General features: G+C 63.0%; 66 protein-coding genes (1 of these 66 running past the window's edge). 35 read left to right on the top strand and 31 right to left on the bottom strand.

Going from position 1 to position 52,271, the window contains the following annotated elements; translation table 11 throughout:
* Positions 1-137: 137 nt before the first annotated feature.
* From ACMHYJ_RS10065 to ACMHYJ_RS10100, 8 genes are read left to right on the top strand one after another with little or no spacing between them, the layout of a single operon-like run.
* Positions 138-920 (top strand): hypothetical protein, encoded by a 783-nt coding sequence (locus ACMHYJ_RS10065; RefSeq protein ID WP_414246040.1) that lies wholly within the window; start codon positions 138-140, stop codon positions 918-920.
* On the top strand, positions 917-1,984 hold the full coding sequence (locus ACMHYJ_RS10070; protein ID WP_414246041.1) for a hypothetical protein: 1,068 nt from the start codon (positions 917-919) through the stop codon (positions 1,982-1,984). The genes ACMHYJ_RS10065 and ACMHYJ_RS10070 overlap by 4 nt, the downstream gene beginning before the upstream one ends.
* On the top strand, positions 1,981-2,409 hold the full coding sequence (locus tag ACMHYJ_RS10075) for a hypothetical protein (RefSeq protein WP_414246042.1): 429 nt from the start codon (positions 1,981-1,983) through the stop codon (positions 2,407-2,409). The genes ACMHYJ_RS10070 and ACMHYJ_RS10075 overlap by 4 nt, the downstream gene beginning before the upstream one ends.
* Positions 2,406-2,810 (top strand): hypothetical protein, encoded by a 405-nt coding sequence (locus ACMHYJ_RS10080; protein WP_414246043.1) that lies wholly within the window; start codon positions 2,406-2,408, stop codon positions 2,808-2,810. Before ACMHYJ_RS10075 ends, ACMHYJ_RS10080 begins: the two co-directional genes overlap by 4 nt.
* A gap of 35 nt (positions 2,811-2,845) precedes the next feature.
* On the top strand, positions 2,846-3,061 hold the full coding sequence (locus ACMHYJ_RS10085) for a hypothetical protein (protein WP_414246044.1): 216 nt from the start codon (positions 2,846-2,848) through the stop codon (positions 3,059-3,061).
* Position 3,062: 1 nt separating this feature from the next.
* Positions 3,063-3,641 (top strand): HNH endonuclease, encoded by a 579-nt coding sequence (locus tag ACMHYJ_RS10090; RefSeq protein WP_414246045.1) that lies wholly within the window; start codon positions 3,063-3,065, stop codon positions 3,639-3,641.
* A complete protein-coding gene (locus ACMHYJ_RS10095) occupies positions 3,634-4,311 on the top strand; it encodes a hypothetical protein (RefSeq protein WP_414246046.1) in 678 nt (225 codons plus the stop codon). Before ACMHYJ_RS10090 ends, ACMHYJ_RS10095 begins: the two co-directional genes overlap by 8 nt.
* Entirely contained in the window at positions 4,311-4,556 is a 246-nt protein-coding gene (locus tag ACMHYJ_RS10100; RefSeq protein WP_414246047.1) for a hypothetical protein, read from the top strand. Before ACMHYJ_RS10095 ends, ACMHYJ_RS10100 begins: the two co-directional genes overlap by 1 nt.
* A 135-nt stretch (positions 4,557-4,691) precedes the next feature.
* On the opposite strand, the gene ACMHYJ_RS10105 is transcribed toward ACMHYJ_RS10100, so the two are convergent.
* From ACMHYJ_RS10105 to ACMHYJ_RS10115, 3 genes are all read right to left on the bottom strand, one after another.
* The gene (locus ACMHYJ_RS10105) at positions 4,692-4,952 is read right to left on the bottom strand and encodes a hypothetical protein (protein WP_414246048.1); all 261 of its coding nucleotides are present in this window, start codon (positions 4,950-4,952) and stop codon (positions 4,692-4,694) included.
* 355 nt (positions 4,953-5,307) lie between these two features.
* Entirely contained in the window at positions 5,308-5,487 is a 180-nt protein-coding gene (locus ACMHYJ_RS10110) for a hypothetical protein (RefSeq protein WP_414246049.1), read from the bottom strand.
* 784 nt (positions 5,488-6,271) lie between these two features.
* Positions 6,272-6,775, bottom strand: a complete 504-nt coding sequence (locus ACMHYJ_RS10115) for a tyrosine-type recombinase/integrase (protein WP_414246050.1) — start codon at positions 6,773-6,775, stop codon at positions 6,272-6,274.
* A gap of 23 nt (positions 6,776-6,798) precedes the next feature.
* Here ACMHYJ_RS10115 and ACMHYJ_RS10120 point away from each other — a divergent pair, with 23 nt between their 5' ends.
* Together ACMHYJ_RS10120 and ACMHYJ_RS10125 are read left to right on the top strand one after the other, a co-directional pair.
* Positions 6,799-7,035 (top strand): transcriptional regulator, encoded by a 237-nt coding sequence (locus tag ACMHYJ_RS10120; RefSeq protein WP_414246051.1) that lies wholly within the window; start codon positions 6,799-6,801, stop codon positions 7,033-7,035.
* A gap of 9 nt (positions 7,036-7,044) precedes the next feature.
* On the top strand, positions 7,045-7,443 hold the full coding sequence (locus tag ACMHYJ_RS10125) for a hypothetical protein (RefSeq protein ID WP_414246052.1): 399 nt from the start codon (positions 7,045-7,047) through the stop codon (positions 7,441-7,443).
* 9 nt (positions 7,444-7,452) lie between these two features.
* Here ACMHYJ_RS10125 and ACMHYJ_RS10130 read toward each other — a convergent pair whose 3' ends face one another.
* Complete coding sequence (locus tag ACMHYJ_RS10130) at positions 7,453-7,722, bottom strand: hypothetical protein (RefSeq protein WP_414246053.1); 270 nt, start codon at positions 7,720-7,722, stop codon at positions 7,453-7,455.
* An 80-nt stretch (positions 7,723-7,802) separates the two neighbouring features.
* Here ACMHYJ_RS10130 and ACMHYJ_RS10135 point away from each other — a divergent pair, with 80 nt between their 5' ends.
* From ACMHYJ_RS10135 to ACMHYJ_RS10160, 6 genes are all read left to right on the top strand, one after another.
* Positions 7,803-8,255 carry a hypothetical protein gene (locus tag ACMHYJ_RS10135; RefSeq protein WP_414246054.1) on the top strand — a complete coding sequence of 151 codons (453 nt, stop codon included), beginning with the start codon at positions 7,803-7,805 and terminating at the stop codon, positions 8,253-8,255.
* Between the two features lie 1,003 nt (positions 8,256-9,258).
* Positions 9,259-9,456: a hypothetical protein gene (locus tag ACMHYJ_RS10140; RefSeq protein ID WP_414246055.1), complete on the top strand. Its 198-nt coding sequence runs from the start codon at positions 9,259-9,261 to the stop codon at positions 9,454-9,456.
* Positions 9,457-9,464: 8 nt separating this feature from the next.
* The gene (locus ACMHYJ_RS10145) at positions 9,465-9,725 is read left to right on the top strand and encodes a DUF4160 domain-containing protein (RefSeq protein ID WP_414246056.1); all 261 of its coding nucleotides are present in this window, start codon (positions 9,465-9,467) and stop codon (positions 9,723-9,725) included.
* A gap of 20 nt (positions 9,726-9,745) precedes the next feature.
* Entirely contained in the window at positions 9,746-10,000 is a 255-nt protein-coding gene (locus ACMHYJ_RS10150; protein ID WP_414246183.1) for a DUF2442 domain-containing protein, read from the top strand.
* Positions 10,001-10,120: 120 nt separating this feature from the next.
* Positions 10,121-10,465 carry a transposase gene (locus ACMHYJ_RS10155; RefSeq protein WP_414246057.1) on the top strand — a complete coding sequence of 115 codons (345 nt, stop codon included), beginning with the start codon at positions 10,121-10,123 and terminating at the stop codon, positions 10,463-10,465.
* Entirely contained in the window at positions 10,462-10,800 is a 339-nt protein-coding gene (locus tag ACMHYJ_RS10160; RefSeq protein ID WP_414246058.1) for a hypothetical protein, read from the top strand. The genes ACMHYJ_RS10155 and ACMHYJ_RS10160 overlap by 4 nt, the downstream gene beginning before the upstream one ends.
* Before the next feature lie 129 nt (positions 10,801-10,929).
* On the opposite strand, the gene ACMHYJ_RS10165 is transcribed toward ACMHYJ_RS10160, so the two are convergent.
* Entirely contained in the window at positions 10,930-11,187 is a 258-nt protein-coding gene (locus tag ACMHYJ_RS10165) for a hypothetical protein (RefSeq protein WP_414246059.1), read from the bottom strand.
* A 99-nt stretch (positions 11,188-11,286) separates the two neighbouring features.
* Here ACMHYJ_RS10165 and ACMHYJ_RS10170 point away from each other — a divergent pair, with 99 nt between their 5' ends.
* Positions 11,287-11,526, top strand: coding sequence for a type II toxin-antitoxin system RelB/DinJ family antitoxin (locus ACMHYJ_RS10170; protein ID WP_414246060.1), 240 nt, complete (start codon positions 11,287-11,289; stop codon positions 11,524-11,526).
* 221 nt (positions 11,527-11,747) lie between these two features.
* On the opposite strand, the gene gshA is transcribed toward ACMHYJ_RS10170, so the two are convergent.
* Positions 11,748-13,310 (bottom strand): glutamate--cysteine ligase, encoded by a 1,563-nt coding sequence (gshA, locus tag ACMHYJ_RS10175; RefSeq protein ID WP_414246184.1) that lies wholly within the window; start codon positions 13,308-13,310, stop codon positions 11,748-11,750.
* 138 nt (positions 13,311-13,448) lie between these two features.
* A complete protein-coding gene (locus ACMHYJ_RS10180) occupies positions 13,449-13,727 on the bottom strand; it encodes a helix-turn-helix domain-containing protein (protein ID WP_414246061.1) in 279 nt (92 codons plus the stop codon).
* A gap of 324 nt (positions 13,728-14,051) precedes the next feature.
* On the opposite strand from ACMHYJ_RS10180, the gene metX reads away from it, so the two are divergent.
* From metX to ACMHYJ_RS10200, 4 genes are all read left to right on the top strand, one after another.
* Positions 14,052-15,302, top strand: coding sequence for a homoserine O-succinyltransferase MetX (metX, locus tag ACMHYJ_RS10185; protein ID WP_414246062.1), 1,251 nt, complete (start codon positions 14,052-14,054; stop codon positions 15,300-15,302).
* Positions 15,303-15,334: 32 nt separating this feature from the next.
* Positions 15,335-15,970, top strand: a complete 636-nt coding sequence (gene metW / locus ACMHYJ_RS10190) for a methionine biosynthesis protein MetW (protein WP_414246185.1) — start codon at positions 15,335-15,337, stop codon at positions 15,968-15,970.
* The gene (locus ACMHYJ_RS10195) at positions 15,967-17,211 is read left to right on the top strand and encodes a muropeptide transporter (RefSeq protein ID WP_414246063.1); all 1,245 of its coding nucleotides are present in this window, start codon (positions 15,967-15,969) and stop codon (positions 17,209-17,211) included. The genes metW and ACMHYJ_RS10195 overlap by 4 nt, the downstream gene beginning before the upstream one ends.
* Before the next feature lie 260 nt (positions 17,212-17,471).
* Positions 17,472-18,482, top strand: coding sequence for a bile acid:sodium symporter family protein (locus ACMHYJ_RS10200; RefSeq protein WP_414246064.1), 1,011 nt, complete (start codon positions 17,472-17,474; stop codon positions 18,480-18,482).
* A gap of 125 nt (positions 18,483-18,607) precedes the next feature.
* Here the strand turns inward: ACMHYJ_RS10200 and ACMHYJ_RS10205 are convergent, their stop codons facing one another.
* The 3 genes from ACMHYJ_RS10205 to ACMHYJ_RS10215 form a co-directional block, all read right to left on the bottom strand.
* Entirely contained in the window at positions 18,608-18,811 is a 204-nt protein-coding gene (locus ACMHYJ_RS10205; RefSeq protein ID WP_414246065.1) for a hypothetical protein, read from the bottom strand.
* Between the two features lie 66 nt (positions 18,812-18,877).
* Positions 18,878-19,684 (bottom strand): exodeoxyribonuclease III, encoded by an 807-nt coding sequence (locus tag ACMHYJ_RS10210; protein ID WP_414246066.1) that lies wholly within the window; start codon positions 19,682-19,684, stop codon positions 18,878-18,880.
* A 9-nt stretch (positions 19,685-19,693) separates the two neighbouring features.
* Positions 19,694-20,491: a DODA-type extradiol aromatic ring-opening family dioxygenase gene (locus tag ACMHYJ_RS10215; RefSeq protein WP_414246067.1), complete on the bottom strand. Its 798-nt coding sequence runs from the start codon at positions 20,489-20,491 to the stop codon at positions 19,694-19,696.
* 165 nt (positions 20,492-20,656) lie between these two features.
* Between ACMHYJ_RS10215 and pyrE the strand changes: the two genes are divergently transcribed.
* The 3 genes from pyrE (at position 20,657) to ACMHYJ_RS10230 (ending at position 22,052) form a co-directional block, all read left to right on the top strand.
* Positions 20,657-21,325 (top strand): orotate phosphoribosyltransferase, encoded by a 669-nt coding sequence (gene pyrE, locus ACMHYJ_RS10220; RefSeq protein ID WP_414246068.1) that lies wholly within the window; start codon positions 20,657-20,659, stop codon positions 21,323-21,325.
* A 137-nt stretch (positions 21,326-21,462) separates the two neighbouring features.
* Positions 21,463-21,723 carry a ribbon-helix-helix domain-containing protein gene (locus ACMHYJ_RS10225; RefSeq protein ID WP_414246069.1) on the top strand — a complete coding sequence of 87 codons (261 nt, stop codon included), beginning with the start codon at positions 21,463-21,465 and terminating at the stop codon, positions 21,721-21,723.
* 8 nt (positions 21,724-21,731) lie between these two features.
* On the top strand, positions 21,732-22,052 hold the full coding sequence (locus ACMHYJ_RS10230; protein WP_414246070.1) for a type II toxin-antitoxin system RelE/ParE family toxin: 321 nt from the start codon (positions 21,732-21,734) through the stop codon (positions 22,050-22,052).
* A 118-nt stretch (positions 22,053-22,170) separates the two neighbouring features.
* Here the strand turns inward: ACMHYJ_RS10230 and ACMHYJ_RS10235 are convergent, their stop codons facing one another.
* From ACMHYJ_RS10235 to gatC, 4 genes are read right to left on the bottom strand one after another with little or no spacing between them, the layout of a single operon-like run.
* Complete coding sequence (locus ACMHYJ_RS10235) at positions 22,171-23,094, bottom strand: restriction endonuclease (protein ID WP_414246071.1); 924 nt, start codon at positions 23,092-23,094, stop codon at positions 22,171-22,173.
* A gap of 35 nt (positions 23,095-23,129) precedes the next feature.
* A complete protein-coding gene (gatB, locus tag ACMHYJ_RS10240) occupies positions 23,130-24,587 on the bottom strand; it encodes an Asp-tRNA(Asn)/Glu-tRNA(Gln) amidotransferase subunit GatB (protein ID WP_414246072.1) in 1,458 nt (485 codons plus the stop codon).
* Complete coding sequence (gatA, locus tag ACMHYJ_RS10245) at positions 24,587-26,110, bottom strand: Asp-tRNA(Asn)/Glu-tRNA(Gln) amidotransferase subunit GatA (protein ID WP_414246073.1); 1,524 nt, start codon at positions 26,108-26,110, stop codon at positions 24,587-24,589. Before gatA ends, gatB begins: the two co-directional genes overlap by 1 nt.
* A 4-nt stretch (positions 26,111-26,114) precedes the next feature.
* Positions 26,115-26,423: an Asp-tRNA(Asn)/Glu-tRNA(Gln) amidotransferase subunit GatC gene (gene gatC / locus ACMHYJ_RS10250; protein WP_414246074.1), complete on the bottom strand. Its 309-nt coding sequence runs from the start codon at positions 26,421-26,423 to the stop codon at positions 26,115-26,117.
* Between the two features lie 244 nt (positions 26,424-26,667).
* Here gatC and ACMHYJ_RS10255 point away from each other — a divergent pair, with 244 nt between their 5' ends.
* Genes ACMHYJ_RS10255 through rodA form a run of 5 tightly spaced genes read left to right on the top strand, consistent with a single transcriptional unit; the run spans position 26,668 to position 32,406 of the window.
* The gene (locus ACMHYJ_RS10255; RefSeq protein ID WP_043685149.1) at positions 26,668-27,711 is read left to right on the top strand and encodes a rod shape-determining protein; all 1,044 of its coding nucleotides are present in this window, start codon (positions 26,668-26,670) and stop codon (positions 27,709-27,711) included.
* An 18-nt stretch (positions 27,712-27,729) separates the two neighbouring features.
* Positions 27,730-28,614: a rod shape-determining protein MreC gene (gene mreC, locus ACMHYJ_RS10260; RefSeq protein ID WP_414246075.1), complete on the top strand. Its 885-nt coding sequence runs from the start codon at positions 27,730-27,732 to the stop codon at positions 28,612-28,614.
* A gap of 25 nt (positions 28,615-28,639) precedes the next feature.
* Positions 28,640-29,161 (top strand): rod shape-determining protein MreD, encoded by a 522-nt coding sequence (mreD, locus tag ACMHYJ_RS10265; RefSeq protein ID WP_414246076.1) that lies wholly within the window; start codon positions 28,640-28,642, stop codon positions 29,159-29,161.
* A gap of 9 nt (positions 29,162-29,170) precedes the next feature.
* Positions 29,171-31,243, top strand: coding sequence for a penicillin-binding protein 2 (mrdA, locus tag ACMHYJ_RS10270; RefSeq protein WP_414246077.1), 2,073 nt, complete (start codon positions 29,171-29,173; stop codon positions 31,241-31,243).
* A complete protein-coding gene (rodA, locus tag ACMHYJ_RS10275; protein WP_414246078.1) occupies positions 31,240-32,406 on the top strand; it encodes a rod shape-determining protein RodA in 1,167 nt (388 codons plus the stop codon). The genes mrdA and rodA overlap by 4 nt, the downstream gene beginning before the upstream one ends.
* Before the next feature lie 35 nt (positions 32,407-32,441).
* Here the strand turns inward: rodA and mutY are convergent, their stop codons facing one another.
* Genes mutY through ACMHYJ_RS10290 form a run of 3 tightly spaced genes read right to left on the bottom strand, consistent with a single transcriptional unit; the run spans position 32,442 to position 35,163 of the window.
* Complete coding sequence (gene mutY, locus ACMHYJ_RS10280; protein ID WP_414246079.1) at positions 32,442-33,587, bottom strand: A/G-specific adenine glycosylase; 1,146 nt, start codon at positions 33,585-33,587, stop codon at positions 32,442-32,444.
* Positions 33,587-34,495 carry a cell division protein FtsX gene (locus ACMHYJ_RS10285; protein WP_414246080.1) on the bottom strand — a complete coding sequence of 303 codons (909 nt, stop codon included), beginning with the start codon at positions 34,493-34,495 and terminating at the stop codon, positions 33,587-33,589. Before ACMHYJ_RS10285 ends, mutY begins: the two co-directional genes overlap by 1 nt.
* Positions 34,492-35,163 carry a cell division ATP-binding protein FtsE gene (locus ACMHYJ_RS10290; RefSeq protein WP_414246081.1) on the bottom strand — a complete coding sequence of 224 codons (672 nt, stop codon included), beginning with the start codon at positions 35,161-35,163 and terminating at the stop codon, positions 34,492-34,494. The genes ACMHYJ_RS10285 and ACMHYJ_RS10290 overlap by 4 nt, the downstream gene beginning before the upstream one ends.
* A gap of 154 nt (positions 35,164-35,317) precedes the next feature.
* Here ACMHYJ_RS10290 and ACMHYJ_RS10295 point away from each other — a divergent pair, with 154 nt between their 5' ends.
* Positions 35,318-35,980: an OmpA family protein gene (locus tag ACMHYJ_RS10295; RefSeq protein WP_414246082.1), complete on the top strand. Its 663-nt coding sequence runs from the start codon at positions 35,318-35,320 to the stop codon at positions 35,978-35,980.
* Between the two features lie 97 nt (positions 35,981-36,077).
* Here the strand turns inward: ACMHYJ_RS10295 and ACMHYJ_RS10300 are convergent, their stop codons facing one another.
* Positions 36,078-36,434 carry a helix-turn-helix domain-containing protein gene (locus tag ACMHYJ_RS10300; RefSeq protein WP_414246083.1) on the bottom strand — a complete coding sequence of 119 codons (357 nt, stop codon included), beginning with the start codon at positions 36,432-36,434 and terminating at the stop codon, positions 36,078-36,080.
* Between the two features lie 123 nt (positions 36,435-36,557).
* Here ACMHYJ_RS10300 and ACMHYJ_RS10305 point away from each other — a divergent pair, with 123 nt between their 5' ends.
* A complete protein-coding gene (locus tag ACMHYJ_RS10305; protein ID WP_414246084.1) occupies positions 36,558-37,325 on the top strand; it encodes a winged helix-turn-helix domain-containing protein in 768 nt (255 codons plus the stop codon).
* 45 nt (positions 37,326-37,370) lie between these two features.
* Here the strand turns inward: ACMHYJ_RS10305 and ACMHYJ_RS10310 are convergent, their stop codons facing one another.
* Positions 37,371-38,621 (bottom strand): D-amino acid dehydrogenase, encoded by a 1,251-nt coding sequence (locus ACMHYJ_RS10310; protein ID WP_414246085.1) that lies wholly within the window; start codon positions 38,619-38,621, stop codon positions 37,371-37,373.
* Positions 38,622-38,997: 376 nt separating this feature from the next.
* Between ACMHYJ_RS10310 and ACMHYJ_RS10315 the strand changes: the two genes are divergently transcribed.
* Entirely contained in the window at positions 38,998-39,486 is a 489-nt protein-coding gene (locus ACMHYJ_RS10315) for an Lrp/AsnC ligand binding domain-containing protein (protein ID WP_414246186.1), read from the top strand.
* Positions 39,487-40,120: 634 nt separating this feature from the next.
* On the opposite strand, the gene proB is transcribed toward ACMHYJ_RS10315, so the two are convergent.
* The 11 genes from proB to ACMHYJ_RS10370 all read right to left on the bottom strand — a co-directional run bounded on the left by proB (position 40,121) and on the right by ACMHYJ_RS10370 (position 48,879).
* Entirely contained in the window at positions 40,121-41,278 is a 1,158-nt protein-coding gene (gene proB / locus ACMHYJ_RS10320; RefSeq protein WP_414246086.1) for a glutamate 5-kinase, read from the bottom strand.
* Between the two features lie 168 nt (positions 41,279-41,446).
* Positions 41,447-42,529 carry a GTPase ObgE gene (gene obgE, locus ACMHYJ_RS10325; RefSeq protein ID WP_414246087.1) on the bottom strand — a complete coding sequence of 361 codons (1,083 nt, stop codon included), beginning with the start codon at positions 42,527-42,529 and terminating at the stop codon, positions 41,447-41,449.
* A 68-nt stretch (positions 42,530-42,597) separates the two neighbouring features.
* The gene (rpmA, locus tag ACMHYJ_RS10330; RefSeq protein ID WP_414246088.1) at positions 42,598-42,858 is read right to left on the bottom strand and encodes a 50S ribosomal protein L27; all 261 of its coding nucleotides are present in this window, start codon (positions 42,856-42,858) and stop codon (positions 42,598-42,600) included.
* Between the two features lie 18 nt (positions 42,859-42,876).
* Entirely contained in the window at positions 42,877-43,188 is a 312-nt protein-coding gene (gene rplU / locus ACMHYJ_RS10335) for a 50S ribosomal protein L21 (RefSeq protein ID WP_414246089.1), read from the bottom strand.
* A gap of 160 nt (positions 43,189-43,348) precedes the next feature.
* The gene (locus ACMHYJ_RS10340; RefSeq protein WP_414246090.1) at positions 43,349-43,771 is read right to left on the bottom strand and encodes a DUF2231 domain-containing protein; all 423 of its coding nucleotides are present in this window, start codon (positions 43,769-43,771) and stop codon (positions 43,349-43,351) included.
* Between the two features lie 4 nt (positions 43,772-43,775).
* Positions 43,776-44,114 carry a hypothetical protein gene (locus ACMHYJ_RS10345; protein ID WP_414246091.1) on the bottom strand — a complete coding sequence of 113 codons (339 nt, stop codon included), beginning with the start codon at positions 44,112-44,114 and terminating at the stop codon, positions 43,776-43,778.
* An 840-nt stretch (positions 44,115-44,954) separates the two neighbouring features.
* On the bottom strand, positions 44,955-46,181 hold the full coding sequence (argJ, locus tag ACMHYJ_RS10350) for a bifunctional glutamate N-acetyltransferase/amino-acid acetyltransferase ArgJ (RefSeq protein WP_414246092.1): 1,227 nt from the start codon (positions 46,179-46,181) through the stop codon (positions 44,955-44,957).
* Positions 46,182-46,400: 219 nt separating this feature from the next.
* Positions 46,401-46,928 (bottom strand): MarR family winged helix-turn-helix transcriptional regulator, encoded by a 528-nt coding sequence (locus tag ACMHYJ_RS10355; RefSeq protein WP_414246093.1) that lies wholly within the window; start codon positions 46,926-46,928, stop codon positions 46,401-46,403.
* 104 nt (positions 46,929-47,032) lie between these two features.
* Entirely contained in the window at positions 47,033-47,797 is a 765-nt protein-coding gene (locus ACMHYJ_RS10360; RefSeq protein WP_414246094.1) for a lysophospholipid acyltransferase family protein, read from the bottom strand.
* Positions 47,798-47,810: 13 nt separating this feature from the next.
* Complete coding sequence (gene ruvX, locus ACMHYJ_RS10365; protein ID WP_414246095.1) at positions 47,811-48,209, bottom strand: Holliday junction resolvase RuvX; 399 nt, start codon at positions 48,207-48,209, stop codon at positions 47,811-47,813.
* Between the two features lie 73 nt (positions 48,210-48,282).
* Positions 48,283-48,879, bottom strand: coding sequence for a YqgE/AlgH family protein (locus tag ACMHYJ_RS10370; protein WP_414246096.1), 597 nt, complete (start codon positions 48,877-48,879; stop codon positions 48,283-48,285).
* Between the two features lie 69 nt (positions 48,880-48,948).
* Between ACMHYJ_RS10370 and thiD the strand changes: the two genes are divergently transcribed.
* From thiD to hemL, 3 genes are read left to right on the top strand one after another with little or no spacing between them, the layout of a single operon-like run.
* Entirely contained in the window at positions 48,949-49,806 is an 858-nt protein-coding gene (gene thiD, locus ACMHYJ_RS10375; RefSeq protein WP_414246097.1) for a bifunctional hydroxymethylpyrimidine kinase/phosphomethylpyrimidine kinase, read from the top strand.
* The gene (gene thiE, locus ACMHYJ_RS10380; RefSeq protein ID WP_414246098.1) at positions 49,803-50,444 is read left to right on the top strand and encodes a thiamine phosphate synthase; all 642 of its coding nucleotides are present in this window, start codon (positions 49,803-49,805) and stop codon (positions 50,442-50,444) included. Before thiD ends, thiE begins: the two co-directional genes overlap by 4 nt.
* A gap of 22 nt (positions 50,445-50,466) precedes the next feature.
* Entirely contained in the window at positions 50,467-51,744 is a 1,278-nt protein-coding gene (gene hemL / locus ACMHYJ_RS10385) for a glutamate-1-semialdehyde 2,1-aminomutase (RefSeq protein ID WP_414246099.1), read from the top strand.
* Between the two features lie 445 nt (positions 51,745-52,189).
* Here the strand turns inward: hemL and ACMHYJ_RS10390 are convergent, their stop codons facing one another.
* On the bottom strand, positions 52,190-52,271 hold the 3' end of the coding sequence (locus ACMHYJ_RS10390) for a symmetrical bis(5'-nucleosyl)-tetraphosphatase (RefSeq protein ID WP_414246100.1). 761 nt of this gene lie beyond the right edge of the window; the window shows 82 of its 843 coding nt (coding positions 762-843); the start codon falls outside the window, past its right edge; its stop codon occupies positions 52,190-52,192.

Consider the following 52,271-nt stretch of genomic DNA (forward strand, 5'->3'; position numbering starts at 1 on the left):
TCGCCCGCCGTCTGGCTGCCTGACGATGCGGCGAAATTTGAAGGGATTCGGGGGTTCGGGCAAGCGGTCAGCTCGAACATGAGCTACCCGCATACCGCTTTTGTGCAACTGGAATTGACGATACGAGGATTCATCTGATGGCTGATACCCCGATTTTGCCGCCGCCCCCGATGCCGGCGGCTCCGCCCACGCCGCAGCGTAGCGACCCGAATACATTTGAGGAACGCGCTGACGGATTTTTCGACTACGCGGCCACTGATCTGCCCAATGCCATGGACGCCGTGGCGGCGAACGTCAGAAACAATGCCACAGCGGCATTGGAGCAGGCCGGGCATGCTGCGGGTAGCGCCGGGCAAGCCTCCGGCAGTGTGACGGCCGCAGCAGAAGAAGTGGGAAAGGCCAAGGCGGAAGTGACAAAGGCTGAAGCCGAAGCCGCAAAAGCGAGGGCCTGGGCCGAGTCCGACACGCCTCCGGCTCCGGGGAGCAAGTCGGCGAAGTCCCACGCCGCTGATGCCGAGTCCGCGGCCAGCAGCGCCTGGGATGCGGCGGCGGCCGCGGGCGGCAGTCTTCCGCATCCGCTGCCGCCTGGCGCGGTGCTGGCCGTCGATAGCGCGGGCGCTGTCCGATGGCGCGGCCGTGTTCCGTACACCGTCACTGCCGATGCTGATTTGCTGGCTTTCGATGTCGTTTGCATCGACACGTCCGGCGGGCCTGTGACTGTGACGCTGCCGCTTGATCCCGCTGTTGGGGATCGAGTGTCGCTGTTTGACGGCGCAGCGACATGGGCAGATGAGTCGCCGACCGTGGCCGGCAACGGCAGCCCGATCATGGGCGAGTCCGAATCCATGACGCTCGATATTCAGTATCTGAGTGTTGATTTTCTTTTCATCAATCCTATTCGAGGGTGGGTACTCGTATGAGCAATATCAGTCAGTTTTTGGGCGGTAGTGACCGAAAGGTTTCGGCTCGTCTGATTTTACGGTCACAGACGTTTATCGCACCGATCAGTGGAATGTATCGAATTTCTGTGATCGGTGGTGGCGCGTCCGGTGGCGTAAGTGTTGTGGGATCTACAGGTCAAACAGCGACAGGCGGCGGTGCTGGCGGATTTGCGCAAAAATCCGTGTACCTCAAGCAGGGCGACAGCCTTACGGTTAACGTTGGGGCGGGAGGGATGAAATCGAGTAATGGCAATGGTGTAGACGGCGGACAATCGTCAGTTGCCGGACCGGCAGGGCTGCTCATTCAAGCTGATGGCGGGAAAGCTGGTCGCGCGGCGGGCTGGGGTACTCCGCTTACGGGGTCAGAGGGAGGCGCAGCGACAGGCGGCGATATCAATAATCCGGGTGGCGGTTCCGGCGGTATCAATTTGTCCACAGCAGGCTCAGCCGCGACGGGGGGTGGGGCAGTCAATATTTTTGGCGTCGACCCGGAAACGATTCGTTCGGGTAGTGCTGTCGCTACCTATTCAACCGGCGGGGCTTCGCCTGGGGGCGGCAGTGATGGGGGGGGAGTCCAAGCCTCCGCTGGCGGTGGCGTGGCTGGCCCGTCGGTTGGCGGAATACCCGGGCCTGACATCCTCGGGAGGGTGCCGGGTTCCAGTCCTTTCGATGTATCCGAGTTGCCGCAATTTGGTTCAGAGAATATTTTTGTGCCCCTGGAACGTTTAGTTATAGTGCCGCCGTTTTTCTTGGTTGGAGGTGGCGGTTATGTCAACAAGACCACCAGGGGTTTCGCTCTCTTTTCTGGTGGCGCGTCCGGTGGCGTATACACAGAAAGCAATATGACGGGCATTTTTGGACCTCAACCGTCCGGCGCATTTGCTGGATCGGGCGGACTGGTTTCCATCGGATCAGGATCGACCGGCGCGTCGTTGTCGGAGGGTGCCGAATTCGGCGCTGGCGCTGGCGGCGTTGTGTCTCGCGTCTCTGCTACATCTCGGGGTGGTGACGGAATCGTTGTTATTGAGGTGCCATTGAAATGAGTCGCTACGAAATCCTAGACGGCGAGACCGTCATCAACACCATCATCTCTGATGCAGCATTTGTCGAAGCCCATCACCCCGGCGCGTATCGCATGGTTCCCGAGCCTGAGCCGACCCCGTTCACATGGAATCAGGCCGGTCCCGAGTACCAGTGGATTGAGGTAGGCAGCTTCTACGACCGCTTTGGTCCGGCCAAGATCCCTGTCCTGGCCTCTACAGATCCTACGGCTCAAGCACTGGTGCGGGATACACAGATACGCAAATACATTGATCTGGCGAGGCCCGATGTGCAGCAGTTCATCCAGTATCTCGGGACAGTCGTGCCGGAGGTCACGCCCGAGGTTCAGGCTGCAGTTCTGAGCCCGCGCACGACCGATAACGAGCGCTACCAAAAGGGCCTGCCCCAGCCGGAGGATGATCTATGACCTGGCGCTACGTTCTGACCCGCCCGGCCATCGCCCGACACCAGGCCCTGACCCGCATCCGATTCAACAACCGCTGGCTCACCATCGAGCGCGGCTTGATCTGCGTGCGCGAGGGCTACGCCTGGGACGGCTGCAGCCCTGCTATCCGCATCCCCGGCACTCGGCGCTGGCTTGGGCCGCCCGATGGCCCGCTGATGGACGATGGGAGGCCCGCCGCTTGGCGGGCTTCTTGTTTCCACGACGCGCTGTGTCAGTTTCGGCATCAGATACCGGGCCTGACGCGGGATATGACGGTGACGGTTTTCGCCGCCGATCTGGCTGACGCGCCTGCCTGGATGCGCTGGCTGTATCCGCCGGCGGTGCGCCTGCTGGGGCCGCAGATTTTCAATCTACCCGCTTGATCGCGGGTATTTTTTTGCCCGAAAGGAGGGCGCTTATGTGCGAAGTCAGTAAAGCAGAGCTTGAAGCCATCCAGGCCCGACTGAGCAAGATCGAGGCCGACACCAGCGAAATGATCGAAATGTTCAATGCGCTACAGGGCGGCTTTCGGGTGCTGCAGATGATCGGCAGGCTGGCCAAGCCGTTTGGCTACATCAGCGCGGCGGTGACGGCGTCCGTCGTCGCATGGACAAAACTGAAAGGAGGTGCCTGACATGGCGAAGAAACAACCACGCGGAATCCGCTGGAAAGTCATCTCAGAATTTCCGCTGTACGAAATCAGCGAAGAAGGCCAGGTGCGCAGCTACCGGCGCAAAAGCCGAACTTGGCGAAACCCCAGATCCGGCGTCCGCGACACTCCGATCATTTTGACCGGCACGGTTACCCCGCTCGGCTACACGGCGTTCATTCTCAGGGACGCAAACGGGAGGCCGCATCGACGTATGGCGCACCGACTGGCGGCACAGGCATTTCTTCCCAATCCAAACGGCCTACCTGATGTCGCCCACAACGATGGAAACCCCGCGCATAACGAGGTGAACAATTTGCGCTGGGCGACACACAGAGACAATCAGATGGACATGCGGCGCCACGGAACGATGCAAGACGGGGAACGCTGCTGCACGGCAAAACTCACAACAGAGCAGGTCGAACAAATCAGAGCGGCCCGCGAGATATTCGGACGAGGAGTGCAACGCAAATTGGCGGCCTTCTTCAAGGTCAGCACTGCGCAGGTCAGCAAGATCGTCAATGGGCGCCGATGGGCCTCAACCTTTGGAGAATGCAATGGCTAAACTTCCGCGCGGAGTGCGCTCAAACAACCCCGGCAACATCCGCCACGGCGATCCTTGGCAGGGGCTGGCGAAAAAGCAGCCTGACCCGGCGTTCGCCACATTCACATCAGCAGCCTACGGCATCCGGGCGCTGGCCAGAACACTGATCACCTACCAAGACAAGCACGGCCTGAATACCGTGCGCGGAATCATCAGCCGGTGGGCGCCGCCCGTCGAGAACAACACCCCGGCATATGTCAATGCCGTAGCCAAGCAGGTGGGTGTCGGACCAGATGCGCAGATCGACGTGCAGCAATACAAAGTGCTACGACCCCTGGCCGAGGCCATCATCAGACACGAAAACGGTCAGGGGCCATTGGATACGCCCAACACCTGGTACGACCAGGCCACGATTGACAAGGCCTTGGAACTGGCCGGGGTCGAGCCGCCCAAGCGGGCAGCCGGGCCGGTGCCGGTCACGCGGGAAACGATTGGCGCGACTGCGACCGCTGGCGTAGGCATCAGCCAGCTTGCCGAGGCTGCGCCGGCAGTGCTGGATGCGGTGACAAATGCCCAGGACAGTCTGACATCGGGCCAGATCAGTCGCGTGGTAGTGGGCCTGGTGCTGGTGGGCTTGGCCGTCTTTATCGCGGTGTCACAGGTCAAACGGCACAAGGCCGGGGTGCTGTGATGTTGGCCGCGCTGTGGGGCAAATTGCAGGGCTGGGCGCTGGTGCTTGGCGCTGCCGTCCTGGTGCTGGCCGGAGCCTATGCCGCGGGTGGTCGGGCGGCTAAGCGCTCAGCACAGCTGGATAGAATGCAGCGTGATCTCTATAACCTGGGGGTGAAAAATGCAGTGGATCGGAAAATGGATGCGCTGGACGATGCTGCTGTCCGTGATCGGGCTCGCAAGCGGCTGCGCGACAGTCAGCGGTGACTACTGCACCCTGGCCCAGCCGTTTATGTGGCAGTCTGAGGCTGAGATAGATCAGACGCCTGCCCGCGTCGTGCGCTATGTCGAGGGGCAGGCTGAGGTGTGGGGGAGGGTTTGTGGGTGGTCACGGACTGGTGGCTAGTGCTCGTCACCCGTCAAACCATGCGACCATCTTTGAACCGCTTTTCGGTTGGCCTCTTCGTTTGGCATTCCATCCAGAACATAAAAAAGCCGCTGCTCGTATCTATTGATGTATGTGTGCAACGTGTAGCTTTCATCCTTGGGGCCGTCGCCAGCCAGCATCACCAAATTCCGTATCGGCGGAGCGGTACATTCAATTGGCTGGCCATCGTGGTGGCCGCCTATTAGAACTGTTGATAGCTGTTCGTCTTTGTGCATTGTGGATATCCTTCTACGGTCGGCAGGTAGCTGGAGGAGTGAAAAAGCCGCCCGCAGGCGGCTGATGGCAGAGTACAGGAAGGATTGCTAGGCCTTCCTTCAGTAGCCTTTTGGCTACGTTACTTTTTCGGCGCTTGATCCCTGTGCTCATGCCCAGTGGGTTCCTGAGGTCCGCCCTTGGGGTCGGACTTCGGTTGCAATTCATCCTTCTTCTGGTTGGCGGAAGGGGTATTGAGGGGTCTGATTTGTTCCATGGTGTGCTCCGGGATTTCAGTTGCCATCGCCCAAAATGGGTTGATGGCACGAGTGTTAGGTTAGGAGTTTGGCAGTACCGCTGCGTGGCCGGATTGCAGGTTTAGTATGGCAATCCAGGAAATTTTTCTTTCATCAGTTTGAGAAAATGGGCGCGGTGCTTAATGCGCCGCCTGTTGCGCTCGATCTCGTCAAACGGCGAGGGTGGCGAAGGCGGGCAATCCATGTCTGCAGTCTGCAGTTTCGGTGCGAAAACGCCATCGGGAGAAAGGTAAAGGATCATGAGGGCTCCAAGTAGCCTGGCTGTGTTGTGTATCTGAGCCAGGGTTGCCCATCGCGAAACGTTCCGATTTCGACGAAATCAGTGTGCAACGGGCCGCATGTGCTGAACATGCGATTTTTACGGAGGCGGTGGCGCAACCTGTTGAGTCAGGGATCGGCCTTGGATGACTTCTGCCTCGTTTCATTCAGTCTGGGGCACGTTGGGGTGGATAGCCAGCTTTACTTTGTATCTGTTGTCACTGGGTTCGATCAGGGCGGCGAAAGAGGGCCTGAAGAGGGGAGGGGCTTTGTTGGACTACATCTCCACCCGCACCTCAAACCACGCCTCGGTCTCCCCCATCAACCGTCAACCCGATGAAAGTAAAACCACAAAATCAGGCTGTTTCGTCAAGTAAACGCATTGCAGCTTAAGTTTTAAGCCGAAATGTGCGGTACCGGAAAGCTGTTTGATGGGTTGTCAGTGCGTCGTGATAACCAAGCCCGAAATAGCGGCTGGTCTGTCAACTAGCGCATTGTGCCCAAACGACCTTTGTGCCCATTTTTGTGCCCAACATGCAGAATTAGATGGGGTTAATTGGCATCGTTCGTAGGCCAAATTCGTATAAATACCATCTAATTCTGCTAAAAACAGATTCGATTCCTGTCGGGCGCGCCACACAAAATCAACGGGTTACGAAAACCCGTTTTAGGTTAGAGAAAGAGTTGCTGCGGATACGGTAAGGAATGCCTCCTTCTTGGCTTTTTCGCGAGTGTTGGCGCCACCGTCAATCCAGCGAGAGTAGACCTCAAAGAACATTTTGGCGTTTGTATGACCTATTTGGCGCGAAACATACGCCGGGTTCATTCGGCATGCAGGCTGGGGTTGCATAAGTGTGTCGGGTTTGCCGTGCGCCGTGCTTCCGTACCCCAGCAGCTTTCAGCGCGTCGTACCAAACATCCAGCGGGGCCGCTGTGTCGGCAAAATTCCTGTTGGTCTTCGGATTCAAGAACACAAGCCCCGTCTTCGATTCCGCCAGGTCGCGCTGGCGCTGCAGGGCCGCACGGGCGGGGCCCTGCAAGTCAACGTAACGAATGGCATGGGTTTTGGTGTCCTTGTCCGTGGCACGGACACGAGCGGCTGCCACCTTCAGGGTTTCGCGTCGGAAATCCACGGCGGGCCAGCGGATGGCGATCAGTTCCGATGGACGCAGGCCGGTAAAGAAAGCCACCTCAAAATAGTTACGCCAGGTCGGGTGGTAGGCGGCGGACAGATGTCTCAAGACCACCATCACTTCAATAGCAGGCTGCATAGAACTGAAACGTATTTAGCAAAATGTCTGATTTCCAGCCCATCCGTGAGGCTTGCACCCAGGTCGGTAGCGCCGCCGAATTGGCGCGGATACTGGGTGTCGCGCCTATGACGGTCAGCTGCTGGGCCAGGGGAAAGAAGCCTGTACCCATCATCCGCTGTGTCGAAATCGAGGAACTGACCGGCGGCGCCGTCACGCGCAAGCAGCTGCGGCCGGATGACTGGTGGCAGATTTGGCCCGATTTGCGTGGACAGGATTGAGGGAAGGAAATGTTCGACCGCTTGTTCAAGAAGAAACTTCCGCCAGTTGATACTCACCAGAAGGTACAAGACTTTCTGACCTTGGCGGCAGCCGATCCGGGGAATCTATTGAAGCCCCGCTATGTTGGCTGGCTGCGGGATGAAGCTCATGCGGCGGCTTGCCGCGATCAGTTGCCGATGCTTTATGTTTGGAATGAGGACGCCGGGGCAGGCACCTTCAGCTATACCGTGAATGGAACCGTGGTTGGCTTCTTGCTGGAAGCCTTGCTGCCCCGCGAACACCCTCAGTTCGTTGAGGTTCGGGATGAACTTATGCGAGTGTTGAAGGATGTGACTATGGATGCCATGGTTTATACCTGCAAAGAGGTTGGCCTCATGCCGAGCCAAGTGCTACCGAATATTGATTAGAGTCCACACTTATTGATTAGAGTCCACACTTCGACATTCGGGGTCAGCACGTTGGCTGATTGCCGTCATAGGCATGCTGGGTTGGACGAGTAAGCAGCTGCGACTCTGATGGCTGGTGGCGATCTGGTGTGCTTTGGTCGGGTTCATCATGTCGTCATAGCCCAACGCCTGGGATGCTTCAAAGTTCAAAGATGCTTGCATGGTCACTGCGGCATGGTTGGATGGCAAAGGGAAGCCGTGGACGGTGGCATAACAGGTCTTATGCAAAGAATGCGCCATCCTAATCTCCTGGGCGGTTCCCGATTACCTATTATTCGGTCATGATATTAACCATTAAGTGATTTCCCGGAAGGTGCTTTATGTCTACCTCTGAAACCATCGATCACCACACGCTCACGCGCCTGGTTGAGGCCGGGGCTGTGCGCGGTGCAACGGTCATTGGCCAGCCTGGCGGCTGGAGCGTCGTGGTGCAGTACGGCATGACGGAGCGGGCCATTGCCGCCAAGCGTGGCCCTGTGCGTGTGTGGCGGCGTTTTGAAACGCTGGCCAGCCATCTGAAGGACATGGGCTTGTATCGCTACCAGGTGGACGCGGTGAACTATTCGCCGGAGTCTTTGAAAACCTCGGCACCCAAGCGCCCGGATGCAGCCGAGCGGATGCGTCGCGCCCACGAAGCCGCCGCCTATGATGAATGGCTGCGCGGCAAGGTTGAGTCCAGCCGCAGCGATCCCCGACCCTCGATCCCCAATGACGATATGAAGGCCGAATTTGCCAAGCGACGCGCTGCCTTGCGGGCCAAGGCTATGCGATGAGTGGCGGGGCCAAGCCAGCGCGGGTTGTGTGGCGCCATGAGGCGCGGGCTGACCGTATCGCGATCATGGATTACATCGCTCAGGATAGCCCGCTTGCGGCCATTGAACTGGATGACGGACGAGCTTGAGGCCAAGGTGGATGCCTTGCTCACCCATCCAAGGCTTTACAAGGCCAGCTCTCGCGTACCTGGTGCGCGAGAAATGGTAGTGTGGCCGAATTACATCGTGCTCTACGAGCTGGAGGGGGGCCGATGTCGTTGTCATGAACGTGGTTCACGCGGCGAGGCAGTGGCCGCCGGCAGAGGCAGAGTAGTATTCAAGAAGCGGTGCAAACCGGGGTAGCAGCCCCGGCCTGCATCTAACCATCAACTGGCCATAAAAGAAAACCCGCCACAGAGGCGGGTTCCTTCATCCGACTCACCCCGGCGCAACACCGGGGACGGGCTTTCGTGAATCAAGCCCCTGCGGGGCTTGCCCCTGGCGGGCTTCATCCCTTTCGGACAGCGCCGGCTGGCGCTGCAAAGCAAAACCCCAACATCAAAAATTTGAGCCGTGCGCCAGGCGCACGGCTGGGGGCGCTCGCCGCGCGGCTGCTGCCTGGTGACTGATCCGCGCATCTGCCGAAACCCCCGTCTTCCGTAAGTTCTGCCGCCTAAAACGCCGACGTGTACCGCTCCGCGGCACGGCGACAGAACTCACGGAAGACGGCGGCAACTCCGGGAGCCAGGATCAATCCCCAAGCAGCAATTTTTACGATCCGGCTCTTGAATCTTCGGATTCGGTCAGCTCAGAAAACCTTTTTCAACCACGGAAGTACAGCAGGAGAAATCACCATGGCATCACTGAATCGCGTCACCCTCAGGCTGGCGCGGCGACGAGTTCTGCACCGGCGGCACCGTTCGATTCGGGCGATATCCCGTTCTGAGTCACCATGGGGCACGGTATGCGGCGGATCCTTCCTAATAAACCCCTGGTCGTGCAAGCGGCGGCGCTGGCGTATGTCATGCACCGTATCGGTTGCACGCAAGCCGAGTCCATAAAATGGCTGGACGGGGCGCAAGGGGATCAGGCCGCTGCCGTGCTGGCCTTCAGAGTGGCGCAGGGCGATGCACCGCCACCCTATTCCCCGGCCATTGATGAAGATCCGTTATCCATCTACTATGAACTAGGGCCATGCTACGATGTGGCCCGCAACGCCTGATGCTAACAATGCCAACTATCAGCACGTTTTACGGAATCCTGATCCAGATGTTCTGGAACGATCACGCGCCGCCGCACTTTCACGCGCTCTATGCCGAGCATGAAGTGTTGATCGACATCAGGACGTTGGAAATCGTTGAAGGCGAGATGCCCCGGCGTGCACTCGCTCTGATTCTCGAATGGGCGCAGGAACATCGCGCCGAACTCATGGAGGACTGGGAACTATGCGCTCGCAACCAACAGCCCAACAAAATTCGTCCCTTGATGTAACCCCGCCGATCAAGCCACGCATGCCCTGGCGCGTGACGGAGGTGGACGCTCTCCCCGGGTTTCGGCTGCATGTCCGATTCGTGGATGGCACTGAGGGGACAGTGGATTTGACTGAACTCATTCATTCCGCTGGTGCTGGGGTCTTTGCAGTCCTGACCGATCCGTCCCTGTTCAACAAGGTATTCGTCAAACATGGCGCGGTGACTTGGCCGGGTGACATCGACCTGGCGCCGGATGCTATGTATGCCGAGGTCAAGAAATTTGAAACGGCATGAATAGCCAGTTTTTCTAACCCCCCCTGGGCCGTCGATACGGCCCTTTTATTTGGCCTGCCCCGGCCCACTGCCTTTCCTGGTCGTGGGCGTTTTCATACCCTGGTGCAGCCTGGTGTCGGAATGGCCCATCTACATAGAACCGGCGCAGGCGAAAAGCGTCTCCAAGAGTGGACTGCTGACCGGCGGCTGCAAGCGCTGCTGGACACCAACGGCCTGGCGCCTGAGGATCTCAATGCCTGGTGTCGTGAGCGCGGCATCTTTGCCCATCAACTCCAGGCCTGGAAGGCGGAATTTTGTTTGCCCGCCAAACCGTCGACGCAGGCCGGCGAGCTTCGTAAGCTCAAGGGTGAACTGGCCAGCCTGCAACGTGAGCTCACTCGCAAGGATAAAGCCTTGTCTGAAGCTGCCGCGCTACTGGTGCTGCAAAAAAAGTACCAGGCGCTGTGGGAGGGCGAGGACAAATGACCTCACTCGCACAGCGCCAGACATTGCTGACCTTGATTGATGACGCCGTGGCAGCCGGGGCGCGTGCAGTCCGCGCCTGCCAGACGGTGGGCTTGAGCTTGCGCACCGTACAGCGCTGGAGATGTACGCCTTGTCGTGGAGATCAGCGTCCCGAGCGGGTCCAGCAACCACTCAACCGCTACAGTGATCTGGAGCGTCAGCGGATTCTGTCAGTGATCAACAGCGAGGAATATGGCCACCTGCCGCCCTCGCAGATCGTGCCGCGTCTGGCCGACCAGGGCCAGTACCGATCGAAGTCAGGGCTGTTGTCGTGCTGCGGGCCGTCTGCATTGTGAGCACGAGAGGTCTCGGAAGACAGGCTGAGGTCAGTGAGTCCCAGGCGTTCGTAAAAGGACTGCGGTTTTGCGTGATCGGCGGGCACCGCAGGGTTTTCAGCTGCTATGGGTTATTGGCCTTGTTCCCGCTCATGGCTCAAGCCAAGTGCGCGATTCATAAAAGCCACGAATCGTTTTGTGTTCTTTTATGTAAACGATCATTTCTTCAACGACTTGTGCTTCCGTGATTCGACCCGCCAAGATGGCGGCGTCGATGGCGCGATTCCCATTGCTTGGCTCAAAACCCTCAAGCGAAAAGATGGCATCTACTTGCTTGAACCCTGCCTTCAGGCGTTTCTGCTTGGCGGACGAAAGAGGTGAAACGGAAATATCTGGTGTTGGGTTCATGTCTCTCTCCTGATGAACCTATTATGCCAATTCTCCACCGGCAGCGACGGCCGGCGGGGGACACTACACAGATGACGACGGCGGTCAGGCAGTTTGTTGATGGCGCGGCGCGTACCCGCAGATGTGAGGGATCAGGCTTATGTCGCCCTGGAGAGGATCGGGTTTAATGCATCTGATTTGATCCGCCTGACCTTCATGCGAGTCGCCGAGTCGGGGCGTTTGCCTTTTGACTTGTCGATACCCAACGACGTGACGCGCAAGGCCATCGTAGAATTGGACGAAGGCAAGGGCAAGAGGTTTGCTTCTGCTGCCGATCTGTTCGATGACCTGGGGATTTGATGGCCCGTGCCATTGCCAGCCCCAGGTTCATCTGCAGCAAGAACCCCAGCATCAGCACCACCACAATGCCGCCGACGATGGCAATATCAACCTTCAGCGCGACAGCGATGATGCTGACAAGCACTGCACGCCCGCTGGGCAGAAACTGAAACCAGGATGACTTGCCAGAGCTGGTCGGTGGGATTCATGGTGTTGCCACGCCAGGCGCTTGTCCGGCCCAGCTACACCAGCGCTGCATGAAACCGCGCCACGTAGTCCTCGAAGCTTTCGGTGTCGCCAGCTTCCAGGGCGGCTTGCTCGGCGAGGGAATCCCTGGCGGCCTGATCATAGGCGGCCAGGGTGTCCGGGGGCAGGCGCTGGGCCTGCAGGGCGGCCCAGTGGGCTTGGCTTTGGGCCAGGGTCCAGTCGTGGAATTCCTGGCCGCTGTCGCGCAGGGCCGCCAGCAGACGGGCCGAAGGCGTCAGGGCGGGGTCTTGCGCCTTGGCCTGCTGCAGACGCAGGGCGGCCCCGTGGAGGGGGTCGCCCGAGTGGGCGTCCAGCAGTTCGGCGTAGGGTGCGATGCGCCGCAGAATGTCCTGCGCCCAGTCTTGCAGGCCGATGGCCTGGCCGTCGCGCATCAGTTGCAGGCCGGGCTTGCGGCCTTCGCGCGCCACCCGGCCGAAATTGCCCTGACTTTCTTGGCAGGTGCCGGGGGCGGGAAACATCGGGCTGTCTTCCAGGGCACAGAACAGCAGGAAGGCATCCAGGAAGCGGCAGGTGTCGGCGGCGATGCCGGCGGGCTCCCAGGGGTCGATGTCCATGCAGCGCACTTCGATGTACTGGATGCCGCGCTGGTGCAGGATGGTGTTGGGCCGTTCGCAGCGCCGGGCGGTCTGCTTGGGGCGGATGGTGGCGTAGTATTCGTTTTCGATCTGCAGGATATTGGTGTTGAGCTGGATGCGCTGGCCGTCGCGGTGGGTGCCGATGGCTTCGTAGGCGGGCCAGGGCGTGGTGACCGCTGTGTGGATGCGCGCCGTGAAGGTGTCCAGGTCGTTGTAGCACAGCTGCAATTCGGACTGGATGGGGCTTTTGTAGCCCAGGTCGCTCATGCGCAGGCTGGTGGCCCAGGGCAGGCCATACGTGTCCGGGCTCAGGCGCGTCAGTTGGGATTCCAGGCCCGCGTGCTGCAAGAAGCTGCGCGATACCGCCGGCGCCGCGCCAAACAAATACATCAGCAGCCAGGCGTGGCGCATGAAATTGCGGATCAGGCCCATGTAGCCGGTGTTGCGTCGTTCTTGGGCGGTGTCATCGGCGGCCAGGAAATTCCAGGCCGTTTCGGGCAGGGAAAAATTGTAGTGCACCCCCGCGATGCACTGCATGACCTTGCCGTAGCGCCAGGCCAGGCCCAGGCGGTAGACATGCTTCAGCATGCCGGTGTTTGAGGTGCCGTACCAGGCCACCGGGATATCGGCCTCGGCGGGCAGGTGGGCGGGCATGGACTGGTTCCAGAGGGTTTCGCCGGGATTGCGCAGCGCCACGAAACGGTGGATGTCGGTCAGTTCCCGCACCAGGGCGGCGGCGGACGCATCCGGGCTGGTGACCAGCTCCAACAGGGCTTCGGAATAATCCGTGGTGATGTGCGGGTTGGCCAGGGCCGCGCCCAGCGCGCCGGGATGCGGGGTACGCGCCAAATTGCCTTGGGTATCCACCCGCAGGCCTTCTTTTTCGATGCCGCGCCGGATGCCGCGCAACAGTTCAGGGTGCGCCGCCATGCGGGCGCGCCGGTCGAAGGCCGATGTCATGATGATAGAGTACCAAGCGAGTCTGAATAGGCTGATTTTAGCCGAGCGCGCGGAGTGGTTTCCATGCCCGCGGCGCCTGTCCCGCATTTTCTGGTTTTTGACTGGCCGGCCCCCGGCGGGCGCGGGAAAATGGCTTGCTGTTCAGAACAGGGAGGGCTGGATGTCTTCGGGGATGGCTTGGCCGGTGTTGGGTGGGGCCAGGCCCGTGATGGGGATCTGGTCGAGATCCAGCAGCTGGCGCTGCACGGCGGCGGTAATGGCCGCCTGGCGGGTTTGAACGCCCAGCAGCCCGTAGAGTTTGCCGAAGTGGAAGTTGACCGTGCGTTCCTTGATGCCCAGTATTTGACCGATTTCCCAGCTGGTCTTTCCCTGGGAGGCCCAATAGAGACAAGCACGGTGGCGCGCAGACAGCTTTATCATGGTTCTTCCTTGTTGGTTATCAAGCTTTATCAATCAACAGCGTTCTGGTGTTAAGGAATGTATCAGATGTTTCATTAAAAAGGCGCCGATAAAACGCGGGGTTAAAGCTGTTTTTGAATTTCTTGATAACAATCAATATTTTGCATAATTCAATAAAAAATAGGGGCTAACCCGGTAGAAAATTTCGTAGATTTGGTAACGTCTGCTTTGCGTCGTTCGGCCAGGATTGAATCCCTGGCCGCCGGTGCTAGAATAGGCCGTGAACTTGCGCCGATTTGCTTGATCCGCTTGCGGGCGCTCCATAAATCCAGCTAAAGAGGTCCTATGACCACACTTGCCGTTTCCACCCCTCCTGTGTGCGCCGCCGAGGCGCCCGACATCCCACGTGCGCCGGTGCCTTCGGGCAGCGTGGGTTATGTGTCGCCGCAATACCTGTCCTTCGACCAGCCGCTGACCCTGTCCAGCGGGCAGGTGCTGCCCGCCTATACGCTGGCGGTCGAGACCTACGGCACCCTCAATGCCCAGTGCAGCAATGCCGTGCTGGTCTGTCACGCGCTGAACGCCTCGCACCATGTCGCGGGCATGGATGCCGACGACCCCAGCCAGATTGGCTGGTGGGACAATATGGTCGGCCCGGGCAAGGCCGTCGACACTGATCGTTTCTTCGTGATCGGCATCAATAACCTGGGGTCTTGCTTTGGTTCCACCGGCCCCACCACCATCAACCCGGACACCGGGCAGCCCTGGGGGGCATCGTTTCCTCTCCTGACTGTCGAAGACTGGGTGCATGCGCAGGCCCGGGTGGCCGATCATTTCGGCATCCAGCGCTTTGCCGCCGTCATGGGCGGGTCTCTGGGGGGGATGCAGGCCCTCAGTTGGGCCATTGCCTGCCCGGATCGTGTGGGCGATTGCATCGTCGTCGCCAGCACGGCGCGGCTGACCGCCCAGAATATCGCTTTCAACGAGGTCGCCCGGCGCGCCATTTTGACGGATCCCGATTTTCGCGGCGGGGATTATGCCGCGCAGGGGGTGGTGCCCAGCAATGGCCTGTCGGTGGCGCGCATGGTGGGCCACATCACTTACCAGTCCGATGCCGTGATGGCGTCGAAGTTCGGCCGCGCGCAGCGCGCCCCTGGCCCCAGCGGCGATTACCGTTATAACTACGACGTCGAATTCGAGGTCGAATCCTATCTGCGGTATCAGGGCGAGAAATTTTCGCGGCATTTCGATGCCAATACTTATCTGCTGCTGACGCGGGCCCTGGATTATTTTGATCCGGCCCGCGCCACGGGGGGCGATCTGGCCCAGGCCCTGGCTGCGGTGCAGGCCCGGTTTCTGTTGGTGTCGTTCACCACCGATTGGCGCTTCGCCCCCGAGCACTCCCGCGAAATCGTCCAGGCGCTGCTGAAGAACCGGCGCGAGGTCACCTATGCCGAAATCGACGCCCCTCATGGGCATGATGCCTTCTTGCTGGGTGACGCCCGCTACCATGCCATTGTCCAGGGTTACTACGACCAGATCGCCCAGCGCCTGGGCTTGGGCGAGCGCCGCCAGACGACGGGGGTGTTGGCATGAGCGCGCCGATCGACGCGGCCGGCCGCATTGATGTGTCGCCGGGATCCGGCGGCCGGTCGCAGCCGGATCCCGCGCCGCGGATCGACCTGCAGCGCATCGCCCAGTGGATCGAACCGGGCAGCCGGGTGCTGGATCTGGGCTGCGCGGATGGCTACCTGCTGTCTCACTTGCAGCGCACCCGCCAGGTGCGGGGCGCCGGGGTCGAACTCGACGACGACCGGGTGATTGCCGCCGTGCGCCGAGGGGTGCGGGTGATCCAGCAAAATCTGGAAGAAGGCCTGGCGCTGTTCGACGACCAGCAGTTTGATACCGTCGTGTTGTCCCAAACGCTGCAGTCCATGCACCACACCGAACATATTCTGCGGGAAATGGCCCGGGTGGCGCGCTATGGGATCGTGTCGTTTCCCAATTTCGGTTATTGGCCCCATGGCTGGTCGATCCTGCGCGGGCGCATGCCGGTGAACGACCAGATGCCGTATCAATGGTATGACACGCCCAACATTCACCTGTGCACGCTGCGCGATTTCCAGCTGCTGGCCGCGCAATTGGGGCTGCGCATCACGCACCTGGCCACCTTCCGGGGTAATCAGGAAATCCATTGGCTGCGGGGCTGGCGCAGCATGCTGGCGGTGTATCGCTTCGAATCCCCCCTGGGCGGGCGCTCGTGACAGACGGCTGGCGCGTTTATGGCCGCCGCCGCGTAGCGCCCCTGCTGGTGCTGGGCTTCGCCAGCGGCCTGCCCCTGGCGCTGACATCGGGCACCTTGCAGGCCTGGGCCACGGTCGAGCTGGTTTCCTTGCAGAGCATCGGTTTCCTGACCCTGGCGGGCACGGCCTACACGCTGAAATTCCTGTGGGCGCCGTTGGTGGATCGCTACGCGCCGCCCTGGCTGGGGCGGCGGCGCAGCTGGGTGTTCCTGACGCAATGGCTGCTGGCGGCCTCGATCGCCGCCATGGGTTTTTTTTCACCCGGATCGCAGCTGGAAACGCTGGCTCTGCTGGCTGTGTGGGTGGCGTTTTTATCGGCGACCCAGGATATCGCCTTCGATGCCTACAGCACGGACGTCCTGCGCCATGAAGAACGCGCGGCCGGCGCCGCCCTGAAGGTCATGGGCTATCGCCTGGCCATGGTGGTATCGGGAGGGCTGGCGCTGATCATCGCGGATCAATGGCTGGGTTGGGGGAATATGTATTTTCTGATGGGGGCGTTGATGGCGTTGTCGTCCCTCGCCACCCTGTGGGCGCCCGAACCCGAGCACGCCAGCCAGGCGCCGCGCGACCTGCAGCAGGCGGTGGTTGCGCCCCTGCGCGAATTCTTCGGTCGTTCCGGGGCCTGGTCGATCTTGTTGCTGATCGTGTTGTACAAGCTGGGGGATGCCTTTGCGGGGGCCTTGTCCACGACCTTTCTGATTCGCGGGGCCGGGTTCGACGTCACCGAGGTTGGCATGGTCAACAAGGTCTTCGGCCTGGTCGCCACCATCGTCGGCGCTTTGGCCGGGGGGGGGCTGATGACGCGCCTGGGCCTGTACCGGGCGCTGATGGTCTTTGGCCTGCTGCAGGCTGTGTCCAATCTGGGCTACTGGATGCTGGCGGTGACCCCGCCGCACCTGTATTCCATGGCGCTGGTGGTGGCGGTGGAAAATCTCTGCGGCGGTCTGGGGACGGCCGCCTTCGTGGCCTTGCTGATGGCCTTGTGCCGTCAGCAGTTTTCCGCCACGCAGTTTGCCTTGCTGTCGGCCCTGTCCGCCGTGGGGCGCACTTACCTGGCGGGGCCGCTGACGCCGGTGTTCGTCGAACACCTGGGGTGGCCTGCGTTTTTCGTGGCCACGGTGGGTATCGCGTTGCCCGGCCTGGCCCTGCTGTGGTGGATGCGCCGCCTGGTGCGGTGTCTGGACGCCGATATCGTTTGACCGTGTGTCCGCACCCGCCTCGAACCCACACCTGCGCCCGCGCATCCGCTCGCACGCACTCCGGCACATATCATTTACGAGTGCGAAACGAACCTGCGTCCGCGCACCCACACCCACACTTGCGCCCGCGCATCCACGCCCGCGCCAGATATTCGCTTCGTCCGTTCAGCGTTATATTGCCTTTGTTTATCGCCAAACCTCGAAGCCGGATTCATTTAATCTGACTGGGTTCAGCCGCTTCGCCAAGGAAAAAATGCGTCATGGTTTCTAAGTTACGCCTGCTGTTCGATCGCTTCACCTTGATTTTGATTGTGGTGGTGACGACGGCAACCCTGCTGCCCGCGCATGGTCAGGGGGCTGTGTTTTTCCACTGGCTGACGGCGGCGGCCATTGCGCTGCTGTTTTTCATGCATGGCGCGAAGCTGTCGCGTGAAGCCATCATTGCGGGGGCCACGCACTGGCGTCTGCATGGCGTGATTTTCCTCTGGACCTTCGTCCTGTTTCCGCTGCTGGGCTGGGCCCTGGGCCCGGTGCTGACGCCTTTGCTGGGCGAGCCTTTATACGTGGGGGTGCTGTATCTGTGCGTGTTGCCGGGCACCGTGCAGTCGGCCATCGCCTTTACATCCATTGCGCGGGGCAATATTCCGGCGGCGGTCTGTGCGGCTTCGGCGTCCAGCATCGTCGGCATCGTCATCACGCCTCTGCTGCTGCAGCTGTTGCTGAAAACCGATACCTCGGCGTTGGACAGCACGTCTTTGCTGCAATCCATCTTGCGCATTGGCCAGCAGATTTTTCTGCCTTTCGTGGCGGGGCACCTGATGCGCCCGGTCATCGGCCGCTGGATGGATCGCCATCGCGCTCTGGTCACCAAGGTCGATCAAAGCTCGATTCTGTTGGTGGTGTATACCGCTTTCAGCGAATCCGTGGTGGCGGGGCTATGGTCCCAGGTCGACCCGCAATCGCTGGTTTGGCTGGTGCTTGTCTGCTGCGTGTTGCTGGCCATCGTGCTGGTGCTCAATACATGGTCGACCCGGCGGCTGGGCTTCAACCGGCCGGACGAAATCACCATCGTGTTCTGCGGCTCGAAGAAAAGCATGGCCACCGGGGTGCCCATGGCGGGGGTGTTGTTCAGTGCCAGCGCCATCGGGCCGGTGCTGCTGCCCCTGATGATTTTCCATCAAATCCAGCTGATGGTGTGCGCGGTGCTGGCGCAGCACTATCAGCGCATGGGTGGCCCAACCCCGCCGCCGCGGCGCCGCGCGCCCGCCTGATCCGCCGGCCTGGTGAGCGCCGGACACGAAAAAGGCCCCGCATGCGCGGGGCCTTAAGCTGGATGACAGCCCTTTTCAGGGCCGTGAGCCAGCCGAGCTGCCTGGCTGTCACCAAACAGAAAAAATCAAGCCGTGGTGTGCAGCAAGGTGCCGACCGAACCGCTGCTGGCCAACTGGGGGACGCTGGGCACGGAATTGACCAGGCTGAGTATGGTGTTGGCTTGACCATCCAGAACCTTGTTGAGCAGCACGTTTTGCTTTTCTTGCATCATGGCCCAGTTTTGCAGGCCAGAAGCAACGGCGACGGCGCTTTCTACGGATTCGGACATGGCGGCCTCCTGGGAAATCGGTGAAATATAACGATTACGTTTGATTGTACGGCATTTAATGCCAATTTAACATGACGCAGCGCGGGGAAAGTCGTAATCAATGGTCAGCGGCGCGTGGTCGCTGAAGCGTTCGGCCTTGTAGATGGCGGCGGATCGGGCGCGGGCGGCCATGCCGGGGGTGGCGATATGGTAGTCGATGCGCCACCCGACATTGTTGGCCCAGGCCTGCCCGCGGTTGCTCCACCAGGTATAGGCCTCGCCCGTGGCTTCGGGGTGCAGGCGGCGGTAAACATCCACCCAGCCGTGCTGGTTCAGGATTTTGCCGAGCCAGGCGCGTTCCTCGGGCAGGAATCCGCTGTTCTTCAGGTTGCCTTTCCAGTTTTTCAGGTCGATTTCGTGGTGGGCAATGTTCCAGTCCCCGCAAATGATGAATTCGCGCCCGCTGTGGCGGTATTCCTGCATCAGGCCGTCCAGCCAGCCCTCGAAGTGATCCAGGAAACGGTATTTGGCTTCTTGGCGGGGGTCGCCGCTGGATCCCGATGGCAGATAGGCGCTGATCACGCTCAGGCCCGGCCAGTCGGCCCGCAGAATGCGGCCTTCGGCGTCGAATTCCGGGCAGGCCATGCCGCTGGCCACGCGCTGGGCGGGCTGGCGCATATACAGCCCCACGCCGCTGTAGCCTTTTTTCTCGGCATGGTGGAAATGGCCGGTGTAGCCGTCGGGGTGGCGCAGGGCGTCGTTAAGATCGGCATCCTGGATTTTGATTTCCTGCAGGCAGACGATATCCGGCCGCTGGGCATGCAGCCAATCGGGCAGGCCTTTGCGAAAAGCGGCCCGGATGCCATTGACGTTGAGCGAGGTGATGCGTAGCACAGGCGTCCTTCAGCCAAAACGAAAACTGGAAATGGTCAGCCCGCCGAACCCGCGGGTGTCGTGCTGAATACAGGATACTGGGTCGTCGCCTGCCGCGCCGTTGGCCACGAACAAGGGCACCAAGTGGTCTTCCATGGGATGGCAGATGCGGGCGGCGGGGGCTTGAGCCCAGCGGGCCAGCGAGGCTTTGCGCTGATCGGCGGGCTGATCCACCAGGGATTGCTGCAGCCAGGCATCGAAGCGGGCCGAGGGTTCCGCGCCGGCGGCGTTGAAGCCCCGCATATTATGAAAACTGAGCCCGCTGCCGATGATCAGAATGTTTTCGTCGCGCAGGGGCTGCAGGGCTGCCCCCAGGGCATGGTGCCAATTGGGATCGAAATGGGCGTTGATGGACAGTTGCACCATGGGAATCCGGGCCTTGGGATACATCACGTAGGCCGGTACGAAAGCGCCGTGGTCGTAGCCGCGCCGGGTGTCTTCGCTGACGGGGATGTCCTTGGCCGACAGCAGGCTGTGCACCCGGGCCGCCAAACGGGGCGACCCGGGCGCGGTGTAGTGGATTTCGTAGGTGTCGGCGGGAAACCCGTGGTAGTCGTAGACCATGCCGGGCTGGGGGTGGCCGCTGACTTTGACCTGGTCGCGGGTGATCCAATGCGCCGACACCATCAAGATGGCACGCGGCGCCTGGGGCAGCGCGGCGGGGATGTCGCGCAGCGCCTGGGCCAGGTTGGTGTAGTTGCCGTCGGGATCCGGCATCCAGGGCCAGGGGCCGCCGCCGTGGGAAATGAAGTACGCCGGTTGACGCATGGCAGACCTTTGAATGGACAAATGAACCAACCCATTATCATAGGCTCAAACGCTGGGTGCTGTCAGGGGCGGGGAAGCCCCTTGGCGGGCGGGCGCTTGCCCAGCTGTGTTCAAGGGACGCCGGATTGGTCGATAATGTGGGTTTTTCCAGATCGAGATATCGTCATGCCCCGTTCGCACGCCCAAGCATTTGTCCGTTTTGCCCTGGATCAGGGGGTTTTGCGCTTTGGCCGGTTTCAAACCAAATCGGGGCGTTTGAGTCCATATTTTTTCAATGCGGGCTTGTTCAATGATGGCGCCAGCGTGGGGCGGCTGGGGCAATTCTATGCCCAGGCCCTGCTGGAAGCGGGACTGGATTTCGATATGCTGTTCGGGCCGGCTTATAAGGGGATTCCCCTGGCCACGACCACCGCGGTCGCCTTGGCGCAGCAGCCTGCCATGGCGGGGCGCATGGTGCCTTTCGCCTTCAACCGCAAGGAAGCCAAGGATCACGGCGAGGGCGGGGTGCTGGTGGGAGCGCCGTTGCAGGGCGGGGTGGTGATTATCGACGATGTAATCACGGCGGGCACATCGGTGCGCGAATCCGTGGCCCTGATTCGCGCCGCCGGCGCGCGCCCGGCGGCGGTGCTGATCGCCTTGGATCGCATGGAGCGCGCCGGGGCCGATGGGGCCTTGTCGGCGCATTCCGCCGTGCAGGATGTGGCGCAGACCTACGGCATTCCGGTGGTCAGCATTGCATCTTTGATGGATGTGATGGCCCTGCTGGAAGGGGATGCGACTTTGGCGCAGCACCGGGCGGCGGTGGAGGCCTACCGGGATCGGTATGGGATTTGAGCGTAGGCCACTATAGAGCACCAGGATGCCGGTACTCGGGCCCGCGCTTTGAGTTGTATCTTATTGATTTTAAATAGCCTTGTGGGGCGTCTTCATTATTGAGTATATTGAAGACATCAAGCTGCAAGGAGCTGACCATGTCCCGCACGAACACCACCACCATGACAGTGCGCCTCAGTGGCTCTCTGAGCGAATTCGTTGCCGCAAATGTTGGTGAGCAAGGCGACTACGAGAACGTCAGCGAGTATGTAAGAGACCTCATTCGTCGTGACAAAGAAGCCAGGGAAGCGGCTGCATTCGAGCGGCTCAAGGCCGAACTCACGCACACATGGGCGGCACCGGAGTCGTCATACAAACCTTTGACGGCAGCAGACGTTATCGCGCGTCACCGAGTCTGATTTTCGTCATGATCAAGGCCCAGATACGCATTCAGGAAGCAGCATCCTGGCGGCTGGACGACATTTATCGTTATACGTATGAGCGCTGGGGGGCGCAACAGGCCGAGCGCTACATCACGGGTTTATTTGAGGCATTTGAGGGTATTGCCACGCACCAGACCGTATCCCGCACTATTCCGGCAGCGTTCGGCATTGATGGTTATTTCTTCCGTTATGAGCGGCACTTTGTCTATTGGCGCCGCCTCTCGAATGGTGACATCGGTATCGTGACCATTTTGCATGAGAAGATGCACCGAGTTGGGCGCTTGCGGGAGGACTTCGGTCTTTGAGCGCGGCTTTATCCGAGACTTGCAAGCGCGTTCGTGCGCAGGAGGCGCCCAACCAACAAGCGATGCGTCACATGGTTTCAGAAGATGTATCTCTTGTTTCTCAAAGGGATGGCTGGATTTACTCATCAAAATAGTCCGCATCAATCTTTGGGAGTTTTACGGCTTTTGACGACACCCCAACTTCATAATCCATCATCAGATTGACTAACCGGGAGCCGTCGATCAGGACAATACCTTCGACGGATTTGGCAAAGTCTACTGCCTGAGCGGTGAACCCTGATGTCGTCATGAAAATACCGCGCTTGGCTTTCTGACCCGCCAAGGCGCCATAGAATGCTTGTAATTCTGGGCGCCCTACTGTGTTTTGCCAACGTTTAGCCTGGACGTAGACCTTTTCGAGGCCCAGTTTGTCGAGGGAGATCACACCGTCGATCCCGCCATCCCCTGTACCGCCGACCCGCTGCAGGTCGGTGCGGCTTGTGCCGTACCCCAGTTGGTGCAATACATCAAGCACAATCACTTCAAACCTGGCTGGTGATACCTGAAGCAGGCTTTCATGCAAATCGCTCGCTGTGGCTTCCCGTAGTTCAGCGAGCGCTTGAGTCAGGCGATCATCGGGGCTCAAGGAGCCCGCGCCGCTGTCTCGCACTTGTATGAACTGAGGCTCGATGGGTACGGCATCCCTGGGGCGCAACGATTCAACCGTTTTGAAAATGTTGGCAAGGCGGTCAACTTCAGCTGCAGGCAAGGGTGTGGGGTGTTGCGCAATATAGGCGCGGCCTGCCTCGGTAATTCGCCAGTACCCGCGCTTTGCACTTTCTGATAAGCCAGCTCGCTTCAAGCGATCATGTGCCCACCCCGTGCGGTTTCGAAAAATGGGTTGGCCACTATCTAGAATTTCTTGGCGCTGATCGTCATTCAGGGTGAGCGCATCTGCGGCAGCCTCATGTACCAAGCTGGCTTTCACGCCCTCTGAGGCCTGCGGAGTGGCCAAAAATCGCAAGACAGGCTCAATGAACTGATCATATGTTGGTACAGCCATCCATCACCCTTCGTTCAGGTAGCGCGTTGAAAAAATCAAGCGTCCAGCTTCGCCTTCAGAATCGTATTCACCTGTTGCGGGTTGGCCTTGCCCTTGGCGGCTTTCATCACCTGGCCGACCAGTGAATTGAACGCCTTTTGCTTGCCTTCGTGATATTGCGCCACGATGGCGGGATTGTCGGCCAGCACCGTGTCGATCATCGCTTCGATGGCCCCCGTATCGCTGATCTGGCGCAGGCCGCGGGATTCGATGATGGCATCCGCATCGCCGCCCGATTCGGCCGACCACATCGCCGCGAACACATCGCGGGCGATCTTGGTGGAAATCGTGCCGTCCAGGATACGGCCGATCAGCGCCGCCAGCTGGGTCGGGGCCACTGGCGACTGGCTGATGTCCAGGCCATCGCGGTTGAGCGCGGCGGACAACTCGCCCAGCACCCAGTTGGCTGCCTGCTTGGCCTGGCCGGCGGGCAGGGCCGCCGCCGCCGTTTCAAAATAATCCGCCACGGCGCGGTGCAGCGTCAGCTGCGCGGCATCGTAGGGCGTCAAGCCCAGGTCGGCTTCAAATCGCGCCCGCTTGGCGGCGGGGAGTTCGGGCAGGGCGGCGCGGACTTCGGCGATCCAGTCGTCGGACACGATCAGCGGCGGCAGATCCGGATCCGGGAAATACCGGTAATCGTCGGAATCTTCCTTGGTGCGCATGCTGCGGGTTTCATCGCGATCCGGGTCGTACAGGCGGGTTTCCTGCACCACTTGGCCGCCGTCTTCGATGAGTTCGGTCTGGCGGCGGACTTCGTGCTGGATGGCGCGTTCCAGAAAACGGAAGGAATTCAGATTCTTGATTTCGCAGCGCGTGCCGAAGGCCGCCTGGCCGCGTGGCCGCACCGACACATTGGCGTCGCAGCGGAAAGAGCCTTCTTGCATATTGCCGTCGCAGATGCCCAGCCAGACCACCAGCCCATGCAGCGTGCGGGCATAGGCCACGGCCTCGGCGGCCGAGCGCATTTCGGGCTCGGTGACGATTTCCAGCAGCGGCGTGCCGGCGCGGTTCAGGTCGATGCCGCTGGAGGATTCGCCGTGCGGCCCGGTGAAGTGCTCGTGCAGGGACTTGCCCGCGTCTTCTTCCAGGTGGGCGCGGGTCAGGTTGATGGTGTGTTCGGTTTCGCCCACGAAAAACGACAGCTGGCCGCCCACCACGATGGGCAGCTCGAACTGGCTGATCTGATAGTTTTTGGGCAGATCGGGGTAAAAATAGTTTTTGCGGGCGAATACGGAACGGTTGGCCACGCGTGCCCCGATGGCCAGGCCGAACTGGATGGCGCGTTCCACCGCGCCCCGGTTCATCGCGGGCAGCGACCCCGGCAGGGCCATGTCCACGGCATTGGCCTGGGTATTGGGCTGGGCGCCGAAACGCGTGCTGCTGCGCGAAAAAATCTTAGACTGTGTGGACAGCTGGGCGTGGGTTTCCAGCCCGATGACGATTTCCCAATCCATTATGCGTGTTCCGGTGTGTGTGTATGCCAGTCGGTGGCCTGCTGGTAGCGGTCGGCCAGGGCCAGCAGGCGGCCTTCGTCGAAGTAGCGGCCGATGACCTGCAGCCCGATGGGCAGGCGCCCGCTGTCCCCGCCGAACCCGCAAGGGATGGACAGGCCGGGCAGCCCCGCCAGATTGACGCCCAGGGTGTAGATGTCACTGAGCCAATCGGCGATGGGGTCTTGGCGATTGTCGCCGATCCGGCGTGCCGTGGTGGGGGTGACCGGCCCCATGATGACGTCGCAGTCTTGCGCCAGCACGCGCTGGAAGTCGTCCGCGATCATGCGGCGCACGCGTTGGGCCTGCAGGTAGTAGGCGTCGTAATAGCCGTGCGACAGCACATAAGTGCCCACCAGGATGCGGCGGCGCACTTCGTCGCCGAAACCTTCGGTGCGCGAACGCGTCGTCATGTCGGCCAGGTCGGTGTAGTGATCGGCCCGATGGCCGTAGCGCACGCCGTCGTAGCGCGACAGGTTGCTGGAGGCTTCGGCGGGGGCGATGACGTAGTACGCCGGGATGGCCAGCCGGGTGCGCGGCAGGGAAACATCTACCCGCACGGCCCCCAGCGACTGGAACACTTGCAGGGCGGCTTCGATGGCCGCGCCGACGTCGGCGGCCAAGCCCTCGTTGAAGAATTCGCGTGGGACACCGATGCGCAGGCCCTTCAGGGGCAGCGCGCCCGCCGCCTGGAAGCCTGCCTGGGCCTGGCCGTAGGCGGCCTGGACGCGGCCCGGGGCGTTGGCCTGGCCGTCGCAGGTCTCCAGGCTGGTGGAATCTTTGGGGTCGAAGCCGCTGATGGCATCCAGCAGGGGAACCAAATCCTGGGCGCTGCGCGCCAGGGGGCCGGCCTGATCCAGGCTGGATGCGTAGGCGATGATGCCGTAGCGCGAGACCGTGCCATAGGTGGGCTTGATGCCGCTGACGCCGCAGTAGGCGGCGGGCTGGCGCACCGACCCGCCGGTATCGGTGCCGGTGGCGCCCAGCACCAGGCCGGCGGCCACGGCGGCGGCCGACCCGCCCGATGATCCGCCGGGGATGCGGCTTGGATCCCAGGGATTCTGCACGGGGCCGAAGGCGGAATTTTCATTGCTTGAGCCCATGGCGAATTCGTCGCAGCTGAGTTTACCCAGCGACACCGCCCCGGCCTGCCGCAATTGGCCGACCACGGTGGCGTCGAAGGGGCTGACGTAATCGGCCAGCATGCGGCTGGCCGCCGTGGTGCGCCAGCCCCGGGTGACGAACAGGTCTTTGTGGGCGATGGGGATGCCCGTCAGCGGCCCGGCCTGGCCGCTGGCCAGGGCCTGGTCGGCGGCCTGCGCCTGGGCCAGGGTCAGGTCGTCGTCGAGGTGCAGGAAGACGTTGGGATCCGGGTGCTGGCGGGCGGCGCGCAGGGCGTCGGCGGCGATTTCGGTGGCGCTGACTTGCCGCTGGCGCAGGGCGTCGCCCAGGGCCTGGATGCTGCGAAATGAGGAAAGCTGGGACATGGGGTTATTCGATGACGGTGGGCACGAGAAACAGGCCCTGGTGGGCGGCGGGGGCGTTTTCGAGGCAGGCGTCGCGCTGCGCGGTGGATTGGGCCGCTTCGGCGACGTCGTCGCACAGCCGCAGGGCAATGGCCTGGTGGGCGGCCAAGGGGTGCGCCATGAGTTCGATGCCGTGGGTATCGACGGCCTGAAGTTCTTCGATCAAGGCCAGAATGCGGGTGAGTTCCTGCGAGGCGCGGGATTGATCGGTGGGGTCCAGTTGCAGGCCGGATAGCCGTGCCAGCCGGGCGATATCCTGTTCTGTGAGTGCCATGTCGTTATGCCAGAGGGGCTGCCGCGAAAGCAGCCGGGTGTGTGCGGATGTATCAGAAGGACCTAAAAGCGGGAGTTCTGCAAAACTTTCCCTGCAATTCCGGCCCTGACCATAGAGGATTATAAGTTATCATTACCGATTCCATGCAGCTTGCCATGGTCTGTGCTGCCACGCCGGCCTCAAGGGCCAGCGACCCCGGGCCTTTTACGCAGGATCGCTCCATTTTCATTTTATTTGTGCGCCCATGTTCGGATTTCTACGCAGTTACTTCTCCAGTGATATGGCCATCGACCTCGGCACGGCCAATACACTGATCTACGTCCGCAGCAAGGGCATTGTGCTCGATGAACCCTCGGTGGTGGCCATCCGCCACGACGGCGGCCCCAACGGGAAGAAAATCATTCAGGCGGTGGGTCACGAGGCCAAGCAGATGCTGGGCCGGGTGCCCGGCAACATCGAGGCCATCCGCCCCATGAAAGACGGCGTCATCGCCGATTTCACCGTCACCGAGCAAATGCTCAAGCAGTTCATCCGCATGGTGCATCCGCGCAGCATGCTGGCCCCCAGCCCGCGCATCATCGTGTGCGTGCCTTGCGGCTCCACCCAGGTCGAACGCCGCGCCATCCGGGAATCCGCCCTGGGCGCGGGCGCCAGCCAGGTCTACCTCATCGAAGAGCCCATGGCCGCCGCCATCGGCGCGGGCCTGGCCGTGTCCGATGCCAGCGGGTCCATGGTGGTCGACATCGGCGGGGGCACCACCGAAGTCGCCGTGATTTCGCTGGGCGGCATGGTCTACAAAGGCTCGGTGCGGGTGGGCGGCGATAAATTCGACGAAGCCATCATCAACTACATCCGCCGCAATTACGGCATGCTGATCGGCGAACCCACCGCCGAACTCATCAAAAAAGAAATCGGCTCGGCGTTCCCGGGCTCCGAAATCCGCGAAATCGAGGTCAAGGGCCGCAATCTGTCCGAAGGCGTGCCGCGCAGCTTCACGGTATCGTCCAACGAAATCCTCGAATCGCTCACCGATCCGCTCAATCAGATCGTTTCCGCCGTCAAGACCGCGCTGGAGCAAACCCCGCCCGAACTCGGCGCCGACATCACCGACAAGGGCATTGCGCTGACCGGCGGCGGGGCGCTGCTGCACGACCTGGATCGCCTGCTGCAGGAAGAAACCGGCCTGCCGGTAGTGGTGGCCGAAGACCCGCTCACCTGCGTGGTGCGCGGTTGCGGCGAAGCCCTCGAACATCTCGAACGCCTGGGCGGGGTATTTATCTACGATTGATGAAAAACTGGTGCCGTCATGCGCGAACCCGGCAATCTGCGGTTGTTCAAGCGCGGGCCCAGCATCGAAGTCCGTTTGGTGCTGTTGCTGGCGCTGTGCCTGGGCCTGATCATCACAGATGCCCATTGGCCGGTGCTGCGCCCTGTGCGCCAGGCGTTGTCGGTGGCCGTCTATCCGTTCCAGCGGGTGGTGATGGCGCCGCGCCAGGCGCTGGAATACGTCGATAGCTGGTCGCACGCGGCCGCCCTGGCGCGCGAGGAACAAGACGCCCTGCGTCGCCAGCAGATCGAAATGGCCCAGCTGGCCACCCATGCGGCCCAGTTGACCACCGAAAACGAGCAATTGCGCCGCCTGTTGAAGGTCTCCGAGTCCATCACCCAGCCGTCCGTGGCGGTCGAAGTATTCTACGAACCCCCCAATGCCTTCAGCCACCGCCTGATCTTCAACAAAGGCACCCAGGCGGGGATCAGGCCCGGCATGCCGGTCATCGACGAAGGCGGGGTGGTGGGACAGATCGTGCGGGTCACGCCCTATACCTCCGAGGCCGCCTTGTTGATCGACGACCAGGTGTCCATCCCGGTGCAGGTGCTGCGCAACGGGCTGCGGCTGATCGCCTTCGGCAGCGACGAAGTCGGCAAGCTCGAAGTGCGCTATCTGACGGCCAGCATGGATGTGCAGCCCGGCGATACGCTGGTCACCAGCGGGATCGGCGGCCTGTTTCCAGCCGGGCTGCCTGTTGCGCGGGTCGACAAGGTCGATCGGGACCCCGGCACCGGGTTTGCCATGGCGGTCGCCCAGCCGCTGTCGCATCCAGAACGCTATCGCCATTTTCTGGTCATGCGGGTGGATACCGACAATCTGCCGCAGGCCGAGGATCTTGAACATGCCCTTGCCCAGCCGTAGACCCCCCGCCGGGAGGTCGTCCCTGATGTCCTTGCAGCCCGTGGATGCGGCGCCGTTCTCCCGGCCTTCGTCCATCTTGTGGGTATGGGGATCCTTGCTGCTCGTCTGGCTGGCGTCTTTGCTGCCTTGGCGGCTGTGGCAGCCGGTGCCCGACATGTTGCTGCTGGTGCTGGTGTTCTGGTGCCTGCACGAGCCCAATCGCGTGGGCTTGTTGACGGCCGTGGCGCTGGGTCTGCTGATGGACGCGCACGATGCCGGCCTGCTGGGGCTGCACGCCCTGGATTACCTGTTGTGCGCCTATGGGGTGCTGCGCCTTCATGGGCGCCTGCGGCATTTCAATGTCTGGGTTCAGACCGTCCATCTCATTCCGGTCCTGGTGGCGGCCGGGCTGGTCACGCGCTTGCTGGGGGCCTGGCTGAATGGCGAATGGGTCGGCTGGGACTGGCTCTGGTCGGCCCTGCTCACGGGGGCTCTGCTGCCGCTGGTCGATGTATTGCTGCTGTTGCCCCAGCGCCGCCTGGATGGCGACGACGTGGGCGCGGTCTAGCGGGCGCGCATGTTCGAATTTCGCAAAACCGGCCAGCACCAGCGCCAGACCGTCTTGCTGCGGGCCTGGGTGGCGGGTGTCTTTGCCCTGGTTTTCCTGCTGTTGCTGGTGGCTCGCTTGTGGTATTTGCAGGTGGAACGCTACGACAACCTGTCCGCCCGGGCCGACCAGAACCGCATCACCATTGTGCCGGTGACCCCGCGCCGGGGCCAGATCACCGACCGCGCGGGCGAAGTCCTGGCCACCAACCTGCGAGACTACACACTGGTGGTGACGCGCGCCCAGGTCGAAGGGAAAATAGAAGACCTGCTCGACCGCCTGCGCGCATTCGTCTACATCAGCGACAGCGATCAGCGCCGGTTTCTGCGGCTGTACGAGCAAAGCGGCCGCTATACGCCGATTTTGCTGCGCAATAACCTCAACGACATCGAAGCTTCCTGGTTTGCCGTCCACGCGTTCGAGTTTCCGGGGGTGAACCTGCAGGCGCGCTGGGTTCGGTCTTATCCCGGGCATGAATCCGCCGCCCATGTGCTGGGCTTTGTCGGCCGCATCTCCGAAGAGGATGAAAAATACCTGGAGAAAACCGGCCAGGAAGGCAATTATCGCGGCACATTGGTGATCGGCAAGAAAGGCATAGAAAAAACCTGGGAAACCGTGCTGCACGGCCGTACCGGGGTCGATGAACTGGAAGTCACCGCGACGGGCCGTCCTGTCCGCGAACTCAGCCGCGACGATCCCGTGCCGGGAGACAATCTCGAACTCTCTCTGGATGCCGGCCTGCAAAAGCTGGCGGAAGCCCAGTTCGAGGGCCGCCGGGGCGCGCTGGTGGCCATACAGCCCAAGACCGGGGAAATCCTGGCTTTCGTTTCGTCGCCGTCTTTCGACCCCAACCTGTTCATCGACGGCATCGACGTCGAGAGCTGGCGCAAGTTGAACGAATCCCCGGATCACCCGCTGATCAACCGGCCGTTGTACGGCACCTACCCGATTGGCTCCACCTATAAGCCTTTTGTCGCGCTGGCCGCCCTGGAAATGGGCTTGCGCGGCCCGCGTGAGCGGCTGTCCGATCCGGGGTATTTCGAACTGGCCGGGCAGCGTTTCCGCAATGCCGGCGGGGCGGCCTACGGCCCCACCGATATGCACCGGGCGATCGTGGTGTCATCGGATACCTATTTTTATTCTCTGGGCGCCATGATGGACGTGGATGCCTTGCACGATTTCAGCAAGCAATTCGGCTTTGGGCAGATTACCGGCATCGACCTGGATGGCGAACGCCGGGGCGTGTTGCCGTCGCGGGCCTGGAAGCGCGAGGCCTATAAAAAACCTTCGCAGCAGCATTGGTATCAGGGGGAAACCGTGTCGGTGGCCGTGGGCCAGGGCTACAACGCGTTTACCCTGCTGCAGCTGGCCCAGGCCACGTCGGTGCTGGCCAACGACGGCATCTATATGAAGCCCCATTTGGTGCGGCGCATCATCGACCCCCAGAGCGGGCGGTTCTCGTATCCGGTGCGGGCGCCGCAGTACACGATTCCGCTGAAGCCGGAAAACCTGCAAGTGGTGCGCGAGGCCATGGTCGACGTGGTGCGCAAAGGCACGGCGCGGCGCGCTTTCGAAGGCGCGTCCTACCAGGCGGCGGGCAAGACTGGCACCGCTCAGGTCTATAGCCTGAAAGGGGCGAAATACAAGGCGCAGACGGTGGACGAACGCCTGCGCGATCATGCGCTGTTCATGGCCTATGCCCCGGTCGACGATCCGCAGATCGCGTTGGCGCTGATTGTGGAAAACGGCGGCTGGGGGGCCTCGGTGGCGGCTCCGGTCGCCCGCGCTTTGTTCGACTACTGGCTGGAACCCGTCCGCATCGCCCGGCGCCAGCAGCGGCTTTACGAAGAACGGCAGGCGCGCGCGGAACTGGAAGAAGCCCGGGCCGCGGCCGGGCCGGCGGCGTCTTCGGGCGGCAACCGTCCGGTGGCGGACGTGCCGACGGCCTTGCCCGATCCCGAGCAGGATGCCGTCCCCGAGCCCGCTCCCTTGCCCGATACGGAGACCCCCGCGGGGGATGGCGCCCTGGAGGATCTGGGATGAAACTCATCGTGCAGGCTCTGCGCCGTTTGCTGGCCGTCCTGGACTGGCCCCTGCTGGTGCTGTTGGTGCTCATGGCGCTGGTGGGGATGTCCACCATGCATTCGGCCGTGGGAAATACCGATTGGCGTTTTGCCGACCAGTTGCGTAATTTCATGCTGGCCTTCGGGGTGATGTGGCTGGTGGCCCTGTTGCGGCCCAGCGTCATCATGCGCACGGCGCCTTATTTCTATACGCTGGGGGTGCTGCTGCTGCTGGCCGTCATGTTTTTCGGGGTGACCAGCAAGGGCGCCACCCGCTGGCTGAACCTGGGCTTCGTCCGGGTGCAGCCGTCGGAGATGATGAAAATCGCCGTGCCGCTGATGCTGGCCTGGTACTTCCAGCGCCAGTCGGACAGCCGTTTCCGCATCCAGGATTTTCTAGTCGCGGGCATATTGCTGCTGGTGCCCGCCGCCCTGATCATCGACCAGCCCGACCTGGGCACCGCCTTGCTGGTGCTGGCGTCGGGGTTTTGCGTGATTTATTTTGCCGGGTTTTCGTTCAAATTGCTGGCGCCTGTCACCCTGGTCGTGGCCGTGGGCCTGGGCACCGTGATTGCCTACGAGAATCAGCTCTGCCAGCCCGATGTGGACTGGGTGGTCTTGCATGACTACCAGAAATATCGCGTCTGCGTGCTGCTGAACCCCGGCACCGATCCCTTGGGCAAGGGGTTTCACACCATCCAGTCGATGATCGCGGTGGGGTCGGGCGGCGTGTATGGCAAGGGCTATATGCAGGGCACCCAGACCCACCTGGATTTCATCCCGGAGCGCACCACCGATTTCATCTTCGCCGTGTTCGCCGAGGAATTCGGCCTCTATGGCGGGGTGGCCCTGCTGGTGCTGTACGCTTTGCTGGTGCTGCGCGGCCTGAGCATCACCGTGCGGGCGCCCACGCAGTTTGGGCGCCTGCTGGCGGGCGCCATGTCGATGATGATGTTCGTCTATGTGTTCGTGAACATCGGCATGGTCACGGGGATTCTGCCTGTGGTGGGGGTGCCGCTGCCGTTCATGAGCTATGGCGGCACGGCCCTGATGACGCTGGGGGTGGCGTGCGGCTTGTTGATGAGCATCGGGGCGCACCAGCCTGAAACGCGGCCCGGCGGTGCCGGGCGCGGCGGGATATAGCGGCGCCGCCCGCCCGGCTTGCCGCACACCGGGGCTCAGGCTTGCGCGGTTCGGCCCGCGTCGGCGGGGTAGAGTCCGTCCAGCAGGGCGGATACCGGCGCGGGCATGCCCCGCAAGACGCGTTCGGGGATCGGCGTCCAGCCCGCTTGCCCCGCGTCCAGGGCGATTGGCACCGGGTTGCGCGGGATGGACACCGTGTCGTCCGCCGGCAGATCTCGCCAATGCGGCGATACCGTTTCCAGGCTGTCCGGCAGGCGCACCCAAACGGGCTGGATGGCCAGGCGAAAATGCGTGAACACATGGGTGAGTCCCGCCAGCGCGGTGGCCCGGGGTTGGCCCAGGGTGCGCAGAACCGCTTCCAGCGCCGTCGCGCTGCCCAGGACGGGCGGCGTCCATAAACCGCCCCATACGCCCGCTTCCGGGCGGCGCTGCAGCCAGAGGTTTTGCCGGTGTTCCAGGATCAGCAGCCAGGCGGCGTGCGTCGGTTGCGCGAGGCGCGCCCGCGGGGCCGGCAGGCTGTCCTGCACGCCCTGGCGCCGGGCGGCACAGTCTGCCGCCAGAGGGCAGCGCGCGCAGTCGGGCCGGCGCCGGGTGCAGACTGTGGCCCCCAGATCCATCTGCCCCTGGGTGTAGGCCCGCATGTCCAGATCGGCCGGGGCGCCGTCCAGCCAGGCTTGGGCCTGCCGCCACAAAAGACGGCTTGTGGCGGCCGCCTGCGGGTCGCCGGGCAGCGCCAGATAGCGGATCAGCACCCGGCGGACGTTGCCGTCCAGGATCGGCAGCCGCGCCCCCTGGCTGAAGGCGGCAATCGCCGCCGCCGTGGATCGGCCGATGCCGGGCAGTTGCGCCAGGGCCTCCGCCTGCTGGGGAAACCGCCCCTGGTGTTCGTCGCGCACGATCCGGGCGCAGCGGTGCAGGTGGCGCGCCCGCGCGTAATAGCCCAGGCCCGCCCAGGCCTGCAAGACGGCGTCCAGGGGGGCGTCGGCCAGGCTGACGACATCGGGAAAAAGCACGAGAAAACGTTGATAGTAGGGGATGACGGTGCTGGCTTGGGTTTGCTGCAGCATGATCTCGGACAGCCAGATGCGGTAGGCGTCCCGGGTGCCTTGCCAGGGCAGGCCGTGGCGGCCCGCGTGGAGCTGCCAAGCGGCAATCCGTGAGGCGGGATCGTGCGCGGGCATCAGAAGCGCGTATGCCGGGTGACCGATAGCCGGGCGGCGATGGCCCCCAGGAAAATCACCAGGATGCCGGACAGGAGCAAGTCCTGGGGGGCGGGCAGCTGCATGGCCCAGTGGATGCCGTAGCTTTGGGCGAAGCGGCCCAGCAGCGCATTCAGCGGGGCCAGCGCCAGCCAGGCCAGCAGCAGGGCCAGCAGGCTGGCGGCCAGGCCGGTAATGGCCCCCAGGTAAAGAAAGGGCCGCCGGACAAAGGATTCCGTGGCCCCCACCAGGCGGACGACCGCAATTTCATCGCGTTGTGTCAGGGCCTGCAGGCGCACGGTATTGAAGACCGTGGCCAGCACGACCACGGCCACGGCCACGGCCAGCATGCCCAGCCCCACGCGGATGAACGACAGCAGCGTTTCCAGCCGCTGCACCCATTCGCTGTCCATCTGCACGTGTTCGACCCCGGGCCATTGGCGCCAGGTGTCCGCCAATTGGCGCGCCTGGCGCACGGGGGTGTCGGAGTCGCGCAGCGTCACGATCAGGGCGTCCGGCAGGGGATTGTCGCCCAGGGCGTCCAGTGCCTGGGCCCAGGCGGGGTCGGCCCGCAATTGGCGCAGGGCCTGGTCGCGCGGCATCAGTTGGGCATCGGCGATGTCCGCGCCGGACTCGGCGCGCACGCGTTGCAGCAGGGCCTGCTGCTGCGCCGCTGTGGTGTCCGCCGCCAGAAAGAGGGTGAGTTCGGGGGTCACCGCCAGTTGCCTGGCCAGCGGCTGGCTGGATTGCAGGATGGCGGCCCCCAGGATGGGCACCGTCAGCATCAGGGCGATGACCACCACATTGGCCAGCGAGGAGAACGGGTGCCGGTACAGGCGGCGCAAGGCCAGCAGCAGGGCGTAGCGGTGGTGCAACAGCCAGCGCTTCATGGGGCCACCCCGGGGAGGTCGGTGAAGCGCCCCGCGTCGATGTGCAGGGTGCGTTGCGCGTAGCGGGCCATCAGGCCGGTATCGTGCGAGGCGATCAGGGTGGTGACCCCCACCCGGTTGAAGTCGCGGAAGACGTCCATGATATGAGTGGCGCTGTCGTGATCCAGATTGGCCGTGGGTTCGTCCGCAATCAGGATGGCGGGTCGCCCGACGATGGCGCGGGCAATCGCCAGGCGCTGCTGTTCGCCGCCGGACAGCTCGATGGGCAGCAGGTTTTCTTTGCCCCGCAGGCCGACTTTTTCGAGAGCCGCGCGGGCGCGGGTGGAGGCCATGGCGGGGTTCAGGCCCTGCACCGCCAACGGCAGCAGCACGTTGTCGAAGGCGTGGCGGTCGAACAGCAGGTGGGCGTCCTGCAGGATCAGGCCCACGGTGCGGCGCAGGTAGGGCAGGGCGCGGGGGGACAGGCGATCCAGCCGGTGCCCATTGACCGTGACGCTGCCCCGGCTGGCGGGCTCCAGCCCGCCGACCACCTTGAGCAGCGTGGATTTGCCGGCGCCGGACGGCCCCGAGACGAAAATGAATTCACCCGGCGCGATCGAAAAATTGACATCGGCCAGGATGTTGCGGCCGCGCCCGTAGGATTTGAAGACATGCTGAAATTCGATCATGGCATCCTGCTTCGGGCGCATCGGCCCGCACGGACTGATTGTAAGCCGGCTGACCGGGGTCTGTGTAACACTGGGGGTGCTTTCAAAATGTAGCAATTGGTACAAGACAACTTGTTACCCTGACGTTTGTTTTCTTCGTTACCGGGGTCTTACCATGAACACAAATACCGCCATGATGAATGTTTCGCGCATCGCCGCCATCGGCAGCCTGGCGCTCTTGACCGCGTGCGCCAATGTGTCTCCCCAGGGGCAGAATACCGCCCTGGGCGCCGGCGCTGGGGCGGCCCTGGGGGCCGGGCTGGGGGTGCTGATCGGCGACAGCAGCCACGCGGCGCTGATCGGCGCCGGGATCGGTTCCGTGGTGGGCGGCGTGGTGGGCTACAACTGGAAAGCCATCAAAGGCGACGTCGAGCAGTCCGGCGCTTCCAGCCTGGGGGTGTCCGTCATCGAAATGCCCGACGGCACCTTGAAGGTCAATATCCCCAGCAATGTGTCCTTCGATACCAACCAATCCGTTCTCAAACCCGCCTTGCTGCCGGTGCTGGACAGCGTGGCGCGGGCCCTGAACCAGCACCCCGAACTGCGCGCCAAGGCCATTGGCTATACCGATTCCACCGGCAACGACAGCATCAACCTGCCCTTGTCCCAGCGGCGGGCGGGCGCGGTGACCCAGTATCTGGCCAACCAGGGGGTGGCCCCGGGACGTCTTATGGCCGAGGGCCTGGGGGCGGCCAACCCCATTGGCGACAACAGCACCGTCCAGGGCCGGGCGCTCAATCGCCGGGTCGAACTCTTTTTGTATGCGGTCGGCAAGTAGATTTTTAGTGCCTGGCGCAGCGCGGTTCGCCCCGGGGCAGCCTGCGCCGGGGCCGTCAAGGGGGCGGACGCTTTGGCTGTTCCTGGGGGCCGGGCTTTTATGATTGCAGTTTTTCGATCAAGACGGCCACCGCCGATTCGATGGCGTCGCGGTCTTTTGCTTTCAGGGCCCAGAACAAGCGAGGTTCGATGGATGGAAACGGCCAGGGCTGGGTGGCTTCGCGCATGGCGTCTTCCGGCTGGGCGGGCGACTGGTCGCCTTCGCCGTGCATCAGCCAGTAGAAACTTACGCCCAGTATCTGGGCGATTACCGTCAGTTTCTTTGAAGATCGCCGGCTGCCGTTTTCGTAGCCCGAAATCGCGCTTTGCGACAGGCCGCACAAACGCGCCAGCTGGGCCTGAGACAGCCCCAATCTGGTACGACTCAAAAGGATTCGATCGCCAAAGGTTTCCACCCCTTTATTGGACTAAAAAGGTGTATTACATTGGTGTTTTTATAAGTATTACAAACGTAATATTTCTGGATGGCAGATAACCAACCCCTTCGCCCGGCAGGGCGGGGCTTTTCGCATACAACGATGAAAAAAAACCAGAACCCGAAAGATAAATCCCAACAATCCCGGCTGGTCTGGGTCTTGGCGCCCGATGACCAAGGCTGGGGAAATCGCCTGTCCACAGAAGGCTACCAGGTGCGCTGTTTCGAAGAAGAAGCCGAACTTCGACGCCGGCACCGGGGGCTGGCGGGGCAGCCGCTGCATGCGGTGGTCTTGATGGGGGAAGTCGCCGCCAACTGCAAGGTGGCGCAGCAGGTGCGGTCGCGCGGGGGGCAGACCCTGATGGTGGCCCGCACCCGCTTATTGTCCAGGGCCGAAATCGCCGCGCTGCTGAGTCAAGGCGTGGATAGCGTCCTGCGTCCGAAAGACAATGCGCACACCTTGATGGCGGTGCTGCGCGCGCTGGAATACCGGCAGGCGCAGCAGGCCGCGACGGTCGAGGCGCCTTGGCGCCTGTCGGATGGCGTGCTGGGCAGTCAATATCGCATTGGCCCTTGGCGGCTGGACGAAAAGGGCTGGCTGCTGGTGCATGAAGACACCGGAAGTCTGCGCCTGACCCCGGCCGAGCGCGCCCTGCTGTTGGGGTTCTTTGAAGCGCCCGGCCATGTCGTGGCGCACCGGGAGCTCCTGGATGCCGTCCTGCAAATCTGGCCGGAGGATCGTCACCAGGCCCTGCTTGATCAGGGGTGCCGGGACCTGTTCAGCCGTTTGCGCCGCCGGGCGGAAAGTGCGGGAATGCCCCGCCCGCCCATAGAAAACCTGCTGGATTACGGCTACGTCTGGACGCTCTGAGTCCGATGCGGCGGGCCGCCCGCCGCATCGGGCGGGCCGGCGGGGTCAGCGATAGCGCTGTACGCCCAGGTCTTCGCTGCGGATGGCGGTGGCTTTGCCCGACACAATATCGGCAATCAGCTGGCCACTGCCGCAAGCCATGGTCCAGCCCAGGGTGCCATGGCCGGTGTTCAGATACAGGTTGCCCAGCTTGGTGCGCCCCACGATGGGGGTGCTGTCCGGGGTCTTGGGGCGCAGTCCGGTCCAGAAATGCACGTCGCCCGGTTTGTAGCAGCCCGGGAACAGGTCGTTCAGCACCATTTCCAGGGTGCGCTGACGGCGGCTGTCCAGGTGTGTGTCGTAGCCCACCACTTCGGCCATGCCGCCCACCCGGATGCGCTGGTCGAACCGGGTCAGGGCGATTTTATAGGTTTCGTCCAATAGGGTGGATACCGGGGCGCGGTCGATATTGTCGATATCGACGGTGATGGAATACCCTTTCATCGGGTAGATGGGCAAGTCCACGATGCCGCGCAGCATCAGGGGCGAATACGAACCCAGGGCCACCACGTAGGCATCGGCCTGCATCAGCCCCGAGGCGCATTGCACGCCAGTGACCTGGCCGCCCGCCTGATGCACCGCCTGGATGACTTCGCCGTAGCGGAACTGCACGCCTTGCGCTTCGGCCAGCCGGGTCAGGGCATGGGTGAACAGGTGGCAATCGCCGGTTTCATCGTCCGGGGTGCGCAGGCCCCCCACCAGTTTGTGCTGCACTTGCTTCAAGGCGGGCTCGTATTCGGCCAGGCGGTCGCTGGTGAGCAGCTCGAATGCCACGCCGGCATCGCTCAATGCCTGGACGTCGCGCTGGGCATCATCCAGCTGCTTCTGGGTGCGGAACACCTGCAAGGTGCCCTGGCGGCGGCCTTCGAACTGGATATTGGTGTCGGCCTGCAGCTGGTGCAGGCACTGGCGGCTGTAGGCCGACATGCGCAGCATGCGCTCTTTGTTGATGGCGTAGCGCTGCGGGGTGCAATTGCGCCACATGTCGAACATCCAGCGCAGCTGGAACAGGCTGCCGTCGGGGCGGATGGTCAGCGGGGCATGCTGGGTAAACAGCCATTTGAAGGCTTTCAGCGGGATGCCGGGGGCCGCCCATGGAGAGGAATAGCCAAAAGAAAGCTGACCCGCATTGCCGAAACTGGTTTCTTCGGCGGTGTTGGATTCACGGTCGATGACAGTGACGTCGTGCCCCTGGAGAGCCAGGTAATAGGCGCTTGTGACCCCCACAACGCCGGCTCCTAGAACCAGAACTTTCATGATGAACCTCAGTGGATTAATTTTTAATGATGATAGGCAATATCTTCAGGTATATTTTTATGAAAAAAACAGTTTTTCGATAAATTCATGGTGAAAATGCGTACTGGCTGCTGGCCTGCAGGACAAAATGCTGGCAACATCCAAGCCATGCGGAAAAACGGGAAAACCCATGTTTTTGCGGCAGGTTTTACGGCCTGGGCCTGCGGTTTGGCCAGGGGCTGTTTGCCCCTGTTTTAGGCCCAATGCCGAGATATTGCAAGCCGCATGCGCTTGGGTTCGCGGGCCGCCCGACCGTCCGGCGCCGGCGGCCCGGCGATCGCCGAGAGGGCGCCGGCCCGTTTCGTGGGCGGCCCGTGTGCGAATTTTGGAGAACATGATGCGAGTACAGAAAGAATCCCTGCATGCCCTGGACAAGATCGACCGGCGGATTCTGGATCTATTGCAGCGGAATGGGCGCCTGTCGATGACGGAGCTGGCCGACGCGGTGGGCCTGACCGTCACGCCGTGCATCGAGCGAGTGCGTCGCCTGGAACGCGATGGCGTCATCACCGGCTATTACGCCCGGGTCTCGCCGGCGGCTCTGGACGCGGGCCTGCTGGTGTTTGTCGAGATCAGCATGTCCAGCAAGTCCGAGCGCACTTTCGAGGAGTTCCGCCGCGAAGTGCTTTGCATTCCTCAGGTGCTGGAATGCCACTTGGTGTCGGGGGATTTCGATTATCTGGTCAAGGCGCGGATCAAGGAAATCAGCCAGTACCGCAACCTGTTGGGCAATATTCTGCTGCGCTTGCCCGGTGTGACGCAGACGAAAAGCTGCGTGGTGATGGAGGAAGTGAAGGAAACGCTTTTTTTGCCGGCGCAAAAGTGAAGGGCTGGTGCGCTGGGGTGATCTGGGTTGACGCGGCTTGAATAGCGTTTTTCTGCGTTGGGGCTGGTGCTTGGTTTGGATATTTCTACGTTGAACGGCTCGCGGCGGCCTGGCGGGGGCGGGAGACACAGGTCGCGATTTGGCGGCTTCGCCGGGAGTGTTGGGGGGTTGCTCGTATAGTTGACTGGCGCCCTTAGCTGGGCAGTAGCAAACTAAAGTTGTCAGGATGCCGATACACCGTCTACAGTTGTTTGTTCGCGTTCTTAAGAGGCCTGCATATCGCTGTTCAAGGCGCTGCGCGAACATTCATGGTGCTGATTTTGCCATGAGTCGAGTCGTCGTCCGCAGCGCCGCCTTATTGTGGATCGCTGCATGTTGCCGACAACCCATGCCACAGCTTTTATCATGACCGGCGGCCCCGAGTTGCTGCTCACGGTGTCTCTCCTGTCGTCAATCGTTGATTGGAGGGGCTGGGGGGCATTGTTGGAGCCCACCCCAACCAACCCGGCGCAGCCGCCAAATTGCGACCGATGCCCCCCAGCCCCTCCAATCAACGATGAAATCCCTGTGAGGCACATCCCTCCAAAGCAAATCCCCGAAGCAAATCCCCGAAGCACCACCCCCCACCACCTGATTAACCAGCGCTCCCCCCTCGCGCCGCCACCACCAGATTGTCCCGATGAATCAGCTCCGGGTCATGCACATGACCCAGAATCTCCGCAATGCGGTGGCTGGGCTGCCGCAGAATCCGCGCAGTATCCGCCGACGAATAATTGGTCAGCCCCCGGCCGCATTCCACCCCATGCTCGTCCACGCAGGCCACCACATCCCCGCGCTCGAACTCGCCTTCCACCGCCACCACCCCGATAGGCAGCAGACTGCGGTGGCCCTGCGTCAGCGCCCGCACCGCCCCCGCGTCCAGCGTGACCCGCCCACGCAAGCGCAAATGATTCACCATCCAGCGCTGGCGCGCGGAGCGCACCGGCAAAACCGCCTGCAGTTCCGTGCCGATGGGTTCTCCCGCGGCCAGCCGCTGCAGCACGGCGTGTTCGCGCCCGGAAGCGATGATCGTGTGCCCCCCGCTGTTGGCCGCCCGCCGGGCCGCCAACACCTTGGTCAGCATCCCGCCCGTGCCGATGGTGCTGCCCGACCCGCCCGCCATGGCTTCCAGGGCCGGGTCGCCCGCCTGGCCCTGGTGGATGAATTGCGCATCCGGGTGCTTGCGGGGATCGGCGCTGTACAAGCCCGCTTGATCGGTCAGGATGATCAGCACGCTGGCTTCGACCAGATTGGTCACCAGGGCGCCCAGGGTGTCGTTGTCGCCCACCCGGATTTCATCCGTGACCACGGTGTCGTTTTCGTTGACGATGGGAACCACGCCCAGATTCAGCAAAGTGACCAGCGTGCTGCGGGCATTCAGGTAGCGGCGACGGTCGGCCAGGTCTTCGTGGGTCAGCAGAATCTGGGCTGTGCGGATGCCGTGGCGGGCGAACGCGGCCTCGTAGGCCTGCACCAGCCCCATCTGGCCGACGGCCGCCGCCGCCTGCAGTTCGGGCATGGTCTTGGGCCGCCGGGGCCAGCCCAAGCGGGCCATGCCTTCGGCAATCGCGCCGCTGGATACCAGCACCAGCTGGCGGCCCGCCGCATGCAGCGCGGCGATTTGTTCGGCCCATTGGGCCACGGCGGGCAGGTCGATGCCCCGGCCCTCGTTGGTGACCAGGGAAGACCCCACCTTCAGAACCAGCCGGTGAGCGTTCAGGGCGACCGAAGGCGGTAAGGCGGAAGTAGGCATGGACGGCAAGGAGACAGAAAAATGTTGGGAAAGCCCGTGTCTCGCAGGCGGGGCACAGGCTGGCGGTCATCGGAATGCAAAAGGGTGAATGCCGGATGACGGGGGCGCGGCGCGCGGGCGGTCAGCCGGACGGCACCGTGCAGCCCTGGCGGGGCGGCGGTGGATGGGTCATGGCTGGCCGATGCGTGGATCGTCCGTGAATCGGGGGTCATCGTCGCGGGCATGGGCTGTGCGCTGCTGTTCATCCAGCCAGGACTGGATCGCCCCCATGAGTTGCGGGGTGCCGGCCCCGGTCAGGGCGGAAATCCCGAACACCGGGCCGTTCCAGTCCAGCGCTTGGCAGATGCGCGTCTGGACGGCGGCGGGGTCTTCGACCATGTCCAGTTTGTTCAATATCAGCCAGCGGGGCTTGGCGGCGAGCTCCGGGCTGTAGCGGTGAAGCTCCTGGGCGATGGCGCGGGCGTCCTGGACGGCCTGGGCGCAGGCGTCGACGTCGGGATCGGGGGATTGCACGTCCAGCAGGTGCAGCAGGACGCGGGTGCGGCTGAGGTGGCGCAGGAACTGGTGTCCCAGGCCCGCGCCTTCAGAGGCCCCTTCGATCAGGCCGGGGATGTCGGCGATGACGAAACTGTGGGCGGGCGAGGTGCGCACCACCCCCAGGTTGGGGTGCAGCGTCGTGAAAGGATAGTCCGCGATCTTGGGTTTGGCGTTGGAGACCCGGGCGATCAGCGTGGATTTCCCGGCATTGGGCATGCCTAGCAGGCCCACGTCGGCCAGGACTTTGAGTTCGAGCCGCAGGCGGCGTTCTTCCCCCTCGCGCCCCGGGGTGAACTGGCGCGGCGCGCGGTTGGTGCTGGATTTGAAGTGCAGATTGCCCAGCCCGCCCTGGCCGCCGGCAGCCAGAACCACCTGCTGGCCGTGCTGGGCCAGGTCGAATAGCTGTTCGCCGGTATCGGCGTCGTGCACCACCGTGCCCACGGGCATGCGCAGCACGATGTCCGGCGCGCCTGCCCCGTATTGGTCGGAGCCCCGGCCGTTTTCGCCGTTTTTCGCCCGATGCAGCCGCGCATAGCGGTAGTCGATCAAGGTATTGATGTTGCGGTCGGCGATCGCCAGTATGGATCCGCCGCGCCCGCCGTCGCCGCCATCGGGTCCGCCCATGGGGATGAATTTTTCCCGGCGGAAACTGGCAACGCCATTGCCGCCTTTGCCGGCAATGACTTCGATGGTGGCTTCGTCTACGAATTTCATGATGGATATTCTATGAAAAAAAAGACCCTACCGGGTGGGCAGGGTCTTTGGGGTGATTCCGGTGGGAATCAACTGGCGGCGTCGACCGAAACGGTGCGTTTATTGAGCGCGCCTTTGACCGAGAATTTCACAGTGCCGTCCACCAGGGAAAACAGCGTGTGGTCTTTGCCGATGCCGACATTGACGCCGGGGTGGAACTGGGTGCCGCGCTGGCGGACGATGATGCCGCCAGCCGAGATGACCTGACCGCCGTAGACCTTGACGCCTAGGCGTTTCGATTCGGAGTCGCGGCCGTTGCGCGTTGAGCCGCCGCCCTTTTTGTGTGCCATGAGAGTGCTCCTGGGGGATTAGGCCGCAACCGCGTCAATGCGGATTTCGGTGTAGTTTTGACGATGGCCCTGGTGCTTTTGATAGTGCTTGCGCCGGCGCATCTTGAAGATCTTGACTTTGTCGTGACGACCTTGCGCAAGAACGGTGGCTTTGACAGCGGCACCAGCGACGAAAGGCGTGCCGATTTGCAGCGATTCGCCTTCGCCGACCGACAATACCTGGTCAAGCGAGATTTCTTGCCCAATGTCTGCCGGTATCTGTTCGATTTTCAGTTTTTGGCCGGCGCAAACGCGATATTGCTTGCCGCCGGTTTTTATGACCGCGTACATGGGGGATTCCTGTGAAGTTGCCCGGGGGTTTCCATTGGCCCGCCCGGGCCAGCCAAGGCCAGAGGCGGGGCAAATAGGGATATCCGGGACTGCTAAAAAAGCCGTGGCCGATATATAGCCACAACCAAGCCGGGTATTTTCGCAGATTTCTGCTTATAAATCAATCGTCGGGTGCTTGGCGCCCGATGCCGTAGCCATATACCAGACGGCCGCCCAGCCAGCCGCCGACCGCCAGCGCGACGAAGCCGGCCAGATCCAGGGCCAGAGACCAGCGATCCGGGGCAAGGGCTTGCCAATGATCCAGGCCCAGCACAAGACGCGCCGAGTACAGGCTGAAAGCAGTCAGCATGAGCCCCATGTGCAGGTAGACATCACGCAGTGCCGGGCCGTCCGGCACGCGTGACAGCTCCATGACGCCGGCCGCCATCGCCGGCAGGGCGATCATACAGCCCACGGCAAGCAGCCCTGCCGACCATTGCCAAACGAACTCTCCCAGCCAGAGACCGGCGAAATCCGCCAGTGTGGCCAATGACCAACACGTCACCGGGAAGTGAACCAATGCGGGGTGTAGAGGATGGCGCATGGCGTTACAGCACGACGCTCAACAGCGTCAAGAACCCGATCACGGCGACCAAAGCGTGGACGATTACCACGGCTTTGGGCGGCAGCCGCTTGCGGGCATGGAAGGAAACCAGGAAAAAGCCGCCGAGCGCCGCGATGAGCAGCAGAATAAAGCCGACCAGCACCGGTTGCGACGCGGCCCCCTGGGCCAGCGCGAGAATCAGCAGGATCAGCCCGGCGGCCCCCAGCAAGGCATGCAGCACGGATAATGCCCAGGGGGCGAAATGGCCACGCAGCACATGGGCGGCGAGAATCAGGCCACCTGCAGCCGCGATGGCAAAGAGGATAATTGCAGCGGAAATCATTTTTTGTCCTTGGGTCGTGGGATCGGATCTTGGAAGTCCCCATTTTCTTGGGGACACCAGATAGATGCTCGCCGGTCGGACAACGTTTCAAATGATCAAGTTCAGTGGGAACTGGCCGTTGATGTTTGCACACGCTGCCGCTGTTTTGTTTAGCGCAGTGTCGCCGTTGGTTCTTTAGCGGGATATCGCCGTTGTGTGGCGGGGCCGGGGGACGCAGGTCGCACGTTGGCGGCTTCGCCGAAGGTGTTGGGGTGGGCTCCGACAGCGCCCTCCGGCCCCGCCACACAACGGCAGCCGACAGCCGAAACAATGCTGAAAACCAAGCGTGCTGCCGCTTGTCGTCGCAGGGCAGAAGAAACACGATAGGCGCACTGCCATCGTCATGGCATGACTAAGACACGGCACTGGGCACGCGCCACCGAGAGGCATCGCATTCACCCCAGGGCCGCGTCACAAAAGAAGACACTACCCCGTCTTTGCGTAGATCGTCATCGCTGGAGAGGGATCGGACACTATTCGCAGGTTGTCGAAGCCAAAAGGGGACTTAGCACGGTTCGTGAATCGCCGCGGCCCCAGGGCTTGACTCTTGTCGTGAATCGCCGTGGCCCCGGGGCCTGGCTCTTTTCGTGCATCGCCGTAGTTCCAGGGCTTAACTCTTTTCGTAGATCGTCGTGGCCGGGGGGAATGGGGCATTGTTGGAGCCCACCCCAACACCTTCGGCGAAGCCGCCAAATTGCGACCTGTGCCCCATTCCCCCCGGCCACGACGATGAGCTGCGATACGGCTATCTCAACCCCCCCGAGCCTCAAGACCCCCCAATTGCTTCAACCCACACCCGGATCAAGACCGATAATCCGCATTGATACTCACATATTCATGCGAAAAATCGCACGTATACACCGTATCCGACACCGCGCCGCGCCCCAACGCCACGCGCACCAGAATCTCGGCCTGCGCCATCACCCGCTGGCCGTCGGCCTCTTGGTAGGCCGGATCGCGCCCGCCCGCGGTGGCTACCTGCACATCGCCCAACCAGAGCGTCAGCTTGCCGACGTCCAGATCGTCGATCCCCGCATAGCCGATCGCGGCCAGGATGCGCCCCAGGTTGGGGTCGGACGCATAGAACGCGGTCTTGACCAGCGGAGAATGCGCAATCGCATAAGCCACCTTCAGGGCTTCTTCGGTGCTGGCGGCCTGCTCGACCTGGATGGTCATGAACTTCGTGGCCCCCTCGGCATCGCGCACGATTTTCTGGGCCAGATCGCGGGCCGCGTCGGTCAGGGCCTGCGCCAGCGGCGCGTAGCGCGGGTCTTGGGTGGATTCGATGCGCGCCCCGCTGGCCCCGGTAGCCAGGAGGATGAAGGAATCGTTGGTGGAAGTGTCGCCGTCCACCGTGATGCGGTTGAAGGATTGATCCGCAATCTGGCGCGTCAGGGTTTGCAGCAGGGCGGGGGGCAAGCCCGCATCGGTGGCCAAATAGCCCAGCATGGTGGCCATGTTGGGGCGGATCATGCCCGCGCCCTTGCTGATGCCCGTGATGGTGACCGTCGTGCCGCCCAAATCCAGCTGCCGCGAGTGGATCTTGGGCTGGGTGTCGGTGGTCATGATGCTGTGGGCGGCTTCAAACCAGTGGTTGGGCTGGGCGTCGGCCAGGGCGGCGGGCAGGGCGGCGATCAGGCGATCCACCGGCAGGGGTTCCAGGATGACCCCGGTGGAAAACGGCAGCACCTGCCGCGCGTCCAGGCCCAGCAGCGCGGCCAGGGCCGTGCAGGTTTCGTGGCTGGCCTGCAGGCCGGGCGCGCCCGTGCCGGCATTGGCGTTGCCTGTGTTGATCACCAGTGCGCGGATGTCCTGGCTGCCGGCCAGGTGGGCTTCGCAGACCTGCACCGGCGCGGCGCGAAAACGGTTGCGCGTGAACACGCCGGCCACGCTGGTGCCCGCGTCCAGCAGCAGGACGGTCAGGTCGCGGCGGTCTGCCTTGCGGATGCCGGCCTCGGCCGTGCCGATACGGATGCCCTGGACGGGGAAAATGGCGTCGCGCGCCGGGATTTGCAGATTGATGGCCATGGTCGCCTTGTGTTGAAAGCGCCCCGGGTGGGCTGCCGGGAATCCGGGTGCCGTGAGCCCGTGGGCAATGACGCAAAAAACAAACCCCCATTCTATGCCGAATGGGGGGGTATGGGCCGGGATGCCTGGTGTGCGGCCTGCTTGGTTTGATCGCGTGAATGTGTTGGATGCCCGGGCTCGTCGGGCAAGGCGCAAACCGCAGTGATGGCAGCCGCTGGATCAGGCCACAGGCAGCCGCGCGTGGGTGGATTGCTTCAGGTCGCCCAGCAGCTCGAACAGCGTGTTGCGGGCGGTGGGTGCCAGGCCGCCCATCAGGGATTCGATCCAGGTTTCGTGGGCGCGCTGCATGCGGCGATGGTAGCGTTTGCCCTTGGGCGTGAGGCGGATCAGGGAGCTGCGGCGGTCGCTGTCGTCTTTCAGGCGTTCGACCAGGCCGTCTTTTTCCAGCTGGTCGGTGATGCCGGTGATGTTGCCGTTGGTGACCATCATCAGGCGTGAGAGTTCGCTCATTTTGAGGCCCCGGGGGGCGTGCGTGAGCTGCGACATGAGGTCGAAGCGCGGCAGCGTGGTGCTGAATTCGCTGCGCAGGCGGCTGCGGACTTCGTTTTCGATCAGGTTGCAGCAGCTGATCATGCGCAGCCAGAGGCGCAGGTCGGTGGCTGCGCCGACGGCGCGGGTTTCGAGATCGGGGGCGATGGACGCCACGGCGGGATGTTGCGTGGCGGCATAGGAGGAGTAGTCGGTCATGGCGCCTGGGCCGTCGCGGCGGCCGCTGAAGAAAGTAAATGACAGACTCAGTGTAGGGTTCGATTCTTCAATTGTCCTTGTTCTGGGTCAAGAAATTTGAAGTTTTAAGGTGCTGCGTTCTGGTTGCCCGGATTTGGGGCTTTCAGGTGCCGGGCCACCGCCGCATGGGTGCGTTGGGCCAGGAGGCTGCGGGTCTGGCCGGGCGCGGGCGGGATGGGCGGCAGGAAAGTGCAGTCGACGCGCACCCCTCGGCGGCCCAGCAGACGCCACAGATTGGCCACCAGGGTCTGGTCGCCGACAAAGGCCAGGGACGGCGCGGGCCGGCCCCGGTGCAGAAAACGCAGGGCGATGGGCTGGACGGGGACGGTGGCCTGGATGGCGGGCTCGAACAGGCCCGCATGAAAGGGCTTGACGTCGGCGCCTTCGGTGGAGGTGCCTTCGGGAAACAGGCCGACCACGTCGCCCTGGTCGAAACAGGCCTGCATCTGCTGGCCGGCCAGGCGCACCGCGTGGCGGTGGGCGCGGTCGATGAACAGGGTGCCGGCCCAGGCGACCAGCAGGCCCAGCACCGGCCAGCGGCGGATATCGCTTTTGGCGACAAAGGAGGTGGGGCGCACGCTGTTCAGGACAAAAATGTCCACCCAGGAGATGTGGTTGGCCACCCACAGAACCGCCCCCTCCCGCACGGGGCTGCCGTCGACGTGGACGCGGATGCCGCACAGGGTCATCAGGCCGCGCGACCAGGCGCGGACGACCTGCCGCCGCCGGGGGCGGCGCAGCCAGGGGAACACGATCAGTTCGGTCAGCAGGCCGGCGGCGATCCAGAGGGCAACCGGCAAGGCTCGGGCCAAAAACAATAGCGGCGCCAACAGGGCCTCTCCTTTATTTTTCCAGCGCATCCAGGTAGCGCTGCAGAATGATAGCAGCCGCCATGGCGTCGTCCGGGGCGTTGGTGCCCAGGGCCTGTTGGGCTTCGCGGCTGGAGCCGCGCTCGTCCACCAGCACGACCCGCGCATGAAAGCGCCCTTCGAGCTGGTGGGCGAAACGGCGGCTGTGCTGGGATGCGGGCTGTTCGCCGCCGTCCAGGGTCAGGGGCAGGCCGACGATCACGCGATCCGGCTGCCAGGTTGCCAGCAGATCGGCGACCTGGGTGAAGCGCTGGTCGCGGGTGGCGGGGGTCAGGATGCACAGGGGGCGGGCTTGGGCCGTGAGCGTGTTGCCCAGCGCAACCCCGATTTTTTTCAGGCCGAAATCGAAGGCCAGCAAGACTTCTTCTGACATTGCCAAGGTGTTGAAAAAGAAAGGGGGAAAACGGCAACAGCGCCGGGACGCGGGGCGCCCGGCACTGTTGCCGTCAGGCGTGGCCCGCGGCGCCCGTCAGCATGGATGCGCGTATCCCCAACTGGGCCAGTGCGGCGTCGTAACGCTGCTCGGCCGGCGTTTCAAAGAGGATTTCATGGGAAGCCAGCACGTTGAGCCATGCGTTGCGGGAGAGTTCGTGTTCGAGCTGGCCCGCGCCCCAGCCGGCATACCCCAGGGTCACCAGCAAGCGGGCCGGGCCGTTGCCCGCGGCGACGTCTTGCAACACGTCGCGTGACGTGGTCAGGGCGACGTCGTCGCCCAAGGCGATACTGGAACTGTATTGGCCGCGCGGGACGTGCAGCACGAAGCCCCGGTCTGTCTGGACGGGGCCGCCGAAAAAAACGGGCGCCTCGCGCACGGGGCCGATTTCAAGCGACAGGGGAAGGTCGATGCGCTGCAGCAGATCGCCGATGGTCAGGTCGGTGGGCCGGTTGACCACCAGCCCCAGGGCGCCGTGTTCGGTATGTTCGCACACATAGATGACGGTGTTGGCGAGTTCGCCCGAGACCATGCCCGGCATGGCCAGGAGAAACTGCCGGGACAGATCCATGCGTGCATCGCCGGTGGAATCATGTGGTTCTGTCGTCATGGCAAACCTCCTGAAGTTTGGCTATGCGCCCTTATGCCTAGAGTATCAGATTTGGGGCAATCCATTAGAATGGACGCCATAGTACCCAATCCGGCAGCTGCACTGCTGTTTTTTATCCGCATCATGGTGTCTCCCCTGATTTCCTCTCTTTCCCTGCCGCTGATCATCGGCCCGCACGACCCCACCGGGGCCGCTTGCCTGCCGGCGGACGCGGTTGTTTGCGCGGGCCGCGGCCTGCATGCGGGGTCGGTCATCACCGCCTTGCATATCCAGGACACCAGCGGGGTCGAATCCATTTTGCGCCTGGCCCCCGAGCACATCGACGACCAGGCCCGCTGCCTGCTGGAAGACATGGCCATCGGCGCCATCAAGATCGGCCCGCAATACGATCCCGAAACCATCGCGGTTCTGGCCCAGGTGGCAGCCGACTACAGCGCGCTGCCGCTGGTCTTGCAACTGTCCAATCCACCGGCGGTGCCGGACTTGCTCGACCTGGACGCGGATGACACCCTGGGAGCGGCGCTGGATTTGCTGGTGCCCCAGGCCAGCGTCGTCATCGTCGACCCCGGCCAGGCCGAACACTGGGCGCAGCAGGGCCTGCTGTCGGCCACCCGGGCCGCCGACCCGCTCGACGCGCTGCTGGAACTCGGGGCGAATACGGTGCTGTCGTGCCGGCCCGCTGCGCACCCGGGGTTCCAGCTGGCTCTGCGATCCGCCCCGCACAGCGAACGCCACTGGCCTTGGCCGGCTTCGCAGGTGCGGCCTGATGGCCGCGACGGCCTGCTGGCGACCTTGCTGGTCTGTGGCCTGGCCCAGGGCCAGGCGGTGGCCGATGCCTGCCAGCAGGCGGTAGAGACCGCCACGGGCATGATGGCCCACACGCTGCATCCCGGTATGGGGCGGCACATTTTGCGATACCTCCCATGACAGCACTACGATTTCCCCGCGGCCTGTATGGCGTGACCCCCGATTGGCCCGACACCGACCGGCTGCTGTCGGCCATCCGCCTGGCCCATGCGGGCGGCATGCGCGCTTTGCAGTGGCGCCGCAAGACCGGCGATGCCGCCCAGCGGCAAGCCCAGGCGCAGGCCGTGCTGGATCTCTGCCGGCTCCTGGGCTTGCCGCTGATCATCAACGACGATTGGCAGCTGGCCGCCCAACTGGATGCCGATGGCGTGCACCTGGGGCGCGACGATGCCCCGGCGGCCCAGGTGCGCCAGGCGCTGGGGCCGCATAAGCTGATCGGCTGTTCCTGTTATAACCAGCCCGACCTGGCCCGTCGCCAGCTGCAGGCCTCGGTGGACTATATAGCCTTCGGCGCGGTCTACCCGTCCCGGGTCAAACCCGATGCCGTGCAGGCCACGCTGGCCGACCTGCGCGCCGGCCGCCAGTTGACGCAGGCCTTGTCCCCGCGCCCCGCCGTGGTGGCCATCGGCGGCATTACGCCGGAGAACGCCGCCCCCCTGATTCAGGCCGGGGTGGACAGCATCGCCGTCATCAGCGCCATCTTCGACGCGCCCGACATCCAGGCCGCCGCGCAAGCGTGCAGCCGCCTGTTTTCCTGACCTTTTTCACTGGCGAGAACTCATGTCCCGTAATACTGAATTGTTCGACCGCGCCTGCAAGGCCATTCCCGGCGGGGTGAATTCCCCCGTGCGGGCGTTCCGCTCCGTCGGCGGCACGCCGCCCTTTATCCAACGCGCCCAGGGGCCGTATCTGTGGGATGCCGAAGGCACCCGCTATATTGATTATGTGGGCTCCTGGGGGCCCGCCATCCTGGGCCATGCCGACCCGGAAGTCGTGCAGGCCGTGCAGGCCGCCGCCAGCGGCGGGCTGTCGTTCGGGGCGCCTACCGAAGCCGAGATCGACATCGCCGAAGCCATCATCCAGCGCATCCCGTCCATCGAGCAGGTGCGCCTGGTCAGCTCGGGCACCGAGGCCACGATGTCGGCCATCCGCCTGGCGCGGGGCCACACCCAGCGCCATAAAATCATTAAATTCGAAGGCTGCTACCATGGGCATTCCGACAGCCTGCTGGTCAAGGCCGGGTCGGGCATGCTCACTTTCGGCAATCCGTCGTCGGCGGGCGTGCCACCCGAGTTCGTGCAGCACACCCTGGTGCTGGACTACAACGACCTGGCCGCCGTCGAGGCCGCCTTCCAGCAGTACCCCGACGAGATCGCCTGCATCATCGTCGAACCCATGGCCGGCAACATGAACCTGGTGCGCCCCGCGCCCGGCTTCCTGGAAGGCCTGCGCCGCCTGTGCACGCAGCATGGTGCCCTCCTGATCTTCGACGAAGTCATGACCGGCCTGCGTGTCGGCCCCCAGGGTATGCAGGGCCTGTGCGGCGTCACCCCCGACCTGACCACCCTGGCCAAGATCATTGGCGGCGGCATGCCCGTGGGCGCCTTTGGCGGGCGCACCGACGTCATGGCCGACATCGCCCCCCTGGGCGCGGTGTACCAGGCCGGCACCCTGTCCGGCAATCCCGTTGCCGTGGCCGCCGGGCTGGTCACCTTGCGCCGCCTGGCGCAACCCGGCTTCTACGAACAGCTGCACCGGCAAACCGGCCAGCTGATCCGGGGCCTGGCCGATTGTGCCCGGCGCCACCAAGTGCCTTTCAGCGGCGACTGGCAAGGCGGCCTGTTCGGTATTTACTTCAGCGATGCCGTCCCCACCACCCTGGCCGAAGTCTCCGCCTGCGACCAGGACGCTTTCAAGCGCTTCTTCCACGGCATGTTGTCCGCCGGGGTGCACTTCGCCCCTTCCGCTTTTGAAGCCGGTTTCGTTTCCATCACCCACGACGACGCCGTCATCCAGTCCACCCTGGACATCGCCGACCAGGTGTTTGCGCGCCTTTGACAGCGCTTTTCCGGCGTGCCGCTTGGATCATCCACAACCCAGCGCGCTTCGGCCGCGTTCTGTCGTGCATCAGCCGGGGCAGTTTCCAGATCGTTCCGGCAGTCACCATTGAAGCCATGCCTCGGCAGTCACATGGGGCCATGCCCCGATTGTCGGCAGTGGAGCCATCGTCGGCAGTCGTCAATGGGGCCATGCCCTGACAGTCGCCAGTAGGGCCATGCCCCGGTTGTCAGCAGTGGCGTCATACTCCGGCAGCCGTCAGTGGGGCGATGCCCGGTTGTCGGCAGTGGGGGTGCCAGGGGGCGGGGGGAACTGTTGGAACCCACCCCAATATCTTCGGCGCAGCCGCCAACTTGTGACCTGTTCCCCCCGCCCCCTGGCACCCCCACGAGATCAGACAAAAGAACGCCCAATCAGACAAAAGAACACCCAACGCAATCCACCATCAGGCCATCACCTGCACGATCTCCCCACCCCGCAGCCGATAAGCCGTCAAGGCCCGCCCCCAGACGCACCCCGTATCCAGA

This window comes from Castellaniella hirudinis, from assembly GCF_047468865.1.
Classification (GTDB): Bacteria; Pseudomonadota; Gammaproteobacteria; order Burkholderiales; family Burkholderiaceae_B; genus Castellaniella; species Castellaniella hirudinis_A.

Coding starts and splice junctions, on each gene's coding strand:
- ACMHYJ_RS10065 (WP_414246040.1), top strand. CDS start 138: ATGGCTGATACCCCGATTTTGCCGCCGCCCCCGATGCCGGCGGCTCCG.
- ACMHYJ_RS10070 (WP_414246041.1), top strand. CDS start 917: ATGAGCAATATCAGTCAGTTTTTGGGCGGTAGTGACCGAAAGGTTTCG.
- ACMHYJ_RS10075 (WP_414246042.1), top strand. CDS start 1,981: ATGAGTCGCTACGAAATCCTAGACGGCGAGACCGTCATCAACACCATC.
- ACMHYJ_RS10080 (WP_414246043.1), top strand. CDS start 2,406: ATGACCTGGCGCTACGTTCTGACCCGCCCGGCCATCGCCCGACACCAG.
- ACMHYJ_RS10085 (WP_414246044.1), top strand. CDS start 2,846: ATGTGCGAAGTCAGTAAAGCAGAGCTTGAAGCCATCCAGGCCCGACTG.
- ACMHYJ_RS10090 (WP_414246045.1), top strand. CDS start 3,063: ATGGCGAAGAAACAACCACGCGGAATCCGCTGGAAAGTCATCTCAGAA.
- ACMHYJ_RS10095 (WP_414246046.1), top strand. CDS start 3,634: ATGGCTAAACTTCCGCGCGGAGTGCGCTCAAACAACCCCGGCAACATC.
- ACMHYJ_RS10100 (WP_414246047.1), top strand. CDS start 4,311: ATGTTGGCCGCGCTGTGGGGCAAATTGCAGGGCTGGGCGCTGGTGCTT.
- ACMHYJ_RS10105 (WP_414246048.1), bottom strand. CDS start 4,952: ATGCACAAAGACGAACAGCTATCAACAGTTCTAATAGGCGGCCACCAC.
- ACMHYJ_RS10110 (WP_414246049.1), bottom strand. CDS start 5,487: ATGATCCTTTACCTTTCTCCCGATGGCGTTTTCGCACCGAAACTGCAG.
- ACMHYJ_RS10115 (WP_414246050.1), bottom strand. CDS start 6,775: ATGCAGCCTGCTATTGAAGTGATGGTGGTCTTGAGACATCTGTCCGCC.
- ACMHYJ_RS10120 (WP_414246051.1), top strand. CDS start 6,799: ATGTCTGATTTCCAGCCCATCCGTGAGGCTTGCACCCAGGTCGGTAGC.
- ACMHYJ_RS10125 (WP_414246052.1), top strand. CDS start 7,045: ATGTTCGACCGCTTGTTCAAGAAGAAACTTCCGCCAGTTGATACTCAC.
- ACMHYJ_RS10130 (WP_414246053.1), bottom strand. CDS start 7,722: ATGGCGCATTCTTTGCATAAGACCTGTTATGCCACCGTCCACGGCTTC.
- ACMHYJ_RS10135 (WP_414246054.1), top strand. CDS start 7,803: ATGTCTACCTCTGAAACCATCGATCACCACACGCTCACGCGCCTGGTT.
- ACMHYJ_RS10140 (WP_414246055.1), top strand. CDS start 9,259: ATGCACCGTATCGGTTGCACGCAAGCCGAGTCCATAAAATGGCTGGAC.
- ACMHYJ_RS10145 (WP_414246056.1), top strand. CDS start 9,465: ATGCCAACTATCAGCACGTTTTACGGAATCCTGATCCAGATGTTCTGG.
- ACMHYJ_RS10150 (WP_414246183.1), top strand. CDS start 9,746: ATGCCCTGGCGCGTGACGGAGGTGGACGCTCTCCCCGGGTTTCGGCTG.
- ACMHYJ_RS10155 (WP_414246057.1), top strand. CDS start 10,121: ATGGCCCATCTACATAGAACCGGCGCAGGCGAAAAGCGTCTCCAAGAG.
- ACMHYJ_RS10160 (WP_414246058.1), top strand. CDS start 10,462: ATGACCTCACTCGCACAGCGCCAGACATTGCTGACCTTGATTGATGAC.
- ACMHYJ_RS10165 (WP_414246059.1), bottom strand. CDS start 11,187: ATGAACCCAACACCAGATATTTCCGTTTCACCTCTTTCGTCCGCCAAG.
- ACMHYJ_RS10170 (WP_414246060.1), top strand. CDS start 11,287: ATGGCGCGGCGCGTACCCGCAGATGTGAGGGATCAGGCTTATGTCGCC.
- ACMHYJ_RS10180 (WP_414246061.1), bottom strand. CDS start 13,727: ATGATAAAGCTGTCTGCGCGCCACCGTGCTTGTCTCTATTGGGCCTCC.
- metX (WP_414246062.1), top strand. CDS start 14,052: ATGACCACACTTGCCGTTTCCACCCCTCCTGTGTGCGCCGCCGAGGCG.
- ACMHYJ_RS10200 (WP_414246064.1), top strand. CDS start 17,472: ATGGTTTCTAAGTTACGCCTGCTGTTCGATCGCTTCACCTTGATTTTG.
- ACMHYJ_RS10205 (WP_414246065.1), bottom strand. CDS start 18,811: ATGTCCGAATCCGTAGAAAGCGCCGTCGCCGTTGCTTCTGGCCTGCAA.
- ACMHYJ_RS10215 (WP_414246067.1), bottom strand. CDS start 20,491: ATGCGTCAACCGGCGTACTTCATTTCCCACGGCGGCGGCCCCTGGCCC.
- pyrE (WP_414246068.1), top strand. CDS start 20,657: ATGCCCCGTTCGCACGCCCAAGCATTTGTCCGTTTTGCCCTGGATCAG.
- ACMHYJ_RS10225 (WP_414246069.1), top strand. CDS start 21,463: ATGTCCCGCACGAACACCACCACCATGACAGTGCGCCTCAGTGGCTCT.
- ACMHYJ_RS10230 (WP_414246070.1), top strand. CDS start 21,732: ATGATCAAGGCCCAGATACGCATTCAGGAAGCAGCATCCTGGCGGCTG.
- ACMHYJ_RS10235 (WP_414246071.1), bottom strand. CDS start 23,094: ATGGCTGTACCAACATATGATCAGTTCATTGAGCCTGTCTTGCGATTT.
- gatB (WP_414246072.1), bottom strand. CDS start 24,587: ATGGATTGGGAAATCGTCATCGGGCTGGAAACCCACGCCCAGCTGTCC.
- gatA (WP_414246073.1), bottom strand. CDS start 26,110: ATGTCCCAGCTTTCCTCATTTCGCAGCATCCAGGCCCTGGGCGACGCC.
- gatC (WP_414246074.1), bottom strand. CDS start 26,423: ATGGCACTCACAGAACAGGATATCGCCCGGCTGGCACGGCTATCCGGC.
- ACMHYJ_RS10255 (WP_043685149.1), top strand. CDS start 26,668: ATGTTCGGATTTCTACGCAGTTACTTCTCCAGTGATATGGCCATCGAC.
- mreC (WP_414246075.1), top strand. CDS start 27,730: ATGCGCGAACCCGGCAATCTGCGGTTGTTCAAGCGCGGGCCCAGCATC.
- mreD (WP_414246076.1), top strand. CDS start 28,640: ATGTCCTTGCAGCCCGTGGATGCGGCGCCGTTCTCCCGGCCTTCGTCC.
- mrdA (WP_414246077.1), top strand. CDS start 29,171: ATGTTCGAATTTCGCAAAACCGGCCAGCACCAGCGCCAGACCGTCTTG.
- rodA (WP_414246078.1), top strand. CDS start 31,240: ATGAAACTCATCGTGCAGGCTCTGCGCCGTTTGCTGGCCGTCCTGGAC.
- mutY (WP_414246079.1), bottom strand. CDS start 33,587: ATGCCCGCGCACGATCCCGCCTCACGGATTGCCGCTTGGCAGCTCCAC.
- ACMHYJ_RS10285 (WP_414246080.1), bottom strand. CDS start 34,495: ATGAAGCGCTGGCTGTTGCACCACCGCTACGCCCTGCTGCTGGCCTTG.
- ACMHYJ_RS10290 (WP_414246081.1), bottom strand. CDS start 35,163: ATGATCGAATTTCAGCATGTCTTCAAATCCTACGGGCGCGGCCGCAAC.
- ACMHYJ_RS10295 (WP_414246082.1), top strand. CDS start 35,318: ATGAACACAAATACCGCCATGATGAATGTTTCGCGCATCGCCGCCATC.
- ACMHYJ_RS10305 (WP_414246084.1), top strand. CDS start 36,558: ATGAAAAAAAACCAGAACCCGAAAGATAAATCCCAACAATCCCGGCTG.
- ACMHYJ_RS10310 (WP_414246085.1), bottom strand. CDS start 38,621: ATGAAAGTTCTGGTTCTAGGAGCCGGCGTTGTGGGGGTCACAAGCGCC.
- ACMHYJ_RS10315 (WP_414246186.1), top strand. CDS start 38,998: ATGCGAGTACAGAAAGAATCCCTGCATGCCCTGGACAAGATCGACCGG.
- proB (WP_414246086.1), bottom strand. CDS start 41,278: ATGCCTACTTCCGCCTTACCGCCTTCGGTCGCCCTGAACGCTCACCGG.
- obgE (WP_414246087.1), bottom strand. CDS start 42,529: ATGAAATTCGTAGACGAAGCCACCATCGAAGTCATTGCCGGCAAAGGC.
- rpmA (WP_414246088.1), bottom strand. CDS start 42,858: ATGGCACACAAAAAGGGCGGCGGCTCAACGCGCAACGGCCGCGACTCC.
- rplU (WP_414246089.1), bottom strand. CDS start 43,188: ATGTACGCGGTCATAAAAACCGGCGGCAAGCAATATCGCGTTTGCGCC.
- ACMHYJ_RS10340 (WP_414246090.1), bottom strand. CDS start 43,771: ATGCGCCATCCTCTACACCCCGCATTGGTTCACTTCCCGGTGACGTGT.
- ACMHYJ_RS10345 (WP_414246091.1), bottom strand. CDS start 44,114: ATGATTTCCGCTGCAATTATCCTCTTTGCCATCGCGGCTGCAGGTGGC.
- argJ (WP_414246092.1), bottom strand. CDS start 46,181: ATGGCCATCAATCTGCAAATCCCGGCGCGCGACGCCATTTTCCCCGTC.
- ACMHYJ_RS10355 (WP_414246093.1), bottom strand. CDS start 46,928: ATGACCGACTACTCCTCCTATGCCGCCACGCAACATCCCGCCGTGGCG.
- ruvX (WP_414246095.1), bottom strand. CDS start 48,209: ATGTCAGAAGAAGTCTTGCTGGCCTTCGATTTCGGCCTGAAAAAAATC.
- ACMHYJ_RS10370 (WP_414246096.1), bottom strand. CDS start 48,879: ATGACGACAGAACCACATGATTCCACCGGCGATGCACGCATGGATCTG.
- thiD (WP_414246097.1), top strand. CDS start 48,949: ATGGACGCCATAGTACCCAATCCGGCAGCTGCACTGCTGTTTTTTATC.
- thiE (WP_414246098.1), top strand. CDS start 49,803: ATGACAGCACTACGATTTCCCCGCGGCCTGTATGGCGTGACCCCCGAT.
- hemL (WP_414246099.1), top strand. CDS start 50,467: ATGTCCCGTAATACTGAATTGTTCGACCGCGCCTGCAAGGCCATTCCC.